The organism is Geodermatophilus aquaeductus (assembly GCF_900182545.1).
GTDB classification, from domain to species: domain Bacteria; phylum Actinomycetota; class Actinomycetes; order Mycobacteriales; family Geodermatophilaceae; genus Geodermatophilus; species Geodermatophilus aquaeductus.
This window is the reverse complement of record NZ_FXTJ01000006.1, coordinates 56,776-111,876: the sequence shown is the minus strand read 5'-3', so window position 1 is coordinate 111,876 and position 55,101 is coordinate 56,776. Positions and strand designations below refer to the sequence as shown.

Below are 55,101 nucleotides of genomic sequence, written 5' to 3'. Positions count from 1 at the left end.
GCACGGGCGACGCCGGCACGGGTGAGGCCTACGTCCAGGCCCGCGCCGCCGCCGACGCGCAGGCCGCCGTCGTGGCTTCGGCCCGTGCGGCTCTCGACGACGCGCAGGAGACGGCGTCCGACGCCGAGTCGCGCAGTGCCGACCTCGCCGCCGCCTCGCTGACGACCGACCAGGCCGAGCTGGCCCGGCTGACCGCCGAACTCGACCGGCTGCAGGCCGCGTTCGACTCCACCAACGAGGGCTCCGGCGGCATCCTGCTGCGGCTCGAGGCGCTCGACCGGCTGAGCGACAGCAACGCCACGCTGGCCGTCGCGAAGTTCATGCTGTCGCTGCTGTTCATGTGCGTCGAGATCCTGCCGGTGCTCATGAAGGTGCTGCTCAACTTCGGCCCGCCGACCGCCTACGACAAGCTCGCGGCGCTGCGCGACAGCGGCGACGTCGAGATCGAGGAGCTGCAGCAGCAGTCGCGGCGCACCGTGGCCGAGGCCAAGGAGGAACTCCTGGTCATGGCCGAGCAGGAGCGCCTCGACCGGCAGAAGGCCGTCATCCGCGCCCGCCACCTCGCCGCGCTGGCGCAGGCCCAGGTCGAGGCCGAGGAGGCAGCCCGCCCGGCGCCGCAGCCGGCTCCGGCCGCCGTTGATGAGCCCGCCCGGCAGCTCTGGGACACCGGCCCGATCCGCCTGGCCCGCTCGGCCGCACGGACGATCCGCCCGTCCCGCCGCCCGGGCGGTCGGGTTCCCACCGGTGTCTGACGCCGTCACGACGGCCTGGGGCCCGCTGTCCGAGGCGCGCATCCTCACCGGTGACGAGCGGATCGGCGGTGCGGACGCACGGCTCCGGGACTTCTGGGCCTGGACCCTCTCGGACCTGCGGACCAACACCGTGCGCCCGATGCTCGCCGAGTACCTGGTCGCCCGGGCGGTGGGTGTAGACCATCGCCCGCGGATCGAGTGGGACTCCTACGACGTGCTGACCCCGGACGGGCTGCGGCTGGAGGTCAAGTCCAGCGCCTACCTGCAGGCGTGGGAGCAGACCCGGCTGTCGACCATCGAGTTCGGCGGACTCAACGCACGTACCTGGTCGTCGACCGAGGGCTACAGCACGAGCGGCTCGTACAACGCCGACGGCTACGTCTTTGCCGTCCACACGGCGAAGGAGCACGCCACCTACGACGCGCTCGACCTCGACCAGTGGTCGTTCTGGGTCCTGCCGGTCAGCGCGATCGCGGCCACCGGCCAGCGCAACATCCGGCTGTCCGTCGTCGAGCGGATGGCCGGTCCGCCGGTGACCTACGCCGGGCTTGCCGACCGCATTCGCGAGGTCGTCGTCCCCACGGCCTGAGTCACTCGAACGGATCCTCGTCGAGGGTCGGCGGCTCGGGGACCAGCTCGTCCCACTCGTCGGCCGGCATGCCCAGGGCCCGGCGGACCCGTCCCCGGGACACCAGCAGGTGGGCGGCCTGGCGCAGCACCTGGTCCTCCGAGGCGTCGTCGCCGTCGATCACGTCGTCCAGCGACCGCCGGACCCCCAGCGTCAACCAGCGGTGCGCCTCGCGCAGATCGCCGTGCACCTCGTAGTCCTCGCCGAGGAGCAGGTAGACGTCGACGTCGGACGGGCGCTCCCGGCGCAACTGCCCGGCCAGCTCCCGGGCGGCGTCCACGTCCCCCACCTCGAGCAGGGCGTGGTGCAGGAAGCAGCGCACGTCGGGGTCGACCGGCTCACCCGTCGCGACGGCCCGGCGGAGCACCCGCAGTGCCTCCTGCACGTCACCGACCCGGCTGAGCTGGCTCCCGGCGAACACCAGCAGCTCGGCGGCGTTGACCTCGTCGCCGGGCCGGGTGCCCTCGGCGGCCCACGCCTCCAGCTGCCGCGCCACGGCGCGGCTCTGCTCCGGCGTCTGGCCGGGGGAGTACGTCGCGTCGAGGTCGTCCTGCGTGCGCGGCCTCCGCATGGCCCGAACCTACGACCCGAATGCGACGCGGGGTTCTCGACGATGTGCGCTGACGGCGCATTCTTGACCGGGGAATGCGCCGTGAGCGCACATCGTCCGGCGGAGGGGGAGGTCAGCCGCGGTCCCAGGCGGTGGTCGGCTGCAGCACGGCCTCGGTCAGTGCCTCCGTGCGGAAGTGCGTGACCTGCTGGTACTCCTGATCGGCGACCATGCGGCTGAACGCCTCCCGCGAGGGATAGCGCACGAGCAGTACCGCGTCCCAGTCCTGGCCCTGCTCGGCCACGAGCGGGGTGCCGCCCTCGCCGGCGTAGAGCACCTCGCCGCCGTAGCGGGGGAGGAACGTCTCGCGTAGAGCCTGCGCGTAGCGCGCGTAGGACTCACGGCCACCCTCGGCGAACCGGAGCAGGTTGAGCATCACCACCGGCCCGCCCGGGTCCTCCTGGAGAAAGCGCTTCAGGTCTGCACCACGGGGGTCGACGGCCATGCTCGCGACGCTAACAAGGCAGACCTGGGATGTATGTGCGCGCACAGGTGCACAGAGGGACACCGGTCCGTTCCGCCGTCGAGCGCCGCCGCACGGATCATCCGCCCGTCTCGTCGGCCAGACTCGTTGCATGACGACCGTGCCGCTCCATGAGGCGAGACAGAAATTGTCGGCGCTGGTCGAAGCGGTCGAGAGGACCCACGAGGTCATCACGATCACCCGCTGTGGAAGAGAGGCCGCCGTCCTCGTTGCCAAGGAGGACCTCGACTCGTTGCACGAGACCCTCTTCTGGCTCTCGCAGCAGGACGTTCGTGCAGACGTCGGGAAGGCCCGTGCTGAGGACCAGCGCGGAGAGATCGCCCGCGGTGAGGAACTGAGGGCCGCGTTCGGCCTGGGCAGATGACCGCCCCTCGAGGTCCGCGTCTTCTCGGCGGCACCGCGTCAGCTCGAACGCTCCTCGCGGAGCGCCGTCCAGCACGGAACAGGGTGAGTCGATGGCGCACGACCCTCAGCGGGAGGCCAGGCGATCCAGGGCCGTGGTGAAGCTGGCGTTCCACAGGCCGAGGTGCGGCCAGCGCTCCGCGACGTGCGCCGTCGCCTCCTCGACCGACATCCCCCGCTCGCGCACCAGCCAGCCGCGCAGCACCAGCCCGGTCCGCGACGCCCCGCCGTGGCAGTGCACGAGCACCCGGTGTCCCTCGGCGTGCAGCGCGGTGAGGTCGTCGAGGACGTCGGTGAGCATGACGTCGAGGTCGACGTTGTGGTCGTTGTCGGCGATGTAGGCCATCCGGTGGTTGGTGTGCGGGAACGGCTCGCCCAGCCGGCACAGCGAGATGACCGCGAAGTCCTCGTCGGAGTACCGCGCGCCGTCGAGGTTGCCCGCCCAGATCCCCGGCAGGACCTCCACCGGGCCGATCCGCGGGATGACGCCGGGGTCGTACGACGGCACCGGCTTGCCGTCGAGCGCCGCGGCGAGCTGCTGCAGGTCGGGCAGCCGCCACACGGGTCCAGGAAAACCGGGGACGACGCCGTGCACTGCCGACGACCACCGCATCGGGATGCCGCCCATCCCGTACACCGCGCCGGCCAGGCCGCCGGCCACGCACGCGACCGTGTCGGTGTCGCCGCCCAGGTCGATCACCAGCCGCAGCACCTCGGCGAAGTCACGCCCCCGCCGCAGCGCCCAGACCGCCTGCCCGAGCGTCGGCCACACCGCGCCGTTCGACTCGGTCGCCATCGACGGCTCCCAGTCGGGGGCCAGCACGGCCGCCCACCGGTCCCGGTGCTCGGGCGTCACCAGCGACAGGGCATCGGGGACGGCGGCCAGCGGGTCGCCGCCGTCGAGCGCCACCCGCAGCAGCTCGTGGAAGACGGCGCAGCCCTCGCCGGCGGACGCGTCCCCGTGGGTCAGCGCGGAGATCCGGCGCGCGGCGTCCACGGTCGCGTCGGTGCTGAAGCGGGAGAACCAGATCGCCGCCGGCGTCGTCCGCATCAGCGAGCCGTTCCCCGCCGCGTGCCCCGACCGCGCGAAGTGCTCGGCGGCAGCGCGATCCCACGGCAGGCCGGACGACAGCACCGCCCGCGTCTGGTTGCCGATGTCCGGCGGCTCGGCCTCCGCCCAGGTGACGAACCGCGCGAACAGGTCCGGTTCGGACAGCCCGCCGCGTTCCACCAGCGACTGCGCCACCAGCAGCGCCATCTGGGTGTCGTCGGTGAACTCGCCCGGCTCCCACCCCAGTGACCCGCCGCCGCACATCTCTGTCGACGACCCGCGGGCGGGGGAGGGGAAGCGGGCGGAAAACGCCCCGGGCGGGCCGAACTCGAACGGCGCACCCAGCGCGTCACCCACCGCCGAGCCGACGAGGGCACCCGCCACCCGGTGCGAGCGGTGCAGTCCAGCAGTCACGCGCGTCAGTCTGCGTGACGCGGTCCGGCGCGGAGCACGCCGATCACGGTCCTCGCATGAGACCGTCCCGTCTCGATGTACCGCACCGACGGCTCGCTGCTCCTGAGCCCCACCGACCTGACCCGCCACCAGGCGTGCCCGCACGTGACGACGCTCGACCTCGCCGTCGCCGACGGCCGGCTCAAGCCGCTCGCCGAGGGCCCGACCGACCACGCCGCGCTCATCGCCGACCTCGGCACCGAGCACGAGATGCGCTACCTCGACGCGCTCGAGGCCGAGGGCCGCACCGTCGTCCGCATCCCGGCGCGGTTCGACGCCGCTGGCCGCCGCGAGGCCGAGGCGCTGACGCTGCAGGCCATGCGCGACGGCGTCGACGTCATCTCGCAGGCCCAGTTCTTCGACGGCGTCTGGGGCGGTGCCGCCGACTTCCTGCTCAAGGTCGCGACGCCGTCCGACCTGGGGAACTGGTCCTACGAGGTCGCCGACGCCAAGCTCGCCCGCCGCGTCAAGGTGCCGGCGCTGCTGCAGATGGCCACCTACGCCGAGCGCCTGGCCGTCCTCCAGGGCCGCCACCCCGACCGCGTCTGCGTGGTCACCGGCGACGGCGTCACCAACCCCTGGCGGCTGGTCGACGTCGCCGCGTACGCCCGCCGCGCCCGGCGCAATCTGACCGCCTTCGTCGCCGATCCGCCGGCCACCGAGCCGGTCCCGACGTCCTACTGCAACCAGTGCACGTGGAAGCCGCGCTGCGACGCCGAGCTGCTGGCCGCCGACGACCTCAGCCTGGTCGCCGGCATGCGCCGCGACACCCGCGAGGCCCTGCGCGCCGCCGGCATCGCCACGCTCGAGCAGTTGGCCCACGCGGACCCGGAGACGCTCAAGGCCGCCCGCATCGGCGCGGCCACCCGCACCCGGCTGCAGGAGCAGGCGCGCCAGCAGCTCGACGAGCGCCGCACCGGCGTCCCGAGCCGCACGCTGCTGCCCCCGTCGGGATTCACCGGCCTGCTCCGGCTCCCCGAGCCCAGCCACGGCGACCTCTACCTCGACTTCGAGGGCGACCCCCACTCCGCCGACGGCGCGGGGCTGGAGTACCTCGCCGGCATCGGCGACCGGCAGGGGAGCTTCACCGCGCTGTGGGCGCACGACCCGGTCGCCGAGAGGCAGATGGTCGCCGACCTCGTCGACCTGATCGTGGAGGCCTGGCGCAACGACCCGGGCATGCACGTCTACCACTACGCCGCCTACGAGGTCAGCGCGCTCAAGCGGCTCACCGGCCGGTACGGGGTCCGCGAGGCCGAGCTCGACCAGCTGCTGCGCGCCGAGCGGTTCGTCGACCTCTATCCCGTGGTCAAGCAGTCGATGCGGATCAGCAAGGGCTCGTACTCGATCAAGAAGGTCGAGGCGTTCTATGGCCGGCAGCACACCGGCGACGTCGCCGACGCCATGAGCAGCGTCATCGCCTACGAGCAGTGGCTCGCCGACCGCGACCCCAAGCGCCTCGAGGCGATCGAGCTCTACAACAAGGACGACGTCGACTCGACCCGCGAGCTGCACGACTGGCTGGAGACGCAGCGCGAGGAGTTGGTCCGCCAGTACGGTGACCAGCCGCGCCCGCTGCTGCCCGAGGCCACCGGCCCGGCGCCGCGGTCGGAGGCCGAGGTCGAGGAACTCGCCCTGGTCGAGCGGCTCCAGGAGGCCGGGCACGACCTGCTCGGCGACCTCGTGCAGTGGCACCGCCGTGAGGCCCGCCCCGGCTGGTGGGAGTTCTTCGCCCGCGCCGACCTCGACGACGCCGCGCTCGTCGAGGACGGCACCGCGCTCGGCCAGCTGACCGCGCCGGTCGAGATCGGCCAGGAGAAGCGCTCGAAGCTCTACGAGTACCGGTTCCCGCCGCAGGACACGAAGCTCTCGGCCGGGTCCACGGCGGTCGACGTCGACCAGCGGGTCAGTGTGGGCACCGTCGTCGCGCTGGACGCTGTCGCGGGGCGGCTCGTCGTCAAGACCGCCAAGCCGGCCGTGGCCGCGCGCGGGCTCGGGCCGAGCGGACCGCTCGACGACAAGGGCATGCGGGCAGCCATCGCCGCGACCGCCGACGACGTCCTCGCCGGCCGCGACTGCCTCGGTCAGGCGCTGCTCGAGCGGCGGGTGCCCGCGGACTGCCGCCGTCGCCCCGACGAGCAGGCCGGCGACGCCGTCGTCCGGCTCGGGCTGCGGCTCGACGGCGAGGTGCTCGCCGTGCAGGGCCCGCCCGGCAGCGGCAAGACGCGCGCCGCCTCGCACCTGATCCGCGCGCTGCTCGACGCCGGCAAGAAGGTCGGCGTCACGGCCACCTCGCACGCCGTGATCGGCAACGTGCTGTCGGCCGTGAGCCGACCCGCGCTGCAGAAGTGCGAGGAGAAGCAGGCCTGCGGTGCGCCGGGCGTGGAGTGGTCGAAGAACGGCAAGGAGGTCGCCTCCCGGCTGCTCGACGGCGACGTGTCGCTGGTCGGCGGGACCGCGTGGTTCTGGACGCAGCCGGACCTGGCCGAGGCCGTCGACGTGCTCGTCGTCGACGAGGCGGGGCAGTTCTCACTGGCCAACGCGGTGGCGGTGGCGCGGTCGGCCCGCTCGCTGGTCCTCCTGGGCGACCCGCAGCAGCTGGCGCAGCCGACGCAGGGCGTGCACCCGGGGGAGTCCGGGCTCTCGGCGCTCGAGCACCTGCTCGAGGGGCACCCGACCGTGCCGGAGGGTCGCGGGATCTTCCTCGACACGACCTACCGGATGCACCCGGCGCTGACCGCGTTCGTGTCCGACCTGGCGTACGAGGGCCGGCTGGAGTCGGCGCCGCTGCGCGAGCGGATCACCGTGCGGCCGGGCGGGCTGGTGTCGGGGTCGGGGCTCGCGGTGCGGGAGGTCCGGCACACGGTGGCGTGCTCGGCGTCGTCTGCGGAGGAGGCGGCCGAGGTGGCCGCTGTCTGGCAGTCGCTGCAGGGCGTCGGCTGGGTGGACGCCGAGGGCGCCGAGCGGCCGATCGGTCCCGACGACGTGCTCGTCGTGGCGCCGTACAACAACCAGGTGGCGCTGATCCGCTCGCTGCTGCCCGACGGCGCGCGGGTGGGCACCGTCGACCGGTTCCAGGGCCAGGAGGCGCCGGTGGTCGTCTACTCGACGACGTCGACGTCGGCCGAGGAGGCGCCGCGCGGGGTGTCGTTCCTGTACGACCTCAACCGCCTCAACGTGGCGGTGTCGCGGGCGAAGGCGCTGGCCGTGGTGGTGATGAGCCCGCTGCTGCTCGACGCCGCCGTGCGGACGCCGGAGCAGCTGCGCCAGGTCAACGCGATGTGCCGGCTGGCCGAGATGGCCGGTGTCTGACACCGCGGAGCTCGCCGCCTTGGTCGGCGTCGCGCCCGACGTGCTGGTGCGGGCGCTGGGCGACGCCTGGACGGAGGTCCGCGGGCCCGAGCACGAGCGGTGGTTCGTGAGCGGCCGGCCGGCACAGGTGGCGGTCGGCTGGGACGGCTTCGGGTTCACGCTGGCCCGCCCCGAGCCGCGGTGGTCGGGTCCGGCGGAGCTGGTGTGGGAGTTCGTGGCCGACCGCCGGTTCTCCTCCGACGAGGTGCTCTACGAGCGGGCGGCTCTGGCCGAGGCGGGCGAGGAGGTCGCCCGCAAGCGGCGCCGCACCTTCCGCTGGTGCCCGGTGTGCCGGCAGGTCAACGCCCGCGAGCACGTCCACGACAACACCGGCCTCTGCATGGCCTGCGCCGAGCGCTACATCGGCATCCAGCACTGACCTGCGCTCAGTCGTCTAGCGCCAGGACCGCGTCGTAGACGGCGACGGGTAGGGGCACTTCGTAGTAGTGGCGCTCTCTCGCCTTCGCCATGAGTTGCTGCAGTTGCTCGCCGCCGACTCGGAGGAGTCGGAAGTGCGCGGGATCTCCTTGGCGGACGTTCTCGACGAGGTAGAGCCAGAAGCGGTCCGGATCGGCTCTGGCCGCCTGCACCTGACGTGTCTCGAGCCAGAGGTCCTGCCCGCGGAAGCTGGTACCGGCAGCCTTCACCTCGATGATCCGGTCACCACTGACGAGATCCGCGACGGCGCCCTGGTAGCGAGTGTCGATGGCTTCTCGCCCTGCGAGCTTCTCCTGCTGGACGACGAAGCTGATCGCTGCGTCCTCGACCTGCTTCGGTGACCTCAACTCGGATGTCGCCACGCCGCCACTCCTCGAAGTCGTCGTCACAGTGAGCCGACGCGTACCCAAGCCCGGCATGTGCTCAAGGGCAACCAGGACGCGGAGCAGCAGCTGTCGGGATCTCAGGCGACAGGAGCGAGGAGCGGTGACGGCGTGGTGATCTCGGTGCCGTCGGGTCGCCAGGTGTGCCATCGGCCGTCGGGTTGTCGCTCGACCCGGAACCCGTGGTGCACCTTGGTGTGGTGGCGTTCGCACAGCAGCGCTGAGTTCTCGAGGCTGGTCTCGCCGTCGTCGATCCAGTGCACGAGGTGGTGCACGTCGGCCCACCAGGTGGGGGCGGCGCAGCCGGCGAAGACGCAGCCGCCGTCGCGGAGCTCGACCGCGCGGCGCAGGTGCCGGTCGGCGAGGCGGTGCTCGCGGCCGAGGTCGAGAGGGACGCCGTCGGGCCCGAAGACCACTCGGCTAACGGCGCCGTCGCAGGCCAGCCAGCGGGCTCTGGCGGCGGAGATGACCGCACCCGACCCGAGGATGGCAGCACCCTTGCCGGGGGCGGGGTCGGCGAGGTCGTCGAGGTCGATGCGGGCCGCCACGTGCGGCTTGACCGTCCGCAGCGTCGGCAGGCCGCCGGAGGCCAGCGCGTTGTCGCACAACTGCACCAAGGCGTCGGCCTGCCGCTGCGCCCGGGTCCGCTCGTCCCCGGCCGGGCGGTCGGCCTGGGTGAAGGACTCCAGGGCGACGGCGAACTTCTCCCCGCCGACGGCGTCCAGGCAGCCGTGGAACGTGCGAGACCCGTCGGCGTGCTTGACCACCGTCAACGAGCGACCCTCGGTGGGATCGGGCTCGGGACCGTCGGGGTCGAGGTCGTCGCGGTAGCGCTGCACGACCTGCACCAGATCGCCGTGCGGTTGGTCGATGGCGACCTGGGTGAACACCGCGTCGATCACGGCCAGGCCGACGCCCTGAGCGGCAGCTGAGGCCAGCCGCTGCGGTGTCACCGCCCGCGCCGCCTCGGCCACCTGCGCCGCGGACACCAGACCAGCGTCGTGCGCCTCGGCCAGCGCCGGTAGGTGCTCCAGCGCCCGCCCGTTGCGCACCAGCCGCGACGCCTCGGCCGGTGACAGGCGGCAGTGCCCGCGCAGCCAGGAGGCCATCGACTTCTGTCCGTCGCGCTCGGGTGCCTGCGACAGCTCCGCCGCCCGCACACAGCGGGCCAGCGCGGCGTCGATCCGGTTGCGCTCGGCGACCAGCGCGGCGACGTCGTCGAGGACGTCACCGCCGCCCAGATCACCCGAACACATGTACGAAGTCTAGCCGACTATGCCGGGTCGATCAACGTGAAAGCCCAGGTCAGGCCGCTGTCGACACGTCCGCAGGCTGTTCGGGAAGTGCTCGATGCGGGGCGCGACGGCGCCCCGGCCGAGAGGGCCGGGGCGCCGTCGGAGCGTGCGTCAGGCGACGCGGCGGGCGCCCGCGTAGCTCGGCATCGAGTCCAGGTTCACCACGGCCACCGGCTTGCCGGCGGTCGAGGCGTGGACCATCTGGCCGTTGCCGATGTACATGCCCACGTGCGAGACCGGGCTGTAGAAGAACACCAGGTCGCCGGGCTTGAGATCCGCCTTCGCCACCGGGGTGCCGAACGTCGACTGCAGCTTGGAGGTCCGCGGGATCGTGATGCCGGCGGCCTTGTAGGCGTAGCTGGTCAGCCCGGAGCAGTCGAAGGAGTTCGGGCCGGTGGCGCCGTAGACGTACGGGTCGCCGACCTGGGCGAGGGCGGTGTCGACGGCGACCTGCGCCGCGCCGTTGGGAGCGGGCGCCGGCGCGGCGGCGGCCACGGCCACGGTGCCGGGGTCACCCGCAGCAGCCGAGGCCGGGAGGGGCGTGAGGGCGATGCCGGCTCCGGCGACGGCCGCGACGGCGATGCCGCGGAACGAGCGACGGGCGAGGGACGTGCGTGCAGTCGTCATCGACGACGGTTCTCCTGTTCTCCACGACCGCCTACCGGGTTAGCTGACGGGTTCGGACGGGGGAGTCGCCCGGCGCGACGAGTCGCGCTTCACCCCAGAACTGCGGTGGGTCCCCGGTCCGGGTACCGGCTCGGTGCCGGCATCCGGTTCGGCGGCGTCCGGCGGGTGTCACACGGGAGGTGACGGGAGGCCCGGCCAAACCGCGACGACGGTAGGGACGCCGTCTTGAGCGCTCAACCGGTGCGACCCCTCGCCACGCCCGACCGCATCGCCGTGACTTGACCCGCGGCCCGGATCCGACACGCCTGCGCCACCAGGACCGATCAGGTCCTCCGACGTGTCCGGCCGCCGACTCGCCGGGCGCCGACACGCCGTGAAGTACGAAAACGGGCGGGGCGGTGCGTCCGCACGCGCAGTCAACGACCGGCCACGCCCCATGCGCGGTGAGAGCCCGCCGGGATCACGACGGTTGACCCGCCCGTTGTCGGGGCACCCGTTGGAGCAGTCGAGAGGAGGGAGTACCCCATGGGCATGCTGAGGAAAGTGATCGCCTCGGGCGTCGCCGCAAAGGTCGTCCAGGAGCTCCAGAAGCCGCAGAACCAGGCGAAGATCAAGCAGTTCATCCGGGACTACCAGGCGAAGAACAAGGGTGGCGGCAAGCGACCGACCGGTCGCGGCTACTGATCCCGCACGGCTGACCGCGGCCCCCGTCCCTCCCCGGGACGGGGGCCGCGGTGCGTCCGGGGTGGCTGGGGCGCCCCGTGACCGGTTCGGGACGACGCCGTGCCGGATGTCCCGGACGACGGCGTGCCGGCGTGTGAGGCTCCCGCCGTCCTCGCGTGACACCGACGTCGCGGCCCGTCGTGGCCGGCCGGTGCGCGCTCCGCACGACCACCACGGGGTGTCCCATGACCCAGCCGCCTCCCGGCCACCCGACCGGCCCGCCGAACGGCCAGATCTGGTCCGTTCCGCAGGGCCCGACGCCCGGCTTCCCCCCGCCCGTCCCGCCGAAGCAGACGCCGGTCTACCTGCGTCCCTGGTTCGCCGTCCTCGCCTTGGTCCTCGTCGTGGGGGCCATCGGCTCGGCGCTCGGGGGCGGGGACGACGAGGAGACGGCGCCCGCGGCCGCCGCCACCACCACGGTCACGCAGACCGTGACGGCCACCCCGAGCGCGCAGCCGGTCGTGCCGCCCGTCGCCAGCACCCCGCCGCCCGCGGTCGCCCCGAGCACCACGACCGCCCCGGCCCCGCCGCCGGCGCCGGTCGTCGACTTCGCCATGCCGTCCGTCGTCGGCATGAACCTGCAGGACGCCCAGAACCTGATCCAGACCCACGGCGTCTTCCTCAGCCTGTCCCACGACCTGCTCGGCACCCGCAACCAGCTCGTCGACTCGAACTGGAAGGTGTGCGACCAGAACGTCCCGGCCGGCCAGCGGGTCAGCGGTGACGCCGAGGGCGCCATCGACCTCGGCGTCGTCAAGCTCGAGGAGTCCTGCCCCTGATCGAGGCGCCGTGCCGGCCGCGGCGCTCAGCCCCCGGCCAGCACGGCTCCCACCGTCTCCTCGCTGGTCTCGTACTTCGCCGCGAGCGCCGGCACCGACAGGGTGTCCCGCTCCTGCCGGATCGCGGTGACCTGGCCGTTGGTCAGGTCAGGCCACTCCAGGCTGTCCTCGGCCATGAAGGCGTCCACCCGCCGCAGCTCGGCCTCCAGCTCGGCGGCCACGCGCGCGTCCTCCTCGGCCTCGATGCGGGCCTCCTCGGCGGGCGTGAGCACCCGGCGCACCTCCACCCGCGAGCGGCCCTCGCCCTGCGCCCACAGCAGCTCGCTGTGCTCGTGGGCCTCGGCCACGACCGGCAGCGCGTTCTCGGCGACGTCGATCGACCACACCAGGTAGTCGATGCCCCGGTAGTCCCCGCCGAGGCGGTCGGCCACCGCGGCATCGGCGTCGGCCTTGTAGAACCAGACGGCGTCCTCGACCGACCAGCCGGCGTCGACCAGGTCGTTCCAGTAGGAGTTGTCCGCGACGACGACGGCGTCCCGCGGCAGCGCGCCCGCCACGTACTCCACCGTCGTGGCGTGCACGTCGTTGGTGTCCTCGGTCCAGGCGGCCTCGTAGTTGTAGCGCCAGTCTCCGAGCTGCATGACCCCGCCGATCAGCAGCGCTGCCACAACGGTCCCCAGCCCGGCGCGCAGCGCGACGTCGCGACGGCGCATCACCCACCGGCCGACGACGTCGAGCAGCCCGACGCAGGCCAGCGCGCAGAACGGCAGGACGGCGACCGGGTACATGTGCGGCAGGTAGCCCGACGGCCGCAGCGCCACCGCCGCGGCGATGAGCACCGCGAGCGCCACCGGCCGCAGCCGCCGCACGAACAGCGCGGGCAGCGCCGCGCCCACCCCGCCGAGCAGCAGCACCCCGCCGTCGTGCTGCAGCCACGAGTGGAAGGTGTCGTAGGCGCCGCCCTCGGGGCTGTCCGGGTCGAGGATCCACCCCGACCCCTCCCGCTCGAGGAACTGGAAGCTCACCGCGTCCCACAGCGACACGTGGCCGGGCCCGGGGAACAGCTCGCTGCGGACCAGCGCGAACAGCAGGTACATCGACCCCATCGCCGCGACCAGCAGGGACATGCCCATCACCGAGAACGCCCGCGTGGGGCGGTAGGCCGACTGCCACAGCGCCACCAGCAGCGCCGGGGCGAACATGAGCGTCGTCTCCTTGCTCAGCACCGCCATCCCGAAGCAGAGCCCCGCCGCCATGTGGGAGCCCAGGTGCCGCTCCCGGCTCAGCGCGAGGACGAACGCGCCGAGCAGCCACGGCAGCGCGACGTTGTCCAGCAGCACCTGGCGGCCCTCGTAGAGCACCAGCGGGTCGACCGCCCAGAAGAGCATCGCCAGCAGCGCCCAGCCCCGCGTGAGGCCGAGGCGCTTGGCCAGCAGGTAGGTCAGCAGCGCGGTGGCCAGCGTGCACACGACCATGACGACGCGCCCCGCCAGCACCGCCGAGGTGGACCCGTCGAGCACCGCGTCCGGCAGCCAGGAGACCAGCGCCAGCTGCAGCCAGCCGACCGGCGGGTGGTCGTACCAGTAGGTGTAGGGCGACAGCGAGCCCAGGTGCTGCACCGACCAGGCCTGGGAGTAGTAGGTGCCCTCGTCGTCCCAGTACTGCGGCCAGCCGGCCAGGTTGACCGAGTGCATCACGCCGACCAGGAGGAGCCCGAGGCCGACGGCCAGCCGCTCGTTGCGCGGCCGGGGCCGGGCGACGACGCGGGGGTGGACCGGCGCGGGCGCGACGACGTCGACCCGGTCGAGGACGGCGCTCACGCGGCCCGCTCCTCGTCGCCGACCAGCGTGAGCCGCGGCGGCAGGTGCGACCCGACGTGCGCGGTCTTCTCCCACGCGAAGTCGCCGGTGAGGTACTTGCCGATCGCCCGCAGCACCGCGACCGCCAGCAGCAGCTGGTAGAAGGGCAGCGAGACGACCAGCCGCACGTAGTCGCGCAGCCGGACGTCGAGGCGCATCTCCCGGCCCCACTCGCGCAGGATCAGCATCTCGAAGCCGAGCATCGTCAGGGTCGGCGCGAGCGGCAGGAAGGTGACCAGCACGACCACCGTCGGCACACTGGCCACCAGCCCGGTCAGCACCGCCAGGGGCAGCACGACGCCGGAGAACGCGACCGCGTGCTGCTGCACGAGCGTCCACCACGCGTGGAACCGCTGGGACCGGGTCGGGAGCTTCTTCCACTCGCCCTTCGCGAGTACCTGCATGAAGCCCAGCGCCCACCGCGTCCGCTGCTTGATCAGCTGCGGGATGCGCTCGGGGGTCTCCTCCTGCGTCGCCAGCCGCGAGTCGTAGCCGACGACGATCTTCTTGCCCAGGCACGACAGTCGGACGCCGATCTCGCAGTCCTCGGCCAGGCACTCGCCGTCCCAGCCGCCGACCTCCTCCAGCAGCGCGCGCCGGGTGAACACCGTGTTCCCGCCGAGGGGGATGAACCCCGACAGGGCGTGGCCGTGCAGCCGCGACCGGAACCAGATCCGGTACTCCATGCAGTTGCGCAGCGCGAACCACGAGTCGCGGTAGTTCATGAGGTGCACCGCGCCCTGGACGACGTCGGCGTCCGTGCTGCGGAAGGTCGCGTCGACGTGGGCGAGCAGGCCGGGCTGGGTCAGCGACTCGGCGTCGACGATCCCGACGATCTCCTTGGTGCAGTCCCGCAGCGCCGTGTTCAGCTGCCGCGGCTTGTTCTTGACGGCGTCGTAGTTCACCGACACCCGCACCTGCGCCGGCCACCGCCGGGCCAGCTTCTCCGCGATCTGCACCGTCGACAGGCCGCCGCTCATCGGCTTGGCGTCGTCGTGCCCGACGGAGAACACCACCTCGAAGTCCGGGTGCTCCTGCGCGAGCAGCCGCTCGACGGTCGAGCGCATGACCTCCTCGGTCTCCTCGCGGCACGGGACGATGAGGCTGAAGGAGGTGGTCGGCCGCCCCGCCCGGGGGAAGCCGACCGACCGGTAGGACCGCGGCGAGGACCAGGCGTGCATCTGCCACCACAGGGTCGTCCCGGCCACGACGAGCAGGACGAGCGCGACGACGACGAGCGCGACGGAGAGCAGCAGCACGGTCAGACCTCCGCGTGCTGCCGCGTCGTCCGGGCGGCCCAGCGCGGCCGGCGCGGCCGGTAGACGACCCGGGAGACGAACAGGAAGCGGGCCACGAAGGCGACGGCGAGCGTGACGGCCTGGGCCAGCAGCGCCCACACGTGCCACGTCTCCACGAGCAGCACGAGGAAGGGCAGGCGGACCAGCGCCTCGGCGTTGTTGAACGCCAGGTGCTGCGCCAGCCGGCGTGACCACGAGTTGGGCCCGTCCCGCACGTCCCGGAACACGAACCGCTCCTGCAGCAGGAAGTTGTGCAGGATCGACACCTCGGCGGCTCCCACCGCGGCCGCCACGTAGCCCGCGCCGGAGCGCACGAGCAGCGCCATCACCGCCAGGTTCACCAGCGTGCCGAGGGCGCCGACCGCCGCGAAGCGTGTCATCCGGCCCATCCGCAGACCCAGCATCTGATAGGCGAACTGGACGCCGTTGCGCCACGACGCCTTGCTCTCTCCGGCCACCCGGTCGGCGAAGGTGAACGGCAGCTCGCGCACCCGCAGGTCGTGGCGGGCCAGGATCTCCAGGAGGATCTTGAAACCGCGCGGCCGCAGCCGGGAGGGATCGACGGCCGAGCGGCGGAAGCAGAAGAAGCCGGTCATCGGGTCGGTGCACACCCGCCCGACCCGCCGCGGGAAGCAGGCCTGCGCCAGCGCCGTGCTGCCGCTGGACACCCACCGCCGGTAGACGCTGCTCAGCCCCGAGGAGTCGCCGCCCCCGCCGTAGCGGGAGGCCACGGCCAGGTCGACGTCATCGGCGGCGTCGCGCAGCTCCGGCACCATCTCCGGCGGGTGCTGCAGGTCGCCGTCCATGACGAGCACGAAGTCGCTGTCCGAGGCCGCGATCCCGGCGCTGACCGCGCCCGCCAGGCCGCCGACCCGCTCGTCGCCCTCCCGGTGCAGCACCCGCACCGGCAGGTCGGCCGTCGCCGCCACCCGCGCGACCTCCGCCGGCGTGCCGTCGGTGCTGTCGTCGACGAACAGCACCTCGGCGGACCTCCCGCGCAGGGCCACGCCCAGGCGCTCGACCAGCGGGGCCACGTTCGCGCTCTCGTTGAACGTCGGGACCACGACCGTCGTGTCGACGGCGGTGGGGGCGACCCGGTTGCCGGTGACGACGACGCGCCGGGGTTGGGGCGCGGACGGGAGGTGCTGGGCAGGGCGGTTCTGGGCAGGGCGGTACCGGGCAGGGCGTGCGGCCATGGAGGTCCTCGGGTCGGGGGCGCGTGCGCGGCGAGGGCTCCGCCGGCGCACGCGGACCGGTGCCGCCCCCGTCCGGGGGCACGGGTGTCGGGGACGGCACCGGCCCACGGGGGAGAAGAGGCGCGCGGGCCCCGCGCATGACGCAGCGCGGGGACCGGGCGCCCGGACCGCACCCGCGGCGGGCCGGGCACCCCGGGGCGGCCGCGGCGCAGGGCCCCGCGTCATGCACCGGGGCCGCCCGCGTCAGCGCTCGCCCGGCCACCCTGCGTGACCGCCGACCCGTCGACGGCGGACGTCCCGGCGCGCCGCGTCATCCCCGACCCGCCACGGCGTCGTCACGGGTGCGGGGCATCGAGGGAGGCCAGGACGGCATGACCACAGGCGGGACGACGACCAGGACGAGCACCGACCCGGCGGGAACCCCCGCGGTCCCGCCTCCGCGGCGGCCGCAGGAGCGGCTCGAGCACGTGGAGGCGCTCCGCCGGGCGGCGACCCACCTGGCGACGGCGCAGTTTCTCGAGGGCCGCGCCGACCGCTCGGACAACCCCGTGCTGGCGGCACTGCTGCGCGACCGGGCCCGGGAGCGCCGGCGGCGGGCGGAGCGGATCCTCGTGCGGCTCGGGGTGCGTCCCGTCCGCCGCGGGCCGCCCGGGCAGCGGTGCTGAGCAGGCGGTTCCCCGCCGGCGACGGGAACGGGAGGGGAGACGCGGCGGGGACGCGCGGCGTAGCTTTCCGCCATGGCCGCCGCGGGGCGGGCCGGCCCGGCCGGGGACCGGCCGTCGCCCGCCGAGATCACGGCGCTGATCCCGCTCGTCCGGCGGGTCGTCGCCGCCCGGGTCCCCGACCGGGCGACCGCCGACGACCTCGTGCAGGAGACGCTCGCCCGGGTGCTCGCCGCGTCGGCGCGGGTGGAGCCGGGGATGCTCGAGCCCTACGCCATCGTGACGGCCCGCAACGTCGTCGCCTCCCTCTGGCGGGACCAGGACCGCCAGCGGCGCCACCAGCACCGCGTCGTCGACCTCCGCCCACCCGAGGCGCCCGACGAGGACGTCCTCGTGCAGGAGGACCGCGAGGCGGTCACCGCGGCCCTGGCCCGGCTGACCGACCGGGAGCGCGCGACGCTGCTCGCCCACGAGGTGGCCGGGCAGGACACCCGGTCGCTGGCCGCCGAGCTGGGGTCCACGGCGGGCGCGGTGGCCGCCCAGCTCAACCGGACCCGCGCGCGGCTGCGGGTGGAGTACCTGCTCGCCCTCGAGAACGCCGAGCCCCCGACCGACCGGTGCCGGCCGGTGCTGCTGGCCCTCTCCAGCGGCGACCGGCGCCGGCAGCGCGAGGTCGACGCGGCCCGGCACCTGCTCGAGTGCGACGTCTGCGCGCGGCTCAGCGAGCCGCTCATGGGGCGGGGCCGGACCCGGGACGCCGACGTCCGCGTCCCCGTGCAGTCCGACGCCGACGTCGTGGCCGCGCGCTCGGCCGCCCGCGAGGTCGCGGCCGGTGTCGGCTTCCCCCCGACCGACCTGACCGCGATCGCCACCGCCGTGTCCGAGGTGACCCGCAACATCGTGAAGTTCGCCGACTCCGGTGAGGTCGTGATCGAGGCCGTGGAGGAGCCGCGGGGGATCCGCATCGTCGCGCGCGACGTCGGCCCCGGCATCCCCGACGTCGACCGCGCCCTGGACGACGGCTACAGCACCTACGACGGGCTGGGCCTCGGACTCCCCGGCGCCCGGCGGCTGATGGACGAGTTCGCGATCGTGTCCGAGGTGGGCCGCGGCACGACCGTGACCATGACGAAGTGGTGGGGAGAGCGATGACCGGCACGCAGGACGACGGCAGCCGTACAGGAGCCCGGACCGAGGAGCCGCGGACGACGGGTTCCGACGACGAGGCGCTGCTCCCCGAGCTCGTGGCGCACCTGCGCGAGCACCGCACGAAGCTGCGCCAGCAGTGGGTCTCCCGCATCCGCGAGGAGAACCTGCTGCAGGCCATGACGAGCCAGGAGATGGCGGCCGAGACCACGTCGGTCTACGACAACTACGTGGAGGTGCTCGAGACCGGCAGCGTGGCGGCGCTGCAGCAGTACGCCCGCGACCTCTCCGAGCGGATCATCCCGCGGGGCGTGGAGACCCACGAGGTCGTCGGCATCGTGCTGCTGCTGCGCGACGTGCTCGCCCGCTCGCTGTTCGAGAAGTACCAGCGCGACTTCGGCATGCTCAACCGGGTCCTCGACGCCTACGAGCCGGCCGCCAACCGCATCGCCAACACCGTGGCGGTCAGCTTCGTCGACGAGCGCGAGCGGGTCATCCGCCAGCAGCAGGACTCCATCCGGGAGCTGTCGACGCCGGTGCTGCCCGTGCGGGAGCGGCTGCTGATCCTGCCGATCATCGGGGTCCTCGACAGCGAGCGCGCCCGCCAGCTCACCGTCCAGCTGCTCGGCGGGATCCGCACGCACCGCGCCAAGGTCGTCGTCATCGACATCACCGGTGTCCCCGGGATGGACGAGACGGTGGCCAACCACCTCGTGCAGACCGTCGACGCGTCCCGGCTGATGGGCGCCAGCGTCATCATCACCGGGCTCTCGCCGGACATCGCCCAGACCCTGGTCACCATCGGCGTCGACCTGAGCAAGATGGCCACGATCGGCGACCTGCAGGGCGGTCTGGAGGAGGCCGAGCGGATGCTCGGGTACGCGCCGTCCCGTCCCGAGGGAGCGCCGGCGCCATGACGTCCGGGCCACGGCTGTTCTCGATCCTGCGCCAGGGCGCCATCCTGATCGCCTCCATCCACACCGCCCTGGACGACACGCAGCTGGAGCGCTTCCGCGCGGACCTCATCGACCGGATCGGTCACGACCGCGCGAAGGGCGTGATCATCGACGTCGCGGCGCTCGACGTCATCGACTCCTTCGCCACCCGCACCCTGCGCGGGGTCGCGGACATGGCGCGGCTGCGGGGCGCGCGGACGGTGATCGTCGGCATCCAGCCCGACGTCGCGTTCGTCATCGTCCAGCTCGGCATGGACACCGGGTCCCTGGTGACGGCGCTGGACCTGGAGGAGGGCCTGGCCCACCTGGCCGCCGTGACCGGCGCGCCGATCGGCCCGGGCCGGTGACCACGATCGCCGACCTGCACCGGGACCACCGGGCGGCGTTCCTGCGCCACCTCGGCCGCCGCGAGGAGTCGGCGCTGGCCGCCGGCTACCAGCTCGGGCGCTCGGCGCTCGCCGCGGACATCAGCCTGCTGGAGGTGGTCCGTGTGCACCACGACGTCCTCATCGAGGTGCTGCGCGACACCCCCGCCGACGAGGTCCCGGCCGTGGCGCAGGCGGCGTCGGACTTCCTGCTCGAGCTGGTCGCCAGCTACGACATGTCGCAGCGGCGTTCCCCCGGCGGGCGCGGCCGCCCGGGCTGACCCCGCCACCCCGGCCCACCGTGTCCCGGGCCGCACGGTGGGGTACCCGCGGTCCGACCGGGGGTGAGCCGAACCGCCCGGTCCGTGCACGACTCCGGAGGTCCGCGATGACCGAGGGCTCGATGACCGGCCGCCCCTACGGCGGCACGAACGACCGCTCCGGCGAGGACGGCGTCCTGCCCGGCGAGCGCCCGCTGCACGACGACGAGGACGGCCGGGTCGGCGCCGCCCCCGAGCAGGAACCGCGGGCCGGCCAGGGCGGCATGGGCACCGGGGACCGCCCCGGCTTCCCCGGCAGCGGCAACGGGCCGGGGTGATCCGGCGGGTCCTCGTGCTCTGCCCACGATCGGGGGCAGAGCACGAGGACCGGGCGGTCAGGGCAGGCCGGCGTGGGGGACGTCGACCTCGGTGGCCAGCAGCACCGCCTCGCGCACCGGCGCGCGGTTGTGCTCGTAGAAGTCCGGCGCGGCGCACAGGAGCAGCGTCCGGCCGTCGTCGCCGCCGAGCATGCAGGCGTACACGCCGAGGCCCTCGGGCGCGGCGACGGCGTCCACGATCCCGCCGCCCTCCGCCACCCGCACGACCCGGCCGCCCACGGCGTCGGCCACCCAGATGCAGCCGTCGGCGTCGAGCGCGCAGCCGTCCGGGGCGACGGCGAGCTGGCCGAGCACCTCCTCGGTCGTCGCCCCCGTGACCTCCGGCCCGAGCGAGGCCCACACGCGGCGGTTCGTCAGCGACCCGTCGGCCGCCAGGTCGAAGGCGGTGTAGCGGTTGCCGAGGGTCTCGCCGACGACGAGCGTGCCGCCGTCGGGGGTGATGACGGCGCCGTTGGGGAACTGCAGCCCGTCGGCGGCCACCGACACCGTGCCGTCGGGGTCGATCCGCTTGAGCGACGCCGTCGCGACCGCCCCGCCGCCCATGAGGTCGTAGCCGAAGTCGCCGGCGAACACGTGCCCGGCCGCGTCGACGACGAGGTCGTTGAGGTGCCCGCCGCAGTGCGCCGACAGGTCGGCGTGCGTCGACAGCGACGACCCGTCCCAGCGCAGCACCGCGTGGGTCTTCATCGACACGACCACCAGCGACCCGTCGGGCAGCCAGCCCATGCCCGAGGGCTGCCCGGGCACCTCGAACTGCACCGTCTCCCGCCCGTCGGCGCTCACCCGGCTGACCGTGTGCCGGTAGAAGTCCGACACCCACCACGTGCCGTCGTGCCAGCGCGGGCCCTCGAAGAACCCGCCGCCGGTGAGCACCGTCCTGACCACCCGCTCCGCCATGGCGCCGACCCTAGGGCCCGGTGACCTGTGTCACCGCGCCACCGGCTGCGGGCGGTTGGCCTGGAACAGCGGCTCCATGAGGTCCCATCCGTTCTCGGGCGTGCCGGGCAGGGTCTGGCCGTTGTCGGCCACCCGCTGCAGCACGTCCTCGCACGCGGTCTCGGCCTGCCGGGTGAGCGCGCGCAGGTCGTGGTCGACGAGCACGCCGTCGCGCTTGACCACCCGGCCGTCCACCAGGACCGTCCGCACGTCCGCGACCGTCGTCTGGAAGACCAGCGAGCCGACGACGTCGGGACGCGGCGCCATCTCGAACGAGGGGCCGCCCACCAGGACGAGGTCGGCGCGCTTGCCGGGGGTGAGCGAGCCGATGCGGTCGCCCATGCCCATCGCCTCGGCCGCGTTGACCGTCGTCCAGGTGAGCGCGTCGCGCGCGGTGGAGGTCACCGTCTCGGGCATGCGGCCGGCCAGGTTGACCGCGTGCGTGGCGTCCCAGCGGTCGAAGCCGAGGCCGAAGCGCATCTGGTGCCACAGGTCGCCGCTGTTGAGCGAGATGACGTCGGCCGACAGCGTCGGCGCCAGCCCGTGCCGGCGGCACCGCTCGAACACCGGCCGGCCCATGCCCATGTTCAGCTCGGTCTCCACCGAGATCGACACCTTGCCGCCGCTGCGGGCCAGCGCCGCCCACTCGTCGTCGTCCAGGGCGTTGCAGTGCACGTGCACGATGTCCGGGCCGAGCAGCCCGGCGGCGTCGAGCTCCCGGATGCCGCCGGTCACGCAGCTGCCCCACACGCAGCCGGTGTGGGTGACCACCAGCGCGCCGTGCTCGCGCGCCAGCGTCAGCTCGTCGACCGTCTGCTGCCACGGCTGGCCGAACACCTCGCTCAGCGAGACGCCGAGGGTCACCAGTCCTCCGCCGCCCTCGACGGACCGCGCCAGCCGGGCGAAGTCGCGCACCCGGTCGGCGTGGCTGCCGAACTGCGGATCGGCCGGGCGGCTCTCGAAGAAGCCGTGGCAGTGCGCCGCGCGCACCCCGGACTCGCGGATGCCGCTGATCGCGGCGTCGGAGTGGTCGGGGGTGTTGTTCGTGTGCGAGAAGTCCAGCAGCGTCGTCACCCCGGCGTTGAGCGCGTCCGCGCCGCCGACGACCTGGCCGAGCCGCACGTCCTCGGGGGTCATCGCCGGCGAGATCGCCAGCCGGATGCCGAAGTAGTAGTCGCCGAGCGTCCAGTCGGCGCAGATGCCGCGGACGATCGACTGCCAGGTGTGCCGGTGGGTGTCGATCAGCCCGGGCAGCACGACGTGCCCGGTCGCGTCGATCACCTCGGCGTCGCCGGCCGGGACCGACGGGGCGACGGCGACGATCGCGCCGTCCTCGACGAGCACGTCCCCGACCGGCAGGTCGCCGATCGCCGGGTCCATCGAGACGACGTGCCCGCCGGTGATCAGAGTGCGCTGCTGGGCCATGACCGGACCTCCGCGACGTCGGGGACCGGCCTCGCTGCCGGCTCCTCGGGGCCACCCCACCACCGGGAGGGGCGCCGGATCATCCGCCGGATCGGCAACGATCAGCTTGCGACCGCGGTGGCCGCCTCCCGGAAGGCCGCCACCTCCGGGCGGCAGTCCGCGGCCCGGGTGACGACGGCGACCTCCACCGGCGGCCCGTCGAAGGGCACGAACCGGACGTCGGGCCGGGGGAAGAACCTCGCCGCGGCGGCGCCGTGCAGGCCGAGCAGGCCGGTGGTCGCCACCGCCGTGGGGATCGCGGCCGGGTGGCGGATGGCGGTGCCGGAGCCGCCGACGCCGGCCGGGCCGATCCAGTCGCGGAAGCGCGGGTGGGCGGCGGACAGCCGCAGCCACGCCTGGTCGGCGACGTCGTCGGCGGTCAGCGCCGGGGCGTCGGCCAGCGGCGAGTCCGCCGGCGCCACGACCACCGCGGGGGTGCGCAGGACGGTCCGGAAGTCGAGCCCGTCGACGCCGCCGAAGTGCTGCACCAGCCCGACGTCGAGGTCGCCGCGGCGGACGGCGTCGTACTGGTCGTCCATGTCGAGCTCGGCGTGCACCAGCCGCACGCCGGGCGCGGCCGCGGTGACGACGTCGCGCAGCGCCGGCCACCGGTCGGCGACGCCGAAGCCGAGGACGCCCACGCGCAGGACGCCGTCCGCGCCGTCGCGGGCGGTGGCGACCTCGGGCAGCCGGTCGAGCGCGGCGAGCACCGTGCGGGCGTGGGCGACGACCCGCTCGCCGGCGGCCGTGAGGGTCACCCGTCGGCTGGTGCGGTCGAACAGCCGGGCGCCGAGGTCGTGCTCGAGCCGCTGGACGCGCCGGGAGAACGCGCCCGCGTCGAGGAAGTGGCGCCGCGCGGACCGGCCGAAGTGCAGCTCCTCGGCGAGGGTGAGGACGTAGCGCAGCGACTCGACGTCCACGGTGCACCTCCCGCGCCCGGCGCCGACGCCGCGCGCGTGCCGACTGTCCTCCCCGACCCGCCCACCGGGGAAGCGGTCCGGCGCGCTCGTGCTCTGCCCACGACTGTGGGCAGAGCACGAGCGCGCGGCGGGGATCTAGTCGCCCTTGACGTTCACCACCTGGCGCAGCGTGTGCCGCACCTCCACCAGGTCGGCGGCTGCGGTGAACCACGTGCGCCTACGAGCGGGGGACGCTGTCTCAGCGGTGCGTGCGGCTCGCCTGCCGCAGGCGGGACCGACGGATGTTCACGGCCTTCTCGGTGCGGCTGAGTCGAGCTGCAGCCTCGCGGAGGGTTCCGTTGAACACCGCGGCGTCCTCCTCGGCGGTCCACCGTCGTGCACCGGCCAGCGGCCGGGCTCGCATCGACGCTGGCCTCGTCCACGCGGCCACGAGTGCGGCCGCGGCGCGCTTCCGCTCGAGCGCGAGGCATCCCGCGGGGTACAGCCACGCAGCGAGAGAAGCGGCGGGATCGCTCGTCACGAGCGGGTTGTAGATGTCGTCGCGCCTGTTCCGGCTGGGCGTCCGGCACGCTCCTGCGATCTCACGCGCCTGCGTACAGAAGAACTCGGCCAACGGCCGGCTTGCGGTGACGAAGCTGACGAAGGGCCGTCCCGTGCGGGTGAAGCCGACGCTCCCGTCTCCGTCGACCAGGCCGCGGAGGTAGTCCCGGACGCTGAACGCGGTCGTCGGTGGTGCCACGCTCGTCGACTTGCGCCCGGTCGGCAGTCCGAGCTCGACCAGCTCCTGACGGAACGTGCGGTCGCACAGTGTCCAGACAACGGAACGGTGCGGCCCGAAGTTGGTGGTGCGCTCGCGGTAGGTCACCCGCGAAGGGACCGTGAAGAGGGCAGTGAAGGAGTGCAGTACGTCCTCGTCCCGCTGCGACAGCTCGATCGTGAGGCGACCTCTCCGGCCCGTACCGGCGTAGAGGCTCCCGTCGGTCTGGGCGAATCCGAAGAAGTAGGCATGAGCCGGGTCGGTGAGGTCGAGATGCGGCACCAGGCAGGCGTACCTGGAGGTGACGACGGAATCCCCGTGCCCTGCACAGCCGGCGCGGGGACCCCGGCGTGCCGTTTCCGTTCCGCGGGCCCCGGGCAGCCCCGGTCCGACCGCCGGAACCCAGCAGTGAGGACGCACGCGATGCAGGTCGGACTGAAGCTCGCCACCGAGGCCTTCCCGCCGGAGGAGATCGTCCGGCAGACGGTCCGCGCCGAGGAGGCCGGCTTCGACTTCGTCGAGCTCAGCGACCACTACCACCCGTGGCTGGAGACCCAGGGCCACAGCGGGTTCACCTGGTCAATGCTCGGCGCGATGGCCGCGAAGACCGAGCGGATCGGCCTGGTCACCGGCGTGACCTGCCCGATCATCCGGTACCACCCGGCGATCGTCGCCCAGGCCGCGGCGACGGTGCAGATCCTCTCCGGCGGCCGCTTCACCCTCGGCATCGGCGCCGGTGAGCGGCTCAACGAGCACGTCGTGGGCACCGGCTGGCCGGCCGTGCACGTGCGCCACGAGATGCTGCGCGAGGCGCTGCAGATCATCAAGCAGCTGTGGCAGGGCGGGTACCAGACCTTCGAGGGCAAGTACCTGCAGCTGGAGGACGCGCGCGTCTTCGACCTGCCCGAGCAGCTGCCGGTGATCGCCGTGGCCAGCGGCGGGCACAACGCCTCCGCGCTCGCCGCCGAGTACGGCGACGGGCTGTTCGCCACCGAGCCGCGCGAGGACCTCGTCAGCGCCTTCCGCGACGCCGGCGGCTCCGGCCCGCTCTACGCCGAGGTGCCGATGGCCTGGGCCACCGACGAGGAGGCCGCCGTCCAGGAGGCGCTGGAGACCAGCCGCTGGGCGCTGACCGGCTGGAAGGTGATGAGCGAGCTGCCCAACCCGGTCAACTTCGACGCCGCCAGCCAGACGGTGAAGCCCGACGACATCCGCCAGCAGTTCTCCTGCGGCCCCGACCCCGAGAAGCACCTGCAGCAGGTGCAGCCCTACGTCGACGCGGGCTTCGACCACATCGTGCTGCAGAACGCCGGACCCGACCCCGACGGCTTCATCGACGCCTGCACCGGCGGCGACGGGCTCATCGCGCGGGTCAAGGAGCTCAAGGCGTCCTGACCGGCGTCGTCCCTGCCGGGTTCCGCAACGGACCTGCCAGGACGCGCGGCGTCCCCGGGGAACGGTCCCGGACGGCGGCACACTCCCCGTCCGTGACCGTCTCCCTACCCGCGCTGCCCGACACCGCCGCCTGCCGCCTCGCCGCCGAGGTGGTGGCCGAGTTCAGCTCCCCGGCGCTGGTCAACCACTGCCTGCGCTCCTACCTGTGGGCCGCCGACCACGCGGCCCGGCACGGCATCGCCTTCGACGCCGAGCTGCTGTTCGTGTCGGCGATGGTCCACGACCTCGGCCTGACACCGGTGTTCGACAGCGCCACGCTGCCGTTCGAGGACGCCGGCGGTGCGGTCGGCTGGGTGTTCGCCGCGGGCGCGGGCTGGCCGGTCGAGCGCCGCCGGCGGGTGGCGGAGATCGTCGTCGCGCACATGGCCCCGGAGGTCGACGTCGCGGCCGATCCCGAGGGGCACCTGCTGGAGCTGGCCACCGGGCTGGACATCTCCGGGCGCGACCCGGACGCCTGGCCCGCGGAGCTGCGCGCCGAGGTCCTCAGCCGGTATCCGCGGCTCGGGCTGATCGACGAGTTCGTCGCCTGCTTCACCGACCAGGCCCGCCGCAAGCCCGACTCCCTCGCGGGCCGGTTCACAGCGAGCGGCTTCGCCGACCGGGCGCGCGCGAACCCGCTGGACGCCTGAGGCGTCAGCCGCGGTCGAGCAGGCGCAGCGAGGGGCGGGTGGTCAGCCGCTTCTCCAGGCGGACGCAGTGCCGGCCGTCGGGGTCGCGGCGGAAGTCCAGCCGGTCGGCCAGCGCCTGCATGAGGGTCAGCCCCGCGCCGCGCTCGCCGTCGACCCCCGGCCGGGTGACCGCCTCGTCGGGGTCGAAGCCGGCGCCGTCGTCGACCACGGTGATCCGGCACAGCCCGCTGTCGATCTCCACCGACACCTGGTAATCGCCGTGGTCGCCGGCGTGCTGCACGACGTTCGCGCAGGCCTCGGTGAGCGCCAGCGTCGTCTCGTCGACGACCGTGCGCTCGATGCGCAGGTGCTCCAGCGCCTGCCGGCACAGGCCGCGGACGAAGGGCACGCTGCCGACGTCGACGGGGAGCCGGACGGTGAACGAGATGTCCATGCCGAGCCCCTCCCCGTGACGCCGCGTTACGCTCCTCGGGTCTGTTCCGAGCACCGAGGGAGCCTGATCGTGCAGTTCGCCGTCGACCGCGTGGCGGTGCACGGTCGGCCGGGGCTGAGGGTACGCGGAGAACTGGACATCGCGACGGTGGCGCAGCTGGCCTCCTCCGTGGCGGCCGAGCTGGCCGCGTCCCCCCGCACACTGGTCGTCGACCTGACCGAGACGACGTTCCTGGACTCCTCCGGCGCCCGCCAGCTCGCCCGCACCGCGAAGGACGCCGCGGCCGCCGGCACCGCCCTGCAGGTGGTGTGCCCGCGGGAGAACGCCCCGGTCCGGCTGGTCATCGACCTGCTGGAGCTGCAGCGCCTGGTGCCCGTGGTGGAGTCGGCGAGCCTCAGCGGCGGGGAGGTCGGGTCGTAGGGTCGGCCGCGATGACCGCGCTCCCGACGACACCGACCGGACACCCGCCGTCCCCGGCTCCCGACCCGCTCCGTCGGCTGGTCGACGACGAGGTCCTCGCCCGCTGCGCCGACGAGCCGATCGCCGTCCCGGGGGCTGTCCAGCCGCACGGCGCGCTGCTCGCCGTCACGGAGCGCGACCTCGCCGTCGTCGTCGCCTCGGCGAACGCCGCCGACGTCCTCGGGACCACCCCGGCCACGCTCGCCGACCTGCTGACCCCCGCCGAACTCGACCGGCTGGGCGAGGCCCTGGCCGGCGACCTCGTCGAGGCCGGGCCTATGCGGGTGGCGCCCGGCGGCGCCGAGCTGGACCTGGTGCTCTCCCGCAGCGGCGGCCTGCTGGTGACCGAGTGGGAGCCGGTGGCCGGCGCCGGCCAGGCGGGCGCGGCCTGGCACCGGCGGCTGCCGACCGTGCTGCAGCGGCTGTCGGCGCCCACCACGCTCGAGGGGCTGACCGCCGTCCTGGCCCGCGAGGTGCGCGCGCTGACCGGCTTCGACCGGGTGATGGTCTACCGCTTCGACGCCGAGTGGAACGGCGAGGTGGTCGCCGAGGACCGGCGCGCGGACCTCGAGCCGTTCCTCGGCCTGCACTACCCGGCCGGCGACATCCCCGCCCAGGCCCGCGCGCTCTACGCGACCAACTGGATGCGGCTCATCCCCGACGCCACGTACACGCCGGTGCCGCTCGAGCCGCCGCTGGTCCCCGGCACCGGCCGGCCGCTGGACCTGTCCGGCGCGATGCTGCGCAGCGTCTCGCCGGTGCACCTGGAGTACCTGGCCAACATGGGCGTCACCGCGTCGATGTCGGTCTCGCTCATCGACCGCGGCCGGCTCTGGGGCCTCATCTCCTGCCACGGCTACAGCGGCGCGCACCGCCCCTCCTACGCCGACCGCACCGCCGCGGAGTTCCTCGGGCGCACCGCCTCGCTGCTGCTGCACACCGTCGTCGGGGCCGCCGAGCGCGACGGCATGGTCGCCGTCGCGCAGCGGGAGGCCGAGCTGGTCGCCGCGATCGGCCGCACGCCGCGCACCCCGGCGGCCGCGCTCGTCGACGGCGACCGCACCGTGCTCGACCTGCTGCCCGCGGCCGGCGCCGCGGTCCGCCTCGACGGCCGGCTGCACCTGCTCGGCGCGACCCCGCCGGCCGAGCGCGTGGCGGCGGTCGTGCCCGCGGTGCTGCGGGCCGGCGGCGTCACCGACCGGCTGACCCTGGCGCTGCCCGGCTTCGACGACGTCGCCGACGACGCCAGCGGCGTGCTCGCCGTCGAGGTCGGCGGCCGGCGCGGGGACTTCCTCGCCTGGTTCCGTCCCGAGACGCCGCGGGAGGTCAGCTGGGGCGGCGACCCGCGCACCTCGAAGGTCACCGACGGCCGGCTCTCGCCGCGGCGCTCGTTCGCCCGCTGGACCGAGACCGTCCGCGGCACCGCGCGCCCGTGGCGGGAGCACGAGGTGACCGCCGCCCGCGCCCTGGCCGCCCACCTCGGCGAGGCCGTGCTCGCCCGTGCCGGCGAGGACGACCGGCTCGCCGCCGCGCTGCAGCGCACCCTGCTGCTGGAGGAGCTGCCGAAGGTCCCCGGCGTCGTGCTCGGCGCGCGGTACCGGCCCAGCGAGGCCGACGTCGTCGGCGGCGACTGGTACGACCTCGTGCCCCTGCCCAGCGGCCGGCTCGCCGTGGTGCTCGGCGACGCCGCCGGGCACGGGCTGACCGCCGCCTCGGTCACCGCCCAGCTGCGGCACGCCCTGCGCGCGGCGCTGCTGCGCGACGAGGGGCCGGCCGCGGCGCTGGCCGAGCTCAACCGGCTGGTCGCCGCGCTGCTGCCCGGCGAGATGGCCACCGCCGTCGTCGTGCAGCTGGACCCCGCGAGCGGCGAGCTGGCGCTGGCCAGCGCCGGGCACCTGCCGGCGGTGCACGCCGGCGACGGCGCCGCCCGGCTCGTCACCGACGGCCGCGGACCGGCGCTCGGCCTCCTCGACGACGCCGGCTACCCGCAGGCCACGCTGCGGCTCGAGTCCGGCGACCGGCTGCTGCTCTACAGCGACGGCCTGGTCGAGCGGCGCGACCGGCCGCTGCCGGACGGGCTGGAGGCCGTGCGCGCGGTGGTGGCCGGGGCGGTCGGCACGCCGCAGGAGGTCGTGGACGCGGTGGTCGACGCGCTCGACCCGGCCGGCACCGACGACGTCACCGTGGTCGGGCTGGCGCGCGTCTAGCCCGGGGCGCCGCTCAGGAGCTCGCGCAGCGCTCCCGCAGGGTGGGCAGGCCCGGGCCGGTCAGCTCGTCGCAGTAGGCGACGCGGCCGGCCATCGCCATGGTCAGCGCCAGGGTCGTACCGCTGACCAGCGGACCCGTGCCGGTGGCGAAGGGCCCGTCGGTGGCCTCCAGTCGCAGGCCCGCGACGGTGCTGCGGCTGGGAACGGTGAAGTCGCGCCGGGCGTAGGAGCGGGCGACCTCGGTGACGCTCGCGACCGCCGGTGTGCGGGTGATGCCCAGAGGGCGGCGGACGTCCTGGGCGTGCACCACGACCTCACCGAGCCAGGCGGCGGTGTCCCCGGACGGGCCGGTGCTGGTGCCGACGACGCGGCGGAACCGGTCGAGGGTCTCGGCCGGTGTCGTGCCGCGGTGCTCGGCCAGGCGCCGGGCGTTGTGCAGGTCGGGGTCGAAGCGCGCGCCGAGGACGCTGACCAGCCACCGCAACCGGCCGGTGCTCGCTGCTGCGGTCAGGTGGGCCACGACCTCCTCGACGGTCCAGCGCCCGCACAGCGACGGCTGCGCCCACTGGGCGTCATCGAGGCCGGCGAGGTCCTCGGCGAGGGCGGCGCGCTCGGCGTGGGCGGCCGCCCAGAGCGTGTCGCGGGGAACGGTGGCATCGACCACGGGAGGCCTCCGGTGCTGGTGGACTGCGGACTCCACGTCGACTCCGCGGGACCGCCGGAGTCATCGCTGCGGTTCCACTCCTAGCCCGGGGCGCCGCCGCGGACGAGGTACCGGTAGGCCGGTGAGTCCGGATCGAGGTGCTGGATGCGCAGCGGGCTGGCCGCGGTGCGCTCCAGCAGGCCGGGGAGGCTGGCGGCGTTGCCGAGCTCGATGCCGGTGAGGGCGGCGCCGGTCTCGCGGTTGTCCCGCTTCACGTACTCGAACAGCACGATGTCGTCGTCCGGGCCGAGCACGTCGTCGAGGAAGCGGCGCAGCGCGCCGGGCTCCTGGGGGAACTCGACGAGGAAGTAGTGCTTGAGCCCCTGGTGCACCAGCGAGCGCTCGATGACCTCGGCGTAGCGGCTGACGTCGTTGTTGCCGCCCGAGAGCAGGCAGACCACCGTCGAGCCGGGCTCGACCCGCACGGTGCCGCCGGTGAGCGCCGCGGTCGCCAGCGCCCCGGCGGGCTCGGCGATGATCCCGTCGACCTGGTAGAGCTCGAGCATCTCGGTGCAGATCTGGCCCTCGGGCACGGCCAGCACCTCGGCGCCGGAGTCGCGCACCAGGGGGAGCGTCACCGCGCCGGCCCGGCGCACCGCGGCGCCGTCGACGAACGTGTCGATCACCGGCAGCTCCACCGGGTGCCCCGCGGCCAGCGCCGCGGCCATGCTCGCCGCGCCGGCCGGCTCCACGCCGACCAGCCGGGTGCCCGGGCTGGCCTGCGCCAGCCAGGTGCCGCACCCGGCGAGGAGCCCGCCGCCGCCGAGCGGCAGGACGACGACGTCGGGCGTGCGGCCGCCGAGCTGCTCGAGCACCTCGACGGCGACCGTGGCCTGGCCGACGACGACCGGCCACGCGTCGAACGCGGGCACGAGCGTGGCGCCGCTGCTCGCGGCGTGCACGGCGGCCGCGGCCGCGGCGTCGTCGTAGGTGTCGCCGGTGACGACGAGCTCGACCATGTCGCCGCCGAGGGCCTGGATGCGGGCGCGCTTCTGCCGCGGCGTCGTCCCGGGCACGAACACCGCCCCGCGCACGCCGAGCGCCCGGCACGCGTACGCGACCCCCTGGCCGTGGTTGCCGGCGCTCGCGCAGACGACCCCGGCCGCGCGGGCGGCGTCGTCGAGGCGGCTGATCGTGTTGTAGGCGCCGCGGACCTTGTACGAGCGCCCCACCTGCAGGTCCTCGCGCTTGAGCCACACGTCGGCGCCGGTGAGGTCGGACAGCCGCTGGCTGCGCTGCAGCGGCGTGCGCTCGGCGACCCCGGCCAGCCGGCCCACGGCGTCGCGGACGTCGGCGGCGAAGGAGGTGAGGTCGGGCGTCAGGGCGGTGCTCACGGTGCTCCATCCTCCCCGGGCGGCAGAGATGGCCATCTCTGCCGCCCTCAGGCGGTGAGCCGGCCGTCGTCGGCGACGGTGACCCGGCCGGCGGCGGTGACCCGGGCCAGCGCCTGCGCCAGCAGCGGGGCCAGCGACGGCGTGCGGCGGCGGTAGCCGAACACCTCGGCGGTGCGCAGGAACAGCTCGTCCTGCGTCAGCGGACCGCCCGCGCGACAGAGGGCGACCATCGCGTTGCCGACCTCCTGCACGGGCACCTGCTCCAGCGGCCGCGTGGTGCTGGTGGCCTGGCGGCGGTAGGCGGTCCAGGTCTCCCGGTCCAGCGTCTCGGGCCAGACGACCTCGCCGTCGACGACGCCCTCGGGCAGCAGCGCCAGCAGCGCGTCGCGCCGGGCCTCGCTGACCCGGCTGAGCCCGAAGGCGCCGGCGGCGAGGCGGACCAGGCGGTCGCGGTGCACCGGGCCCTCCGCCTTGAGCCCGGCGGTCAGCACCCGCTTGACCAGGCGGGCGTTGCGCGGGTCGGCGAGGGCGTCGAGGACCTTGCGGTCACCGGCGGGCTTCGGCGCCCACGCGCGGAAGCGCAGCTCGGCCGCGGGCTCCTCGGCCGGCTCCTCGGGCAGCGCGGGGACGACGGTCAGCGGCACCGGGGTCACCGGCGTGGTCACCACCGGCGCCTCGACGGGCCGGTGCCGCGGCACCGGCAGCGCGGTGACGGCGGCCGACACCATCGACCGCAGCGTCGGCAGGCCCCGGGGAGCCTCCTCGGCGGGCTCGGCGACGACCGGCTCCGGCGCCACGACGGGGGCGAGCTCGACGACGGGCGCCGGGGCAGCGGGGGCCGGGGGAGCGGTGGACGCCGCGGCCACCGCGGCGGTCAGGCGGTCGAGGACGGCGTCGCGGTCGCGCAGCCACGAGGGCAGCCACACCCGCTCCACCACCGGCCAGCCGAGCATCCCGGAGAGCACCTCGACGGGCAGCCCGTCGCGGTCGCCGACGGTGCGCCGCCGTGCCCAGTCCGGACCGTCGAGCAGCACGGCCATGACCGGCGTCCCCGGCTCGTCCGCGCGGGCGACGGACAGGTCGACGCGGAACTCCGAGAGGCCGACGTCGGTGCGCACGGCCAGCCCGCGCTCGCGCAGCGCGGCGGCGATCTCCTCGCGGTGCCGGTCGGGCACGGTCGAGCGGCGCGCCTCGCGGGGGAGCGCGTCGGTGCCGAGGGCGGCCAGGTCGAGGTAGGCGCGCAGGTGCTTGATCCCCAGCGACGACGTCTGCTCGGCCCGCAGCGCCGACGGGTCGAAGGAGGAGAAGACGACGACCTGCCGGCGGGCGCGGGTGATCGCCACGTTGAGCCGGCGCTCGCCGCCCACCCGGTTGAGCGGGCCGAAGTTCAGCGGCAGCACGCCGCGGTCGTCGGCGCTGAAGCCGGTGGAGAACAGCACGACGTCGCGCTCGTCGCCCTGCACGTTCTCCAGGTTCTTGACGAACAGGCCCTCGCCGTCGGTGCGGTCCAGCGCCTCGGCCAGCCGCTCGTCGCCGGCGTCGCGCAGCAGCGACTCGATGTAGGCCCGCTGCTGGGCGTTGAAGGTGACCACGCCGATGGAGGGCACCGCTGTGGGGTCCCCGCCCGCAACCGCGTCGAAGCGGCGGCGGACCTCCGCGACGACGGCCTTGGCCTCCAGCGGGTTGGTGCGCAGCAGCCGGCCGGCGCCGGCGCGGTGGAAGGTGCCCTGCACCCGCACCAGCGAGATGCCGCGGCCGTCGACGTCGGCCGAGGGCCGTCCGTGCGTGGGCGCCGGGAACGACGACAGCCGGTTCTCGTAGTAGTGGGCGTTGCTGAAGGCGATCAGCGACTCGTCCTGGCTGCGGTAGTGCCACGACAGCCAGTGCCGCGGCACCCGCGCCTGCACGCACTCGCTGAGGATCGACTCCTCGTCCTCGACGGCGGTGCCGAGCAGCTCGGCGAGCTCGTCGTCGACGGCGGTGGCCGGCTCGGCGAACGACGTCGGCGGCATCTGCTCGCTGTCGCCGACCACCACGGCGGCCCGCGCCCGGCCCAGGGCGCCGACGGCGTCGGCCACGCGGATCTGCGAGGCCTCGTCGAAGACGACGAGGTCGAACTGCCCGGCCCGCGCGGGGAAGAACCGCGCCACCGAGTCGGGGCTGACCAGCACGCAGGGCATGACCGCGGTGACCAGGTCGCCGTACTCCGCCAGCAGCGCGCGCACGCTCAGGCCCTTGCGGGGGCGGCCCAGCTCGCGCTGCAGCGCCCCCAGCCGGTCTCCGTCGCCCCCGCTGGCCTCGTCCAGCCGGCGGCCGGCCAGCACCGAGGCGGGCAGCGCCGCGGTGAGGTGCCGGCGCACCGCGCGGGAGGCGGCGGTGAAGCGGGTGATCGCCCGGCCATGCGCGGCCTCGTCGAAGCCGTCGAGGCCCGTGGCGGCGCGGCGCTCGGCGGCGGAGGTGGCGGCCAGGCCGTGCTCGAAGGCGCGCGGGGCGTCCTCGGCCGGCAGCCGCCCGGAGACCAGCGCGGCGCGCGCCTCGGTCAGCCCGGCGGCGCGCAGCGGCTCGAGGGTGTCGAGGAACTCCGCCCAGCGGCGCAGCGAGATGAGCCCGCCGTGCTCGACGCCGCGCTCGGGCCGGGTCAGCGCCCAGCGCAGCACCACGCCGTCGCCGCCGCACCAGTCGGCCAGCGCGGCCGGGGTGCTGCGGCAGACGCGCAGCAGCTCGTCGAGCCCGTCGCGCAGCCGGGCGACCGCCCGGGCGGCGCCGGCGTCCGGCCCGGGACCGGCGACGACGTAGCGGCGCAGCGCGACGGCGAACTCCCGCGCGCTGTCGACGACGGTGCCGGCGCGGCGCAGCCAGGCGACCTGCCCGTCGAGCAGCGTGGGGTCCAGCAGCGGGTTCCAGTCCTGGGGCACCGACAGGCCGGGGATGACCGCGGCGCGGGCGGCGAGGCCGGCGGCGGCGGTCTGCAGCCGCCACAGCGCGGCGGTGAGCTCCGGGACGTCGCGCAGCTTGACCGTCACCCCCGGGCGCAGCACCGGCGCCAGCTGCGCCCGCACTGCGCGCAGCCCCTGCCGGCGGGCCCACCAGCGGGCGGCCTGCGCGGTCTGCGCGGCGACGTAGAGGTCGGCCAGCGGCAGCGCGAGGGCCTCGGGGGTCGCCAGCTCCAGGCCGGGGTGGACGGTGGCGGCGAACGCCGCGACCTCGCCGAGCACCGTCGCCGTCGCGGTCGTCCAGCGCTCGGTGGGCACCTCGTCGAGGACGTCGAGGCCGACGGCGGGACCGGCCAGCAGGTGGGCGAGGTCGTCGAGGTCGCCGGGGGTGCGCACCTCGCGCAGCGCCCGCGCGAGGTGCTCCTCGGCCGGCAGGGCGCGCATGGCGGCGTCGACCTCGGCCGCGGCCGACTGGGCGGCGGGCAGGTCCACCCGCGCGGTGTCGACGAAGGCCCACGGGTGCCGCGGCGAGGGGCGGACCAGGTCGGCGACGTCGGGCAGCAGCGCCAGCGCGCGGCGCACGTCGGCCAGCGTCTCCGCGGGCGCGGCGGCGGCGAAGGTCTGCGGCACCGGCAGCTGCGGGACGTCCTCGCCCAGCGCCAGCTGCGCCGTCCGCGCGGAGTAGTAGGACAGGCCCGCGGCGTTCTGGGCGTGCAGCCGGTCGGCGTAGCGGGCCAGCGTGCGGCGGGCGGCGCGCAGGTCGTCGCCGTCGGCGGCCAGGCCCTGCTCGTCGACGGCGACCGCGTGGTCCAGCGCCGCGCGCACCCGGGCGCGCACCTCGGCGGCGCGGGCGCCGCGGTCGTGCAGGTCGAGGGCGAACGGGCCCATGCCGACCGCCTCGAGCCGCCGGGCGACGACGTCGAGCGCGGCCCGCTTCTCGGCCACGAACAGCACCCGCTGGCCGTCGGCGACCGCGCGGGTGAGCAGGTTGGTGATGGTCTGCGACTTGCCGGTGCCGGGCGGGCCCTCGAGCACGAACGTGCGGCCGGCGACGCCCTCGGCCACGGCGCGCAGCTGCGAGGCGTCGGCCGGGACGGGGCAGCGGGCGGCCAGCTCGTCGAGGTCCACGTCGGCGGCCGCGGCCGGCACCGGGTCTGTGAAGGCCTCGGTCGGGGCGTGCACGAGGTGGGACACCAGCGGGTTGGCGGTGAGCTCGGCCCAGTGCTCGTCGAGGTCGCGCCACAGCCGGTACTTGGCGAACTGCAGGACGGCGAGGTCGGCGGTGGCCTCGACGCGGAAGGGCAGCCCGGCGTCGGCCAGCGCCTGACGCACGGCGGTGAGCGCGGTGTCGACGTCGGTGCCCTCGCCGTCGAGGCCCGGGACGGTCAGGCCGTGCACCTGGCGCAGCTTCTCCAGCAGGCACCAGTTGGGGCTGACGGCGGCGGCGTCGTCGGCGGTCAGGCGGTAGGCGCCGGTGCGGCCGGCGGGGGAGAGGACGACGGGCAGCAGCACCAGCGGCGAGCGCAGCGGCCGGCCGTCGAGCTCCCAGGCGAGGCTGCCGATCGCGACGTAGAGGTTGTTGGCGCCGGTCTCCTCGCGGACGGTGCGGGCGCGGTGCGCCAGCCCGCGCAGGCGCGGCAGGTAGCCGCCCTCGGTGACGTCGGCGTGCACCGCCCGGCGGTCGACCAGCGTCTCGCCGAGCAGGCCGACCGGCAGCTCGCGCGCCGAGCGCAGGCCGCGCTCGACCTGGACGGCGGCCAGCCGGTCGCTGGGCAGCAGGGTGACCGCGACGTCGCCGGTGAGGGCGTCGGCGAGCGAGGCGAGGTAGGCGTCGGGGACGACCAGCGGCAGGCCGGCGCCCTCGGTGTAGTTGATCAGCCGGTTGCGCAGGCTCAGGTCGAGCAGGCTGTTCTTCCACTGCTGCACGCGCGGCGGGACGCCGGGGCGGCTGCCGGGAACCGGGGCGGCGTGCCGGCCGGCCGGGCGCGCGGCGGGGTCGTGGTCGGCGGGGCGGTACTCCACGACCTGCACCGAGCCGTCCGGACCGCGGGTGCGCGCGGGCAGCGGCAGGATCCCGTCGCGCCGGGCGCGGTGGACGTCGGTCACGCCGACCACCCGCTCCAGCGCGCCGGGCAGCCACGCGTCGTAGGCGGCGCGGTGCAGCCGCTCGGCGTCGGGCTCCTCGGCCGCGCGGCTGGTGAGCAGCGTCGTCTCCACGAGCCGCACCAGGCCGAGGTCGACGAGGTTGACCAGCGGGGCGACGTCGGTGGTGGCCGCGCTCTCCGCGCTGCGCTCCTCGCGCCAGTAGCCGAGGAAGGCGTGGTTCGTCCCCACCCCCCCGCCGATGCCGTCGGCGACCCACAGCAGCGGGCGGACGCCGGCGGCCTCGAGCGCGGCGGCCAGCACGACGACGGTGTCCAGGCAGGTGCCGACCCGGCCGTCGAGGACGTCGCCGGGGGTGCGCACCTTCTGGCCGATGTCGGCCCAGCTGGCCGGGGGCTCGCTGTAGCGGATGGCGCGGGCGCGCATCGCCCCGGCGACCGCGGCGACGATCTCGTCGACCCGCTCGGGACCGGCCTGGTAGCCCTGCACCGACGGGTCGTCGGTGCGCTCCTCGAGCAGCGCGGCGGCCTCGGCCAGCAGCGCGGTCACGGCCGGGTGGTTGGGCTGGACGTGCGCGGCGAGCATCTCCAGCGCCAGCGGCACGGGGGTGGCCAGCCACTGGCTGGCGGCGAGCACCTGCACCGGGAGGGCGGTGCCGGCGACGTCCACGCCGTCGACGGCGACGTCGATCTCGATCGAGCCGGGGCGCTGCTCCTCGATCTGCAGCATCGCGGCGGGGTCCATGACCAGGCCGACGTCGCTGAGCACGGTGGTGGCGCCGGCGTCGAGGTCGACCAGCAGCTCGACCGGGCTGCCGATGGGGCCCTCGGCGTCCTGCACGCCGAGGCGCACGCAGGCGCCGCGGACGGCCGCGCCGTGGTTGGTGAACGCCAGCCGCGACACGACCGGGACGCGGTTGTGCGCGAGGGCGTAGGAGAGCACCGGCGTGCCGGTGGCCGAGATCGCCACGGCCGCCCGGACACCGTCGTGCGGATGCGGGCGGGTGTCCGTGGTGCTCATGCCGTCGTGTCTACCGGTCCGGACGGACCGGTCCGGTCATCCCCGCGAGCGTCTGGGACGGGTGTGACAGGAGGGCCGAGACGTTGTCCGGCGGCCTCCCGCGGCTGCCGATGAGGGTCGCCCGCGGGTGTCCTCAGCCCGCGAAGCGCTGCTCCAGGTCCTGCGTCTCGGGCAGGCCGACGAGGTCGGTGAACTCGCCGAAGGACGGCAGCCCGTCCAGCGGCGGGACCCCCTGCTCGCGCAGCGCCGACAGCAGCGAGCGGATCCCCGCCGTCGCCGCCAGCAGCGTGCCGATCGGGTAGATGACCAGCGCGAAGCCCAGCTCGGTCATCCGCTGCAGCGACACGGGAGGCGTCCGCCCGCCCTCGGCCCAGTTGAACACCAGCGGCGCGACGCCGGCGAGCTCGCCGGCGATCCGCTCGACGTCGGCCTCGCTGGTCGGCGCCTCGACGAAGAGCAGGTCGGCGCCGGCGGCGGCGTAGGCCCGCGCCCGCTCGAGCGCGTCGTCCACGCCGGTGACCGCGACCGCGTCGGTGCGGGCGATGAGCACCAGGTCGGGATCGCGCCGGGCGGCCACGGCCGCGCGCAGCTTGCCGGTCATCTCGTCGGTGCCCACGAGGGCCTTGCCGCTCATGTGCCCGCACTTCTTGGGCATGACCTGGTCCTCGAGCTGGATCCCGGCCACCCCCGCCTGCTCGTACAGCTGCACGGTGCGGACGACGTTGAGCGCGTTGCCGTACCCGGTGTCGGCGTCGGCGATGACCGGGACGTCGACGGCGGCGGCGATCCGGCGGGCGTTGTCGACCATCTCCGCGCCGGAGAGCAGGCCGACGTCGGGGCGGCCGATCAGCGACGCCGTCGTCCCGAAGCCGGTCATGTAGACGGCGTCGAAGCCGGCCTGCTCGACCAGCCGGGCCGACAGCGCGTCATAGGCGCCGGGTGCGACCAGCGGCCCCGGGCCGCCGAGCAGCTCGCGCAGCCGGGCGCGCGGAGCCCGGGCGCCTCCCAGGAGATCCCCCACGGTGCCTCCTCGTGTGTGTCCGGCACGGACCACGGTTGCATACAGGACGCGTCCGGGCCGCCGCCGGTGGTGAGCAGTCTGCACCGGTCCCGACGTGCTCGGCAACGCTCTGCGACGGATCGGCGGGGTTCCCCGGACCCCCTTGTGCGGGGTGGTGGGGACCCCTAACTTGCATGCAATCACCCGGGAGGTGTGAGCGGTGACACGTCCACCGACGTCCGCGGAGCGGACCCGCGACACGCTGCGCGGGCTGATCCTGCAGGGCGACCTCGCGCCGGGCGCCCGGCTGGGCGAGGTGGAGCTGGCCGCGCGGCTCGGGGTGAGCCGGACGCCGGTGCGCGAGGCGCTGTCCCGCCTGGCCGCCGAGGGACTGGTGGAGGTCGCGCCGAACCGCGGCGCCCGCGTGGCCACCTGGACCGTCGCCGAGCTCGAGGGCGTGTTCGACCTGCGGTCGGTCCTCGAGCCGCAGCTCACCGCGCACGCCGTCCCCCGGGCTCGCCCCGCCGACGTCGAGGAGCTCGACGCGCTCGCCCGGCGGATGCACGAGGTCGGCGGCCCGGGACCGCGGCAGGACCTCGACGCCCTCGTCCCGCTCAACCGGGCCTTCCACGACCGGCTGGTGGCCCTGGCCGCGCACCCGACGCTGGCCGCCGCGCTCGCCGCCGCCATCCACCCGCCGATCGTGCGGCGCAACTTCCTGACCTACGACGAGGAGTCGCTGCGCCGCAGCCTGGCGCACCACAGCGAGATCGTCGCCGCCCTGCGCGCCGGCGATCCCGACTGGGCCCGCGCCGTCATGACCGCCCACATCGCCAACGCCCGGGCCGTGATGGTCCGGGCGGCCCGGCGGACCACCGGCACCGCGACCCGGGAAGGGGAGACCGCATGAGCTACCGGCTCGGAGTCGACGTCGGGGGGACCTTCACCGACGTCCTGCTCGTCGACGAGGACAGCGGCGCGACGTGGCGGGCCAAGACCGCCTCCACCCCGGCCGACCAGGCCGTGGGGGTGCTCACCGGCATCGGGCGGGTGTGCGCCGACGCGGGCATCGCCCTGAGCGAGGTCGCCTCGGTGCTGCACGGGACCACGGTCGCCACCAACGCGATCCTCGAGGGCAAGGGGGCGCGGGTCGGGCTGGTCACCACCCGCGGCTTCCGGCAGGTGCTGCAGATCGCCCGCTCGTTCGTGCCCGGCGGGCTGGCCGGCTGGATCATCTGGCCCAAGCCCGAGCCGCTGGCCGACCTGGAGGACACCGTCGAGGTCGAGGGGCGGATCGCCAGCGACGGGTCGGAGGTGCGCCCGCTCGACGAGGCCGACGTCCGGGCGCAGCTGGCCCGGCTCGCGGGCCGTGCCACAGGGGGAGAGGGCGTCCGGGCGCTGGCCGTCAGCCTGGTCAACTCCTTCGCCGACGCCTCCCACGAGCGCCGCATCCGCGAGCTCGCCGCCGAGGTGCTGCCCGGGGTGCCGGTGTCGCTGTCCTCCGACGTGCTGCCGGAGCTGCGCGAGTACGAGCGCACGCTGACCACCGTCGCCAACGGCTACGTCCAGCCGCAGGTGGACCGGTACGTGCGGCACCTCTCCGAGGGGCTGCGCGACGGCGGGGTGGCCGGCGACCTGGCGATCCTGCGCAGCGACGGCGGGCTGCAGTCGGCCGAGGCCGCGGTCGCCGCGCCGGTGACGATGCTCCTGTCCGGCCCGGCGGGCGGGGTGACGGGTGCGGTGTGGGTGGCCGAGCAGTGCGGCTTCCGCGACCTGATCACCTTCGACATGGGCGGCACCTCCACCGACGTCGCGCTGGTGCGCGACCTCTCCCCGCGGATCGGCCGGGAGACGAAGGTCGGCGACCTCACGGTGCGCGCCTCCAGCGTCGACGTCCGGACCGTCGGCGCCGGCGGCGGCTCCATCGCGCACGTGCCCGAGCTGACCCGCGCCCTGCGGGTGGGCCCCCAGTCGGCCGGCGCCGACCCGGGCCCGGCGGCCTACGGCAAGGGCGGCGTCGAGCCGACCGTCACCGACGCCGACGTCGTCCTCGGCTACCTGCCCTCGGCGCTGGCCGGCGGCGAGATCACCCTCGACGTCGAGGCGTCCCGGGCCGCGGTCGGCAAGGTCGCCGAGGCGATGGGGCTGGACTCCCCGGAGGCCGCGGCCGCGGGCATCGTCGACATCGTCAACGAGAACATGCTCGGCGGGCTGCGGCTGGTGTCGGTGCAGCAGGGCTTCGACCCCCGCGACTTCGCCCTGGTGGCCTTCGGCGGCGCCGGCCCGCTGCACGCCAACGCCCTGGGGAAGCTGACCGGGGCGTGGCCGGTGATCGTCCCGCCGTCCCCCGGGGTGCTGTGCGCCCTCGGCGACGCCACCACCAGCCGGCGCGACGAGTCCGCGCGGACCGTCCTGCGCCGCCTCGGGCAGCTCACCGACGCCGAGCTGGCGCAGATCCTGCGCGAGCTGGCCGAGGAGGCCGGGCAGCGGCTGGCCGCCCAGGGGCTGGCGCCGGAGGACCAGACGGTCGGCTACCAGGTCGACGTCCGCTACCACGGGCAGGGCTTCGAGATCCCCGTGACCGTCGACCCGGACTGGCTCGGCGGCGGCTCGGCGCTGACCGAGCTGGGCAGGGCCTTCGACGCCGAGCACGACCGGCTGTTCTCCTTCCTGCTCGACGTCGACCACGAGCTGGTCAACGCCCGCGCGACGGTCACCGGCCCGCGCCCCGACGTCGCACCGGTGCACCTGGAACCCGGCGACGGCGACCCGGCAGGCGCGCTGGTGACCGAGCACCCGGTCCACGTCGGCGGGCAGCGGGTGACCGCCTCGGTCTACGACCGGGCGCGGCTGCGGGCCGGCGACGTCGTCCCCGGTCCGGCGATCGTCACCGAGATGGACTCCACGACCCTCGTCCTGCCCGGGCACGTCGCCACCGTGCACCCCTCGGGCTCCCTGCTGATCACCCCCTCGGAGAACTGACCATGGCGCAGATCGTCGAGACCGCGACCGGGGACGTGGAGCGGGTCGACGTCGACCCGGTCACCCTCGACCTCATCGAGAACGGGCTGCGCAACGCCCGCTACGAGATGGACGAGGTGCTCTTCCGCACCGCGCTGTCGCCGGGCATCCGCGAGCAGCACGACGAGTTCCCGCTCATCGCCGACCGCGACGGGAAGATGGTCGTCGGCCAGTTCGGCCTGTCCATCCCCGACTTCCTCGACGGCTTCGACGGGACCATCGAGGAGGGCGACGTCCTCCTGACCAGCGACCCCTACGCCTGCGGCGCGGCGATCAGCCACGCCAACGACTGGCTGCTGGTCGTGCCGATCTTCAAGGACGGCCGGGTCGTCGGCTGGGCGTCGATGTTCGGGCACATGTCCGACGTGGGCGGGAAGACGCCGTCGTCCATGCCGACCGACGCGCGCACCATCTACGAGGAGGGGGTGGTCATCCCGCCCTTCAAGCTCTACCGCCGCGGTGAGCTCAACGAGGACGCGCTGCGGATCATCCTCAACCAGGTCCGCATGCCCGACTGGAACCGCGCCGACCTCAACGGGCTGGTCGCCGCCTGCCGGACCGCCGCCCGCCGGGTGGTGGAGATGTGCGACCGGTTCGGCACCGCCACCTACCTCTCGGCGCTCGACGCGCTCCTGCAGCGCAACCACGACGCCATGAAGGTGCTGCTGTCGATGGTCTTCGAGGAGGGCCGCACGCTCTCCTTCACCGACTACATCTGCGACGACGGCGTCGGCAACGGGCCGTACGAGCTGAAGCTGTCGCTGACCCGGACCGGCGACAAGGTGCACCTGGACTTCACCGGGTCCTCGCCCCAGGCGGCCGGGCCGATCAACTACTACATCAACGAGAACCTGACCCGGATGTTCTTCGGGATCTACATGATCACCGTCGCCGATCCGCAGATCCTCTGGAACGACGGCTTCTACCCGCTGGTCGACGTCACCATCCCGGACGGGTCGTACTGGAAGCCGAGGCACCCGGCGGCGCTGTCGGGCCGCAACCACGGCATCGGGCGGGTGTTCGACCTCTTCGGCGGGCTGCTCGGGCAGACCAACCCGGCGCTGCTCAACGCCGCCGGGTTCTCCTCCTCGCCGCACTTCATGTACTCCGGCCACTACTCGACCGGGGAGCGGACGGGGGAGTGGTTCCAGCTCTACTCGATCGGCTTCGGCGGCATCCCCGGCCGGCCGCTCGGCGACGGGCCCGACGGGCACTCGCTGTGGCCGAGCTTCGTCAACATCCCCTGCGAGTACCTGGAGTCCTACTACCCGCTGCGCATCGAGAAGTGGGAGACCGTCCCCGACACCGGCGGGGCCGGCCTGCACCGCGGCGGAAACGGCGTCGACGTGGCCTACGTCTTCGAGGAGCCCGGTGAGATCGCCATCCACGACGACCGGTGGCTCACCTACCCGTGGGGCGTGAACGGCGGCACCCCCGGCGCCCGCGGCCGCAAGTGGATCGACCGCGCCGACGGCACCCGCGAGGTGCTGCCCTCCAAGTGCCACGGCGTGCCGGTGCGGCCCGGCGACGTCCTGCACTTCGTCACCTGGGGCGGCGGGGGCTGGGGCGACCCGCTCGCGCGCGACCCCGAGCTGGTGGCGCGCGAGGTGCGGCGCGGACTGGTCACGCAGGACGGCGCGCAGCGCTACGGCGTCGTCGTGTGCGACGGCGGGGAGGTCGACGCCGAGGCCACCGACACCCTCCGCGACCAGCTGCGCGCCGACCGCCCCGCGGAGCTGCCCGTCTTCGACATGGGCCCACCGGTCGAGGAGCTGCTCGCGCGCTGCGAGGAGGAGACCGGCCTGCCCGCACCCCGGCGTCCGGTGTGGACGGCGAGCTGACCGTGACCGCAGCCGGGCCGCACGGGTCGGCGTTCTCCGGCCGGGTGGGGTGGGGGAGCTCCCCGGCCGTGGTCGTGATCGACCTGTGCCGGGCCTACACCGAGCCCGACGGGCCGTTCGCGCTGCCCGATCCCGGCCCGGCGGTGGCGGCGGCCGGCGCGCTGGTCGACGCCGCCCGGTCGGCCGGGCACCCGGTGCTGTGGACGGCGGTCCGCTACGCGCCCGGCCTGGCCGACGGCGGCCTGTTCGTCCGCAAGGTGCCGGCGCTGGCCTGCTTCGCCGCGGACGCGCCGGGGGAGTGGGGGCGGCTCACCCTGACGCCGGCGCCGGGCGAGCCGGTGGTGGTCAAGCAGTACGCCTCGGGGTTCTTCGGCACGACGCTGGGGCCGACGCTGCTCGGGTTGGGCGTGGACACGGTCGTGCTCGCCGGGGTCTCGACGTCGGGCTGCGTCCGGGCCACCGCGATGGACGCGCTCAACTGCGGCTTCCGCCCGCAGGTGGTGCGCCAGGGCTGCGCCGACCGCACGCCGGCGCTGCACGGGAACAACCTCGCCGACCTCGACGCCAAGTACGCCGACGTCGTCGACCAGGCCGAGGCGCTGGAGCGGCTCCAGCGCCTCGCGTAGACGGCGGCGCCTCCCGGGTGTCCCCCCTCGGGAGGCGCCGCCCCACCGCGTGGCCGGTGTGGCGGGTGGGGGCCGGCGGCGGGTCGCGCTCCGGCCGCGGCCGGTCGGCTCCGTACGTTCGCACCCGATGCACACCGCGACCGAGCCGCTGCCCGACGGCCTCCTGCCCGACGGGCTCGACACGGAGCGGCTGCCCGTCCGGTCGCGGCACCGGGCCGGACGGCCGGGAGTCCGTCGCCGCCTGGCATGGGTGCTCGGCGCCCTCGCGCTGCTGCTCGCCGTCGGCGGCCTGGCGGTGCTGGTCGCGCCGGCGGTGACCGGTCCCGTGGGCGGTGCCGCGCCGGCCCTGCCGACCGCGGCCGTGCCGACCGACCCGGTGGCGCGGCCGGCGTCCCCGCACCCGTCGACGTCGGCGCCGGTGACGTCGACGACGGTCCCCGCGCCGGTGACCGTCGAGCCCGAGCCGGTGGCCGAGGTGCCCGTCGCCGTCCCGTCGGGAGCCCCGGTCCCGCCGCCGCCGGCGGCCGCGCCGACCCCCGCGGCGCCCGAGCCCCCTGTGGCGTGCGACGAGCGGCCCGGCCGCGGACACGGGCGCGGGCACGGCGACCGGGAGCCGCGCTGCCCGTGACAGGCTGACCCCGTGCCGAGGCGGAGCGCGGGGGTGCTGCTGTACCGGCGCTCACCGGACCTGCAGGTGCTGCTCGGGCACATGGGCGGGCCGTTCTGGGCCCGCAAGGACGACGGCGCCTGGTCGGTCCCGAAGGGCGAGTACGGCGACGGCGAGGACCCGCTCGCGGTCGCGCACCGGGAGTTCGAGGAAGAGTTGGGCAGCCCCGTGCCGGCGTCGGACCTGGTCCCGCTCGGCGAGCTGCGGGCGGGGTCGAAGGTGCTCACCGTGTGGGCCGCCGAGGGCGACCTCGACGCGGACGCCACCGTGAGCAACACCTTCTCCCTCGAGTGGCCGCCGCGGTCGGGGCGCGTGCAGGAGTTCCCCGAGATCGACCGCGCCGCCTGGCTGGGCCTCGACGAGGCGCGGGTCAAGCTCGTGAAGGGCCAGGTCCCGTTCCTCGACCGGCTGGTCGCGGTCCTCGCCGGCTGACCCCGCGCCCGGTGTCGACGTGGTGCTGTCTCCGCGGCCCGGAGACAGCAGCAGGTCGACACCCGGCGCGCCGTGGGGCGTCCGTGAGGCGGACGGGGGAACGCGGTGGGTCGAACGCGTGACGTCTCGTCCCAGCGGGGCGCGGGGCCTCGCGCCGCGCCCTCGGTGGTGTCACCCTCGGCGGCCACCGACCCCGGGAGGTCCCCGTGAGCACCGCCCACCGCTGTTCCGCCCCGTCCTGCACCTGCACCGCGTCGGCCCGCCCCGCGGCCACGACCGTGGTGGCACGGACCGTGGTGCGCCGCCGTCCCCGGTGGTCCGCCGCCCCCGCGCAGATGACGGATCGCTGACGAGGCGTCACACCCGTCCCATCCGCGACGGCGACGTCGCAGGTGGGTGACAGGGTCTGGCTCCCGAGTCCTGACGGACTCCCGAGCGAGGAGACCCGCGTGCTGTGTGACACCTGCGCCGCCGAGACCCACCCGGGCCCGGTGTGCGCCCGCTGCGCCGCGCTGGCGCAGCTGACCCAGCCGGTGCTGCGGCTGGAGACCCGCCGCCGGCCGCCGGTGCCCCCGGCGGCTCCGCGGGGCTGAGACCGGTCGCCGTGTCGGCCCGTCGAGGTGTCGACGGGTCGACACGGCGTGACCGAGCTCACTGCTAGCAATCCGCTTGCAGGAGTTAGCAGACGCGTCGGGCGGGGCATGCAGAGGACGTCAGGTCATCCCCGATCTCTGGAGTCCCCCCATCGTGACCGACACCACCCACGCCAAGGTCGTCAACCAGCTCCGCGCGCTCGTGCTGCTCACGCAGACCGAGGAGCAGATCGCCCGTACGCGCGTCTCCCAGGCCCGGACCGACGCCGTCCGCCGCGAGCTGACGCAGAACGCCGACAACGCCATGGAGCGCACGCGCCTCATCACCGCCGAGCTGCGCGAGCTCGGTGGCGTGCCCGACGTCGTGACCCCGGCCCTCGGCCGGCTGGCCGCCGTCCTCAAGGCCACCTTCGAGCAGGCCGAGCCGATCGAGGAGGCCCTGCTGCAGGACCTCTCGCTCGAGCACCAGCTGCTCGACCGCGCCACCTACCTCAAGGTCCTGGGCCAGCGGGCCGGTCTCGCCAAGGTCGAGCGCCTCGCCGAAGGCCTCATCCGGGCCCACGAGGCCACCGTCGAGTGGCTGACCGTCGTCCTGGCCGAGGAGGCGCTGGGCGGCCCCGCCGCGCTGCAGCCCACCCCGTTCCAGACGGTCGCCGGCGTCACCACGCGTGCCGCCATCGCGCCGTACCGCTTCGTCGCCAACCGGGTGAACGAGGCGCTGGACACCGCCCAGCAGCGGCGCCAGCGGGTCGGCGAGGAGCTCGGCCAGGTCGCGGACCGCGCCAGCACCCTCACCGACGCCGTCCGCGAGACCCTGACGGTCGGCCGCAGCGCCGCGCTGCGCCGGGCCGAGCGGATCGCGCGCCGCGAGGGCAACCGCGAGGCCGCGGACACCGCCAAGGCCGCCCGCGAGGAGCTCGGCGACGTCTCCGCCGACGAGCTGCCGATCAAGGGCTTCGACTCGCTGTCGACGTCGGACGCCGCCAAGGCCGCCAAGGCCCTGCGCAGCCCGCACGACATCCGCGTGCTGATCCGCTACGAGGAGACCCACAAGAACCGCTCGAGCGTCATCAGCGCCGCCCAGGCCGCCCTCGCCGAGGTCGCCAAGGAGGCCGTGGGCGTCGACAGCTGACGCCTGCACTCTCCGGAGGGCCCGCACCCACATCGGGTGCGGGCCCTCCGCATGCCGAGGAGATCACGTCCCAACGGGTCGCCGCCGTCCGGTACCTCGGGGAAGGTGGAGACATGCAGATCACTCCCCAGGCCCTGGAGCAGGAGTTCTCCCTCCAGACGGCCGCCACCCGCCTGGACTTCCTGAGCCGGCGGGACTCCGGGGCGACGACCCTCAACACCGTCTCCGACCGCGACGACGACGACTGGAGCTCGCTGCTGGAGGACGACACGTCCCTCGACGTGCCCGAGTCCCTCGAGCTGCTCGCGCTCGGCGAGGTCATCTCCCGCAAGGCCCACGACAGCCAGCTGGTCGGCTTCCGCGCCGCCCTGCGCGGCGGGGCGACCTGGGAGCAGATCGCCGCCGCCCTCGACGTCACGCCGGACGAGGCCTGGGCGGCCTACCACCGCGCGATCGAGCGTCAGGAGCGCACCGCCGAGCTCGCGCCCGACGAGGCGGCCTCCGCCCGCGAGCTGGCCGGCGCCCGCCCGGGCGCCTGAGTCCTCCAGCCCTCCCGGGCCCGGCCGCCGCGGCGGCCGGGCCCGCTGCGTTCAGCGGACCTCGACGCCCCTCCAGAAGGCGACCCGGTCGGTGATCTCCTTGGCCGCGTCCTTGGGGGCGGGGTAGTACCAGGCCGCGTCGGGGTTGGTCTGCCCGTCGACCTCGAGCGAGAAGTAGGACGCCTCGCCCTTCCACGGGCAGGTGGTGTGCGTCGACGACGGGCGCAGCACGTCCTCGCGCACCGACGCGCGCGGGAAGTAGGCGTTGCCCTCGACGGTGACGATGTCGTCGGACTCGGCGATGACGGTCCCGTTCCAGGTGGCAGTGGTCATGCGGCCGATCGTCCCCCCGGCGCTCCCGCGCGGCACCCCGTCGCGTGCCATCCGGGTGCCCACCGCAGGCGTACCGCGGGGACGGCTGGGCATGAGTCGGAGGAGCGCCGCGCGCGCCGACCATGCCGCTGATCCCGAGGAGTCCGCCGTGTCCCAGGCTGCCCGTCCGCCCGACCCCGACGACCCGCGGCGCGGGATGCGGGTCCGGCCACAACGCGGCCGCGCGCTGTTCCTCGGCACCTTCGTCGGTCTCATCGTCCTGGTCTTCGCGATCATCCTGCTGGTCAGCCAGTGCGCCCCGGAGGACGACGACGAGGGCGGCGACGACGACGCCACCGGCGTCACGGTGGTCGTCGAGCAGCCCGGATCCGTCCTGATCGCCACCTGACCCACGCGGGGGACGACGCGGCGCGTCGCCCTGACCTGCGGGGACGTCGTGTGTGAAGGTGCCCGCCGGACCGGATGCCGCCCTGGCGCCGGTCGGAGCACCGAGGAGCACCGACATGACCGACCCGGGACAGCCCGGCGCCCAGCCGCCCGCCGGGGGCCCGCAGCCCGGCCAGTCCGTCCCGCCGCAGGGTGCGCCGTACCCCGGCGCGACTCCCGCGGGTGGCACTCCCGCGGGTGCCACTCCCACGGGCGCATGGCAGCCGCCGGCCGGCGCCTCGCCCCAGGGCGGTCAGGCCGGCGCCTGGGGTCAGCCGCAGCCCGGCCAGCCCCAGCCGTTCGGCCAGCCCCAGCACCACGTGCAGCCCGGTCCGTTCGGTCCTGGCCAGCCGGGCCAGCCCGGCCCCTTCGGTGGTCCGGCCCCGGCACCGGCGGGCAAGCCCGGGAAGGGCCGGAAGATCGGCAGCATCGTCGCGGCGGTCGCGATCGCCGGCGGCGTCGCCGCCTTCCGGCTCGTCGACTTCGGCGCCCCCGACGTCGGTGACTGCGTGCAGCGCGCCGGGGTCTCCGACGTCGACATCGTCGACTGCGGCGACTCCGAGGCCGAGCTCCGCGTCGTCGGCATCGAGGACGAGAAGCTGACGGAGGACGAGTACTTCGCCGACCCCGACACCTGCAGCGAGTTCCCCTCGGCCACCGACGCCCTGTGGCGCGAGGGGAAGATCGGCAGCGACGGCACCGTGTACTGCCTCGAGCCGGTCAGCTGACCTGCTCCGCACCTCGAGCGCCCCGCCGGTCCGACCGGCGGGGCGCTCGTGCTTCCGGGGGCTAGCGGTCGAGGAGGGCGAAGGTCGCGACGGCGTGCGCGATGCCCCTGCCCTCCTGCTCGACGTCGGCCTCGCAGATGGTCAGGTGCTCCCCGCGGGTCCGCACCCGCCCGCGCACCTCGAGCCGGCCCGGCTTCCCGGGGCGCAGGTAGGTCACGGTGAGCTGGCTGGTCGCGGGCACCTCGCCGTCGCCGGTGGTCGTGCGCACGGCCTGCCCCATGACGGTGTCGACCAGGGTGGCGACGACGCCGCCGTGCAGGGTTCCCGCCGGGTTGAGGTGCTCGCCGCGGACCTCGAACCCCAGCGTCGCCTCGCCGTCACCGGTGCCCTCGACCGTCACCCCGAGCCGCCCGGCGAACCCGCCGGGGACCGCGTCGTCTGCCATGCGGCGGGCGGTACCCGGCTCCGGAGCACCCACGCCCGGGAAACCCCACGGCCGGCGGCACCGCGGCTATGGTCCGCCGCCGTGGCGACGCGACGGAGGACGTGGATCTGGTCGGCAGCGGCGGTCGTGGTGGTGGCGCTGGCCGCCGTCACGCTCATCTGGTTCCAGCCGCAGAAGCTGTTCTACGACGACCGGGTCGACGAGAGCCTGCCCTCGGCCGCCGCGGAGGAGACCCCGGTGGGCGACGGCGGGGGAGCGGTCATCACCGTGGCGCCCTCCGGCCCGGTCGACCTCGCCAGTGGCACGTTCGTCTCCCGCGAGCACGAGACCGTGGGCACCGCCCGGGTGGTCCGGCTGCCCGACGGGCAGGTCGTCGTGCGGCTCGAGGGGTTCGAGACCTCCAACGGCCCGGCGCTCTACGTCTACCTCTCGCAGAACCCGGCCGCCGGCGAGGAGGCGGCCTTCGACGAGGAGTTCGTCGACCTGGGTCCGCTCAAGGGCAACGTCGGCGACCAGAACTACGTCGTGCCCGAGGGCGTCGACGCCACGGGCTTCACCAGCGTCGTCATCTGGTGCGACCGCTTCGACGCCGCGTTCGGCGCTGCCGACCTGGGCCCCGCGGCGATGGCCTGAGGAGCAGGTGGCCTGACGTCAGGCCGGCTCGCGGCGCATCGGCACGTGCGGGATGCCGTCCTCGACGTAGCCCGGGCCGCTGAGCCGGAAGCCGAAGCGCTCGTACCAGCCCTGCAGGTGCGCCTGGGCGCCGAGCGTGATCGGCCGCCCCTCGCAGAGCCGGATCCCCTCCTCGACCAGCCGGGCGGCCAGGCCGCGGCCGCGCGCGGGGGCGGCGGTGGCCACCCGCCCGATCGCGCGGGTCGCGCCGTCGTCGAGGACCCGGATGGTGGCGAGGACCTCGCCGTCCTCCTCGAACCACAGGTGCAGCGTGCCCGGCTCGGGATCGCGGCCGTCGAGCTCGGGATACGGGCACTCCTGCTCGACCACGAAGACGTCGACCCGCAGCCGGCACAGGGCGTAGACCTCGAACGGGGTGAGCTCGGCGAAGCGGGCGGTGCGCAGGGTCGGCTGGTCGGCAGGCACCCGTCCGTTCTAGCCGACGTCAGGTGCGGGTGCGGTAGCGGTCCACTGCGAGCGGGCCCTGCGGCCGCGGGCGCTCCGCCGACCCGAGGGCGGCGAGGACCGCGTCGGTGTCCGGGGCGGTCGTCGCGGGGACGGTCTGCAGGACGGTCATCGCGGGTCCTCCGGGTCGGGGGTGCCGGTGCTGTCGGCGGGCCGGCCGGTCAGGGCGAGGACGACCTCGTCGAGGCTCGGCTGGCCGAGGGCGAACTGCGCCAGCGGGATGCCGGCGGTCTCCAGGGCGGTGAGCGCCCGGGCCGCGGGTGCGGCGTCGGCCATGGCGGCGGTGAGAGCCGCCGGGTCGCCGTCCTCGGTGACCGGGACGGCCAGGACGCGCTCGAGCAGCGCCCGGGCCGCGCCGCGGTCGTCCGGGTCGGACACCCGCACGTGCAGCGTGCCCGAGCCCACCGACGCCTTCAGCTGCCCGGGCGTGCCCTCGGTGATCACCCGGCCGGCGTCGATGACGGAGATGCGGTCGGCGAGCTGGTCGGCCTCGTCGAGGTACCGGGTGGTCAGCAGCACCGTCGTCCCGCCGCGGACGAGCGCGCGGATCACGTCCCACACCTGGTTGCGGCTGCGGGGGTCCAGGCCGGTGGTCGGCTCGTCGAGGAAGACCAGGTCGGGCCGGACGACGATGCTGGCGGCGATGTCGATGCGCCGCCGCATCCCGCCGGAGTAGCTCCTCACCTGCTTGCCGGCCGCCTCGGTGAGGCCGAAGGCGGCGAGCAGCTGGTCGGTGCGCTGGCGCGCGGCGGCCCGCGAGTAGCCCAGCAGCCGGGTGAGCAGCAGCAGGTTCTCCGCGCCGCTGAGCATCTCGTCGAGGGAGGCGAACTGGCCGGTCAGGCTGACCCGCGCGCGGACGGCGTCGGCGTCGGTGACGACGTCGTGGCCGAAGACCCGCGCCGACCCGCCGTCGGGCGGCAGCAGGGTGGCCAGCATCCGGATCGTCGTCGTCTTGCCCGCGCCGTCGGGGCCGAGCAAGCCGTGCACGCCGCCCCGGGGGACCTGCAGGTCGACGCCGTCCACCGCGGTCGTGGCGCCGAAGCGCTTGACCAGGCCCGCGGCCTCGATCGCCAGGACCCCGCCGTCTCCGCCGGTCGCCTGTCCACCGGCCGGCGCCGCGTCGCCGACGTGCGCCGTCACGTGCCCCACCCCCTGCCTCCTGAGTCGAGCGCCCGCACGGGGCCGCACGGGTCCGACAGGACAGACCGGCCGGGGTTCCGGGACTCATCGACGTCGGTGGCCGCGCCTACCGTGCCGCGTGTGCAGGGACCGGGTCGCGCACCGCCGCCGTCGGTAAGGACCACCGTGTCCCCCACCGCTCGCACGCTCGCGGCGGGCCCCTGCACGGTGGCCGGCCTCGGCTGCACGCCCGCGGTGTGCGCTACCGGGTGGACGTCGCTGGTCGGCCCCGTCCGGAGGCTCGCCCCGAGCCTGCGAGGGGTGAGGGGGACGGGGTCCTTACCGGGTGTTTCTGGCACGGCTGTCCCACCTGCGGGCACCTGCCGAAGGCCAACCGGGCGTGGTGGGCGGCGAAGCTGGCGGGGAACACGGCGCGCGACCGGCGGGCCGACGCCATCCTCACCGGGCTGGGCTGGCGGGTGCTGCGCTTCTGGGAGCACGAGGACCCCGACGACGTCGTCGACGCGATCTGCGCCGCCCTCGGCCGCTGACCCGGCCCGTGGCCGCCGTCAGTTCCCGGTGCGGGAGCCGCGGGCGCGCTGCAGGGCCGGGCTGCCGATCCACAGCCAGCCGAGCAGCGCCGCGACGAGGCCGCCGGTGACGAGCGCCTGGGGGAGGGCGAAGAGGAAGTCGACCACCAGGACCACCGCGGCCACGATCGCCACGGCCAGCACGCACAGGCCGAGGAAGGCCAGGCGGTTGCTGCGCCGGAGCAGCTCCTCCTTGTCGTGCTGCCGGAAGAGCGCGCGGTGCTGGGCGGCCGGTGCGATGAGGAGGGCGGTGGCCACGACGGCGGCCACGAGGGTCACGAAGTAGACGTCGCGCTGGAACTCGGTGGCCCGCTCCGTCGCCTGCTGGAACGGCACGACCAGCAGGAACGCGAAGAGGAACTGCACGCCCGGCAGCGCGATCCGCAGCTCGTTGAGCAGCTCCATGAGCTCCCGGTCGATCCGCTCGGCGTGCGTCTCGTCCCGGCCGTCGGCCCCGCGGCGCCGGTCGGTGTCCGCGCTGCCGTCCCGGGGCTCCGGGGTGGGTCGCACACCGTGTCGTGCCCGCTCTCCAGAGCCCGTCGTCGCCATGTCCGTGGTGCTCCTTCCGGGTCGCGGCTTCCCCCGGGGTCGCACGATCCCGGCCGTTCGGAAGTCGTATACCCGCCGGACACCCGGTGATCACCCGCGGGCCACCCGTCGCCGGGTAGGGGGCGTGTCATGTCGATGTGGGAGCCGATGACCCCGAACCGCTACCGCCCGGACGACGAGATCGCCGCCGCGGACCCCGGTACGGGCGCGCCGCCGCCGGCCGAGGGCTTCGGCGTCGGCGGCGAGGAGCCCGACCGTCCGGAGCAGGCCGAGGGGTCGCCGGCCGCGCCCGACGGTCCGGAGACCGTCTTCCGCACGCCGGACCCCGCCGACGTCCGGCGCGAGCCAGGCACCTGAGTCAGATCAGCACCTGAGTCAGATCAGCGGACTGGGCGCCGTCGCGGGGCCCTCGTCGGGCTGGTCGGCCTCGCGCAGGTCGTGCGCCATGCGCACCCGGGCGGCCGGGTAGACGTCGACGGCGCCGTCGGGACCCTCGAGGTAGCACCAGCCGTCGGCGAAGAGCACGTGGCAGTCCTCGTACACCTCGCGCGCCGTCGGGAGGCCGCCGGGCTCGGCGATCTCGATGCGACGCACCCTCTGCCACTGGCCGGGCCTGACCCTGCGGAAGTCCATGGCGGCCACCGTGGCACCACCGGCCTGTGCGAGGCCAGTCCACGGCGCCCCGGGGCGCCGGGCGTCTCGTACCGTCGACGGCGTGGACCTGACCGTTCTCCCGCCGCGCACCACCGACGAACTCGACGCCATGCGCGCCGCCGGTCGCGTGGTGGCGCAGACGCTCGCGGCGGTGCGGGCGGCGGCGGTCCCCGGGGTCAAGCTGCGCGAGCTCGACGACCTCGCCAAGACGACGATGTACGAGGCCGGCGCGACGTCGTCGTTCCTCGGCTACAAGCCGTCGTGGGCGCCGACGGCCTACAACGGCGTCCTGTGCCTGTCGCCCAACGAGGTCGTCGTGCACGGCCGGCCGAGCGGACAGCGGCTCAAGGACGGTGACCTGCTCAGCGTCGACTGCGGCGCGGTCGTCGACGGATGGAACGGCGACGCCGCGTTCTCGGTGCTGGTGGGGGAGCACGCCTCCGCCGACGACGCCCGGCTGGTCGCCGCGACCGAGGAGGCGCTCGCCGCGGGCATCGCCGCCGCGGTGCCGGGCGCGACGCTGCTCGACGTCGCCCGCGCCGTCGACGCCGTCGCCCGCCGGTACGGCTACGCGCACCTGCCCGACCACGGCGGGCACGGCATCGGCCGCGCGATGCACGAGCCGCCGTTCGTGCCCAACCAGCCGCTGGCCGGGCTGGACCGCGTGCGCCTGCACGCCGGCAGCACCCTGGCGATCGAGCCGATGCTCCTGGCCGGTGACGGGTGCTACCGGCACAAGAAGGACGGCTGGGCGGTGGTGACCGCCGACGGCCGCCGGGCCGCGCACGTCGAGCACACCGTGGCCGTCACCGACGACGGGCCGGTCGTCCTCACCGCCGCCTGAGCCGGCTCACCGGCGCCGACGCCGGGTCACCGCCCGGCGCAGTGCGCGCCGCTGCGCCCCGGCCAGCGGCGGCGGCGCCCACGACGTCGACGGCGGGTGCAGCGCGGTGCCCAGCTCCACGCGCAGCAGGTCCACCGCGTCGAGCAGGCTGCCGTGCTGCGACCAGCCGGCGGGGTCGGTGCGGGGATCGACCAGCAGGGCGTCCGCGAGCCGGGCGCGCAGCTCGAGCAGTTCGCCCAGGCGGTCGGCGTCGACGTCGGAGGGCGGCGCGGTGCCGGCGGCCACCGCCCCGGCGTCGTGCAGGGTCCTCGCGACGGCGCGCAGCACGTCGGCCAGCGCCTCCCGTGCCGGCCGCGACCACGCCGCGGCGGCGTCGTCCTCGGGCAGGAAGTAGGTGCGGTCCAGCAGCACGCGGGTGAGGGTGCGCAGGCTGACGTGGACGCGCTCGAGGGCGTTGAGCGTGTTGCGCAGCCGCGGCTGCGCAACACGGGCCACCCGCCCGCGGGGGTTGAGCCGGGCGCTCTCCTCGGTGCGGGCCAGGCGGCGGTCGGCGCGGGCCACCTCCGTCCCCAGGCCGCGGGCGCGCTCCAGCAGGGAGTCGGCGACGCGGCGCGACCACGGGCCGCCCAGGGCGGTCGCGACGTCCTCGCAGTAGCCGGCCATGCGCTCGGCCAGCTCCGCGATCGCCTCGCTGGCCGGCTGCACGTAGAGCGGCGGTGCGACGAGCAGGTTCACCAGGACGCCGACGCCGGCGCCGATCAGCGTCTCGGTGATGCGGCCCAGCGCCGCGTTCTCGGCTCCGCCCACGGCCAGCACGAGCATCGCGCTGATGGGCACCTCGGCCAGGTGCGGTCCCAGCCGCAGCAGCCGGCCGACCACCAGCGAGATGCCCACGACGAGGCCGAGGCTCCACCAGGTGAGCCCGACGACCGAGGCGAACAGCACCGCGATGAGGA

General features: G+C 75.0%; 58 protein-coding genes and 1 riboswitch (2 of these 59 cut by a window edge). Of the genes, 32 read left to right on the top strand and 26 right to left on the bottom strand.

Annotated elements, in window-relative coordinates:
* Both FN207_RS15955 and FN207_RS15950 read left to right on the top strand, forming a co-directional pair.
* Positions 1–752: the 3' portion of a DUF4407 domain-containing protein gene (locus tag FN207_RS15955; RefSeq protein WP_142459464.1), read on the top strand. The gene continues 646 nt to the left of window position 1, outside the view; only the last 752 of its 1,398 coding nucleotides appear in the window; its start codon lies off the left edge, out of view; its stop codon occupies positions 750–752.
* Entirely contained in the window at positions 745–1,341 is a 597-nt protein-coding gene (locus FN207_RS15950; RefSeq protein WP_142459463.1) for a hypothetical protein, read from the top strand. Before FN207_RS15955 ends, FN207_RS15950 begins: the two co-directional genes overlap by 8 nt.
* 1 nt (position 1,342) lies before the next feature.
* On the opposite strand, the gene FN207_RS15945 is transcribed toward FN207_RS15950, so the two are convergent.
* Positions 1,343–1,951: a tetratricopeptide repeat protein gene (locus tag FN207_RS15945; protein ID WP_142459462.1), complete on the bottom strand. Its 609-nt coding sequence runs from the start codon at positions 1,949–1,951 to the stop codon at positions 1,343–1,345.
* A gap of 112 nt (positions 1,952–2,063) precedes the next feature.
* Positions 2,064–2,435 carry a DUF1330 domain-containing protein gene (locus FN207_RS15940; RefSeq protein ID WP_142459461.1) on the bottom strand — a complete coding sequence of 124 codons (372 nt, stop codon included), beginning with the start codon at positions 2,433–2,435 and terminating at the stop codon, positions 2,064–2,066.
* Positions 2,436–2,565: 130 nt separating this feature from the next.
* On the opposite strand from FN207_RS15940, the gene FN207_RS15935 reads away from it, so the two are divergent.
* Positions 2,566–2,838: a type II toxin-antitoxin system Phd/YefM family antitoxin gene (locus tag FN207_RS15935; protein ID WP_142459460.1), complete on the top strand. Its 273-nt coding sequence runs from the start codon at positions 2,566–2,568 to the stop codon at positions 2,836–2,838.
* Positions 2,839–2,943: 105 nt separating this feature from the next.
* Here the strand turns inward: FN207_RS15935 and FN207_RS15930 are convergent, their stop codons facing one another.
* Complete coding sequence (locus tag FN207_RS15930) at positions 2,944–4,341, bottom strand: ADP-ribosylglycohydrolase family protein (protein ID WP_142459459.1); 1,398 nt, start codon at positions 4,339–4,341, stop codon at positions 2,944–2,946.
* Positions 4,342–4,416: 75 nt separating this feature from the next.
* Between FN207_RS15930 and FN207_RS15925 the strand changes: the two genes are divergently transcribed.
* Together FN207_RS15925 and FN207_RS15920 are read left to right on the top strand one after the other, a co-directional pair.
* Positions 4,417–7,692 (top strand): TM0106 family RecB-like putative nuclease, encoded by a 3,276-nt coding sequence (locus tag FN207_RS15925; RefSeq protein WP_142459458.1) that lies wholly within the window; start codon positions 4,417–4,419, stop codon positions 7,690–7,692.
* Entirely contained in the window at positions 7,685–8,110 is a 426-nt protein-coding gene (locus FN207_RS15920; protein ID WP_142459457.1) for a hypothetical protein, read from the top strand. The genes FN207_RS15925 and FN207_RS15920 overlap by 8 nt, the downstream gene beginning before the upstream one ends.
* 7 nt (positions 8,111–8,117) lie before the next feature.
* Here FN207_RS15920 and FN207_RS15915 read toward each other — a convergent pair whose 3' ends face one another.
* The 3 genes from FN207_RS15915 to FN207_RS15905 form a co-directional block, all read right to left on the bottom strand.
* Positions 8,118–8,531 (bottom strand): protein NO VEIN domain-containing protein, encoded by a 414-nt coding sequence (locus tag FN207_RS15915; protein ID WP_185938371.1) that lies wholly within the window; start codon positions 8,529–8,531, stop codon positions 8,118–8,120.
* 101 nt (positions 8,532–8,632) lie between these two features.
* Positions 8,633–9,808 carry an HNH endonuclease signature motif containing protein gene (locus FN207_RS15910; protein ID WP_142459455.1) on the bottom strand — a complete coding sequence of 392 codons (1,176 nt, stop codon included), beginning with the start codon at positions 9,806–9,808 and terminating at the stop codon, positions 8,633–8,635.
* 150 nt (positions 9,809–9,958) lie between these two features.
* Positions 9,959–10,474 carry a C40 family peptidase gene (locus tag FN207_RS15905; RefSeq protein WP_142459454.1) on the bottom strand — a complete coding sequence of 172 codons (516 nt, stop codon included), beginning with the start codon at positions 10,472–10,474 and terminating at the stop codon, positions 9,959–9,961.
* 12 nt (positions 10,475–10,486) lie between these two features.
* A riboswitch (cyclic di-AMP (ydaO/yuaA leader) is annotated at positions 10,487–10,620 on the bottom strand.
* Positions 10,621–10,999: 379 nt separating this feature from the next.
* On the opposite strand from FN207_RS15905, the gene FN207_RS26335 reads away from it, so the two are divergent.
* Together FN207_RS26335 and FN207_RS15900 are read left to right on the top strand one after the other, a co-directional pair.
* Positions 11,000–11,158: a hypothetical protein gene (locus FN207_RS26335; protein WP_185938370.1), complete on the top strand. Its 159-nt coding sequence runs from the start codon at positions 11,000–11,002 to the stop codon at positions 11,156–11,158.
* A gap of 224 nt (positions 11,159–11,382) precedes the next feature.
* On the top strand, positions 11,383–11,976 hold the full coding sequence (locus FN207_RS15900; protein WP_142459453.1) for a PASTA domain-containing protein: 594 nt from the start codon (positions 11,383–11,385) through the stop codon (positions 11,974–11,976).
* A gap of 26 nt (positions 11,977–12,002) precedes the next feature.
* Here the strand turns inward: FN207_RS15900 and FN207_RS15895 are convergent, their stop codons facing one another.
* Genes FN207_RS15895 through FN207_RS15885 form a run of 3 tightly spaced genes read right to left on the bottom strand, consistent with a single transcriptional unit; the run spans position 12,003 to position 16,329 of the window.
* The gene (locus FN207_RS15895; protein ID WP_142459452.1) at positions 12,003–13,796 is read right to left on the bottom strand and encodes an ArnT family glycosyltransferase; all 1,794 of its coding nucleotides are present in this window, start codon (positions 13,794–13,796) and stop codon (positions 12,003–12,005) included.
* Positions 13,793–15,094, bottom strand: coding sequence for a glycosyltransferase (locus FN207_RS15890; RefSeq protein WP_221888232.1), 1,302 nt, complete (start codon positions 15,092–15,094; stop codon positions 13,793–13,795). Before FN207_RS15890 ends, FN207_RS15895 begins: the two co-directional genes overlap by 4 nt.
* 2 nt (positions 15,095–15,096) lie before the next feature.
* Complete coding sequence (locus FN207_RS15885; RefSeq protein WP_142459451.1) at positions 15,097–16,329, bottom strand: glycosyltransferase; 1,233 nt, start codon at positions 16,327–16,329, stop codon at positions 15,097–15,099.
* A gap of 371 nt (positions 16,330–16,700) precedes the next feature.
* On the opposite strand from FN207_RS15885, the gene FN207_RS15880 reads away from it, so the two are divergent.
* From FN207_RS15880 to FN207_RS15855, 6 genes are all read left to right on the top strand, one after another.
* Entirely contained in the window at positions 16,701–16,994 is a 294-nt protein-coding gene (locus FN207_RS15880) for a hypothetical protein (RefSeq protein WP_142459450.1), read from the top strand.
* Positions 16,995–17,066: 72 nt separating this feature from the next.
* A complete protein-coding gene (locus FN207_RS15875; protein WP_142459449.1) occupies positions 17,067–18,143 on the top strand; it encodes a sigma-70 family RNA polymerase sigma factor in 1,077 nt (358 codons plus the stop codon).
* The gene (locus FN207_RS15870; RefSeq protein ID WP_142459448.1) at positions 18,140–19,054 is read left to right on the top strand and encodes an STAS domain-containing protein; all 915 of its coding nucleotides are present in this window, start codon (positions 18,140–18,142) and stop codon (positions 19,052–19,054) included. Before FN207_RS15875 ends, FN207_RS15870 begins: the two co-directional genes overlap by 4 nt.
* A complete protein-coding gene (locus tag FN207_RS15865) occupies positions 19,051–19,440 on the top strand; it encodes an STAS domain-containing protein (protein ID WP_142459447.1) in 390 nt (129 codons plus the stop codon). Before FN207_RS15870 ends, FN207_RS15865 begins: the two co-directional genes overlap by 4 nt.
* Positions 19,437–19,739 (top strand): phosphatase RsbU N-terminal domain-containing protein, encoded by a 303-nt coding sequence (locus FN207_RS15860; protein ID WP_142459446.1) that lies wholly within the window; start codon positions 19,437–19,439, stop codon positions 19,737–19,739. Before FN207_RS15865 ends, FN207_RS15860 begins: the two co-directional genes overlap by 4 nt.
* 107 nt (positions 19,740–19,846) lie before the next feature.
* A complete protein-coding gene (locus FN207_RS15855) occupies positions 19,847–20,056 on the top strand; it encodes a hypothetical protein (protein WP_110908802.1) in 210 nt (69 codons plus the stop codon).
* 57 nt (positions 20,057–20,113) lie between these two features.
* Here FN207_RS15855 and FN207_RS15850 read toward each other — a convergent pair whose 3' ends face one another.
* From FN207_RS15850 to FN207_RS15830, 4 genes are all read right to left on the bottom strand, one after another.
* Complete coding sequence (locus tag FN207_RS15850; RefSeq protein WP_185938369.1) at positions 20,114–21,013, bottom strand: SMP-30/gluconolactonase/LRE family protein; 900 nt, start codon at positions 21,011–21,013, stop codon at positions 20,114–20,116.
* A gap of 30 nt (positions 21,014–21,043) precedes the next feature.
* Positions 21,044–22,477 (bottom strand): amidohydrolase family protein, encoded by a 1,434-nt coding sequence (locus tag FN207_RS15845; RefSeq protein WP_142459445.1) that lies wholly within the window; start codon positions 22,475–22,477, stop codon positions 21,044–21,046.
* 101 nt (positions 22,478–22,578) lie between these two features.
* The gene (locus tag FN207_RS15840) at positions 22,579–23,436 is read right to left on the bottom strand and encodes a LysR family transcriptional regulator (RefSeq protein ID WP_142459444.1); all 858 of its coding nucleotides are present in this window, start codon (positions 23,434–23,436) and stop codon (positions 22,579–22,581) included.
* A 238-nt stretch (positions 23,437–23,674) separates the two neighbouring features.
* Complete coding sequence (locus FN207_RS15830) at positions 23,675–24,475, bottom strand: LAGLIDADG family homing endonuclease (protein WP_142459443.1); 801 nt, start codon at positions 24,473–24,475, stop codon at positions 23,675–23,677.
* A gap of 141 nt (positions 24,476–24,616) precedes the next feature.
* Here FN207_RS15830 and FN207_RS15825 point away from each other — a divergent pair, with 141 nt between their 5' ends.
* Both FN207_RS15825 and FN207_RS15820 read left to right on the top strand, forming a co-directional pair.
* Positions 24,617–25,588, top strand: coding sequence for a TIGR03557 family F420-dependent LLM class oxidoreductase (locus FN207_RS15825; protein WP_142459442.1), 972 nt, complete (start codon positions 24,617–24,619; stop codon positions 25,586–25,588).
* 92 nt (positions 25,589–25,680) lie between these two features.
* Complete coding sequence (locus FN207_RS15820) at positions 25,681–26,277, top strand: HD domain-containing protein (protein WP_142459441.1); 597 nt, start codon at positions 25,681–25,683, stop codon at positions 26,275–26,277.
* A 4-nt stretch (positions 26,278–26,281) separates the two neighbouring features.
* Here FN207_RS15820 and FN207_RS15815 read toward each other — a convergent pair whose 3' ends face one another.
* Positions 26,282–26,710 carry an ATP-binding protein gene (locus tag FN207_RS15815; protein ID WP_142459440.1) on the bottom strand — a complete coding sequence of 143 codons (429 nt, stop codon included), beginning with the start codon at positions 26,708–26,710 and terminating at the stop codon, positions 26,282–26,284.
* 69 nt (positions 26,711–26,779) lie between these two features.
* On the opposite strand from FN207_RS15815, the gene FN207_RS15810 reads away from it, so the two are divergent.
* Together FN207_RS15810 and FN207_RS15805 are read left to right on the top strand one after the other, a co-directional pair.
* On the top strand, positions 26,780–27,130 hold the full coding sequence (locus FN207_RS15810) for an STAS domain-containing protein (RefSeq protein ID WP_185938368.1): 351 nt from the start codon (positions 26,780–26,782) through the stop codon (positions 27,128–27,130).
* Positions 27,131–27,141: 11 nt separating this feature from the next.
* Positions 27,142–29,376, top strand: a complete 2,235-nt coding sequence (locus FN207_RS15805) for a SpoIIE family protein phosphatase (protein ID WP_142459438.1) — start codon at positions 27,142–27,144, stop codon at positions 29,374–29,376.
* A gap of 13 nt (positions 29,377–29,389) precedes the next feature.
* On the opposite strand, the gene FN207_RS15800 is transcribed toward FN207_RS15805, so the two are convergent.
* The 4 genes from FN207_RS15800 to FN207_RS15785 form a co-directional block, all read right to left on the bottom strand.
* A complete protein-coding gene (locus FN207_RS15800; protein WP_142459437.1) occupies positions 29,390–30,040 on the bottom strand; it encodes a maleylpyruvate isomerase family mycothiol-dependent enzyme in 651 nt (216 codons plus the stop codon).
* Positions 30,041–30,120: 80 nt separating this feature from the next.
* Positions 30,121–31,413 carry a threonine ammonia-lyase IlvA gene (gene ilvA, locus FN207_RS15795; RefSeq protein WP_246066102.1) on the bottom strand — a complete coding sequence of 431 codons (1,293 nt, stop codon included), beginning with the start codon at positions 31,411–31,413 and terminating at the stop codon, positions 30,121–30,123.
* 47 nt (positions 31,414–31,460) lie between these two features.
* A complete protein-coding gene (locus FN207_RS15790) occupies positions 31,461–37,469 on the bottom strand; it encodes a DUF4011 domain-containing protein (RefSeq protein ID WP_142459435.1) in 6,009 nt (2,002 codons plus the stop codon).
* Between the two features lie 133 nt (positions 37,470–37,602).
* Entirely contained in the window at positions 37,603–38,490 is an 888-nt protein-coding gene (locus FN207_RS15785) for an isocitrate lyase/PEP mutase family protein (RefSeq protein ID WP_142459434.1), read from the bottom strand.
* Between the two features lie 199 nt (positions 38,491–38,689).
* On the opposite strand from FN207_RS15785, the gene FN207_RS15780 reads away from it, so the two are divergent.
* The 9 genes from FN207_RS15780 to FN207_RS15745 all read left to right on the top strand — a co-directional run bounded on the left by FN207_RS15780 (position 38,690) and on the right by FN207_RS15745 (position 47,320).
* The gene (locus FN207_RS15780; RefSeq protein ID WP_142459433.1) at positions 38,690–39,379 is read left to right on the top strand and encodes a GntR family transcriptional regulator; all 690 of its coding nucleotides are present in this window, start codon (positions 38,690–38,692) and stop codon (positions 39,377–39,379) included.
* Positions 39,376–41,451 carry a hydantoinase/oxoprolinase family protein gene (locus FN207_RS15775; protein ID WP_142459432.1) on the top strand — a complete coding sequence of 692 codons (2,076 nt, stop codon included), beginning with the start codon at positions 39,376–39,378 and terminating at the stop codon, positions 41,449–41,451. The genes FN207_RS15780 and FN207_RS15775 overlap by 4 nt, the downstream gene beginning before the upstream one ends.
* A gap of 2 nt (positions 41,452–41,453) precedes the next feature.
* Positions 41,454–43,331: a hydantoinase B/oxoprolinase family protein gene (locus FN207_RS15770; RefSeq protein ID WP_142459431.1), complete on the top strand. Its 1,878-nt coding sequence runs from the start codon at positions 41,454–41,456 to the stop codon at positions 43,329–43,331.
* A 2-nt stretch (positions 43,332–43,333) separates the two neighbouring features.
* The gene (locus FN207_RS15765; RefSeq protein ID WP_185938367.1) at positions 43,334–43,957 is read left to right on the top strand and encodes an isochorismatase family protein; all 624 of its coding nucleotides are present in this window, start codon (positions 43,334–43,336) and stop codon (positions 43,955–43,957) included.
* Between the two features lie 127 nt (positions 43,958–44,084).
* On the top strand, positions 44,085–44,585 hold the full coding sequence (locus FN207_RS15760; RefSeq protein WP_142459430.1) for a hypothetical protein: 501 nt from the start codon (positions 44,085–44,087) through the stop codon (positions 44,583–44,585).
* 12 nt (positions 44,586–44,597) lie between these two features.
* Positions 44,598–45,056: an NUDIX hydrolase gene (locus FN207_RS15755; protein WP_142459429.1), complete on the top strand. Its 459-nt coding sequence runs from the start codon at positions 44,598–44,600 to the stop codon at positions 45,054–45,056.
* 449 nt (positions 45,057–45,505) lie between these two features.
* Positions 45,506–45,649, top strand: coding sequence for a hypothetical protein (locus FN207_RS26330; protein WP_185938366.1), 144 nt, complete (start codon positions 45,506–45,508; stop codon positions 45,647–45,649).
* Between the two features lie 154 nt (positions 45,650–45,803).
* Entirely contained in the window at positions 45,804–46,781 is a 978-nt protein-coding gene (locus FN207_RS15750) for a ferritin-like domain-containing protein (RefSeq protein ID WP_142459428.1), read from the top strand.
* Between the two features lie 113 nt (positions 46,782–46,894).
* Positions 46,895–47,320: a hypothetical protein gene (locus FN207_RS15745; RefSeq protein WP_142459427.1), complete on the top strand. Its 426-nt coding sequence runs from the start codon at positions 46,895–46,897 to the stop codon at positions 47,318–47,320.
* A 51-nt stretch (positions 47,321–47,371) separates the two neighbouring features.
* Here the strand turns inward: FN207_RS15745 and FN207_RS15740 are convergent, their stop codons facing one another.
* Positions 47,372–47,653, bottom strand: coding sequence for a DUF427 domain-containing protein (locus FN207_RS15740; protein WP_142459426.1), 282 nt, complete (start codon positions 47,651–47,653; stop codon positions 47,372–47,374).
* Positions 47,654–47,801: 148 nt separating this feature from the next.
* Between FN207_RS15740 and FN207_RS15735 the strand changes: the two genes are divergently transcribed.
* Entirely contained in the window at positions 47,802–48,041 is a 240-nt protein-coding gene (locus FN207_RS15735; RefSeq protein ID WP_142459425.1) for a hypothetical protein, read from the top strand.
* A 115-nt stretch (positions 48,042–48,156) separates the two neighbouring features.
* Positions 48,157–48,807 (top strand): LppU/SCO3897 family protein, encoded by a 651-nt coding sequence (locus tag FN207_RS15730; protein ID WP_142459424.1) that lies wholly within the window; start codon positions 48,157–48,159, stop codon positions 48,805–48,807.
* A gap of 61 nt (positions 48,808–48,868) precedes the next feature.
* On the opposite strand, the gene FN207_RS15725 is transcribed toward FN207_RS15730, so the two are convergent.
* On the bottom strand, positions 48,869–49,252 hold the full coding sequence (locus FN207_RS15725; protein WP_142459423.1) for a PaaI family thioesterase: 384 nt from the start codon (positions 49,250–49,252) through the stop codon (positions 48,869–48,871).
* A gap of 81 nt (positions 49,253–49,333) precedes the next feature.
* On the opposite strand from FN207_RS15725, the gene FN207_RS15720 reads away from it, so the two are divergent.
* Positions 49,334–49,885 carry a DM13 domain-containing protein gene (locus tag FN207_RS15720; RefSeq protein ID WP_221888231.1) on the top strand — a complete coding sequence of 184 codons (552 nt, stop codon included), beginning with the start codon at positions 49,334–49,336 and terminating at the stop codon, positions 49,883–49,885.
* 18 nt (positions 49,886–49,903) lie between these two features.
* On the opposite strand, the gene FN207_RS15715 is transcribed toward FN207_RS15720, so the two are convergent.
* Genes FN207_RS15715 through FN207_RS15710 form a run of 3 tightly spaced genes read right to left on the bottom strand, consistent with a single transcriptional unit; the run spans position 49,904 to position 51,538 of the window.
* On the bottom strand, positions 49,904–50,350 hold the full coding sequence (locus FN207_RS15715) for a GNAT family N-acetyltransferase (protein WP_185938365.1): 447 nt from the start codon (positions 50,348–50,350) through the stop codon (positions 49,904–49,906).
* Between the two features lie 19 nt (positions 50,351–50,369).
* Positions 50,370–50,501: a hypothetical protein gene (locus FN207_RS27330; protein WP_281282146.1), complete on the bottom strand. Its 132-nt coding sequence runs from the start codon at positions 50,499–50,501 to the stop codon at positions 50,370–50,372.
* Positions 50,498–51,538, bottom strand: coding sequence for an ATP-binding cassette domain-containing protein (locus FN207_RS15710; RefSeq protein WP_246066101.1), 1,041 nt, complete (start codon positions 51,536–51,538; stop codon positions 50,498–50,500). Before FN207_RS15710 ends, FN207_RS27330 begins: the two co-directional genes overlap by 4 nt.
* 239 nt (positions 51,539–51,777) lie before the next feature.
* Between FN207_RS15710 and FN207_RS15705 the strand changes: the two genes are divergently transcribed.
* Positions 51,778–52,059, top strand: a complete 282-nt coding sequence (locus tag FN207_RS15705) for a DUF559 domain-containing protein (protein WP_246066100.1) — start codon at positions 51,778–51,780, stop codon at positions 52,057–52,059.
* A gap of 18 nt (positions 52,060–52,077) precedes the next feature.
* Here the strand turns inward: FN207_RS15705 and FN207_RS15700 are convergent, their stop codons facing one another.
* On the bottom strand, positions 52,078–52,608 hold the full coding sequence (locus tag FN207_RS15700) for a DUF6328 family protein (protein WP_185938364.1): 531 nt from the start codon (positions 52,606–52,608) through the stop codon (positions 52,078–52,080).
* A gap of 168 nt (positions 52,609–52,776) precedes the next feature.
* Between FN207_RS15700 and FN207_RS15695 the strand changes: the two genes are divergently transcribed.
* Positions 52,777–53,004 carry a hypothetical protein gene (locus tag FN207_RS15695; protein ID WP_142459421.1) on the top strand — a complete coding sequence of 76 codons (228 nt, stop codon included), beginning with the start codon at positions 52,777–52,779 and terminating at the stop codon, positions 53,002–53,004.
* Positions 53,005–53,022: 18 nt separating this feature from the next.
* Here the strand turns inward: FN207_RS15695 and FN207_RS15690 are convergent, their stop codons facing one another.
* On the bottom strand, positions 53,023–53,280 hold the full coding sequence (locus FN207_RS15690; RefSeq protein ID WP_142459420.1) for a hypothetical protein: 258 nt from the start codon (positions 53,278–53,280) through the stop codon (positions 53,023–53,025).
* Between the two features lie 82 nt (positions 53,281–53,362).
* Between FN207_RS15690 and map the strand changes: the two genes are divergently transcribed.
* On the top strand, positions 53,363–54,145 hold the full coding sequence (gene map / locus FN207_RS15685; protein ID WP_246066099.1) for a type I methionyl aminopeptidase: 783 nt from the start codon (positions 53,363–53,365) through the stop codon (positions 54,143–54,145).
* Positions 54,146–54,151: 6 nt separating this feature from the next.
* On the opposite strand, the gene FN207_RS15680 is transcribed toward map, so the two are convergent.
* Positions 54,152–55,101 carry the 3' portion of an FUSC family protein gene (locus FN207_RS15680; RefSeq protein ID WP_185938363.1) on the bottom strand. It continues 232 nt past the right edge of the window, so the window shows 950 of its 1,182 coding nt (coding positions 233–1,182); its start codon lies beyond the right edge, outside the window — the gene reads right to left on this strand; it ends in the stop codon at positions 54,152–54,154.

Bases quoted from the DNA above. Each gene is read 5' to 3' on its own strand.
- FN207_RS15945 (WP_142459462.1), bottom strand. From the start codon at position 1,951: ATGCGGAGGCCGCGCACGCAGGACGACCTCGACGCGACGTACTCCCCC.
- FN207_RS15940 (WP_142459461.1), bottom strand. From the start codon at position 2,435: ATGGCCGTCGACCCCCGTGGTGCAGACCTGAAGCGCTTTCTCCAGGAG.
- FN207_RS15935 (WP_142459460.1), top strand. From the start codon at position 2,566: ATGACGACCGTGCCGCTCCATGAGGCGAGACAGAAATTGTCGGCGCTG.
- FN207_RS15925 (WP_142459458.1), top strand. From the start codon at position 4,417: ATGTACCGCACCGACGGCTCGCTGCTCCTGAGCCCCACCGACCTGACC.
- FN207_RS15910 (WP_142459455.1), bottom strand. From the start codon at position 9,808: ATGTGTTCGGGTGATCTGGGCGGCGGTGACGTCCTCGACGACGTCGCC.
- FN207_RS15905 (WP_142459454.1), bottom strand. From the start codon at position 10,474: ATGACGACTGCACGCACGTCCCTCGCCCGTCGCTCGTTCCGCGGCATC.
- FN207_RS26335 (WP_185938370.1), top strand. From the start codon at position 11,000: ATGGGCATGCTGAGGAAAGTGATCGCCTCGGGCGTCGCCGCAAAGGTC.
- FN207_RS15900 (WP_142459453.1), top strand. From the start codon at position 11,383: ATGACCCAGCCGCCTCCCGGCCACCCGACCGGCCCGCCGAACGGCCAG.
- FN207_RS15885 (WP_142459451.1), bottom strand. From the start codon at position 16,329: ATGGCCGCACGCCCTGCCCGGTACCGCCCTGCCCAGAACCGCCCTGCC.
- FN207_RS15880 (WP_142459450.1), top strand. From the start codon at position 16,701: ATGACCACAGGCGGGACGACGACCAGGACGAGCACCGACCCGGCGGGA.
- FN207_RS15875 (WP_142459449.1), top strand. From the start codon at position 17,067: ATGGCCGCCGCGGGGCGGGCCGGCCCGGCCGGGGACCGGCCGTCGCCC.
- FN207_RS15870 (WP_142459448.1), top strand. From the start codon at position 18,140: ATGACCGGCACGCAGGACGACGGCAGCCGTACAGGAGCCCGGACCGAG.
- FN207_RS15865 (WP_142459447.1), top strand. From the start codon at position 19,051: ATGACGTCCGGGCCACGGCTGTTCTCGATCCTGCGCCAGGGCGCCATC.
- FN207_RS15855 (WP_110908802.1), top strand. From the start codon at position 19,847: ATGACCGAGGGCTCGATGACCGGCCGCCCCTACGGCGGCACGAACGAC.
- FN207_RS15850 (WP_185938369.1), bottom strand. From the start codon at position 21,013: ATGGCGGAGCGGGTGGTCAGGACGGTGCTCACCGGCGGCGGGTTCTTC.
- FN207_RS15845 (WP_142459445.1), bottom strand. From the start codon at position 22,477: ATGGCCCAGCAGCGCACTCTGATCACCGGCGGGCACGTCGTCTCGATG.
- FN207_RS15825 (WP_142459442.1), top strand. From the start codon at position 24,617: ATGCAGGTCGGACTGAAGCTCGCCACCGAGGCCTTCCCGCCGGAGGAG.
- FN207_RS15815 (WP_142459440.1), bottom strand. From the start codon at position 26,710: ATGGACATCTCGTTCACCGTCCGGCTCCCCGTCGACGTCGGCAGCGTG.
- FN207_RS15805 (WP_142459438.1), top strand. From the start codon at position 27,142: ATGACCGCGCTCCCGACGACACCGACCGGACACCCGCCGTCCCCGGCT.
- FN207_RS15790 (WP_142459435.1), bottom strand. From the start codon at position 37,469: ATGAGCACCACGGACACCCGCCCGCATCCGCACGACGGTGTCCGGGCG.
- FN207_RS15775 (WP_142459432.1), top strand. From the start codon at position 39,376: ATGAGCTACCGGCTCGGAGTCGACGTCGGGGGGACCTTCACCGACGTC.
- FN207_RS15770 (WP_142459431.1), top strand. From the start codon at position 41,454: ATGGCGCAGATCGTCGAGACCGCGACCGGGGACGTGGAGCGGGTCGAC.
- FN207_RS15760 (WP_142459430.1), top strand. From the start codon at position 44,085: ATGCACACCGCGACCGAGCCGCTGCCCGACGGCCTCCTGCCCGACGGG.
- FN207_RS15745 (WP_142459427.1), top strand. From the start codon at position 46,895: ATGCAGATCACTCCCCAGGCCCTGGAGCAGGAGTTCTCCCTCCAGACG.
- FN207_RS15740 (WP_142459426.1), bottom strand. From the start codon at position 47,653: ATGACCACTGCCACCTGGAACGGGACCGTCATCGCCGAGTCCGACGAC.
- FN207_RS15730 (WP_142459424.1), top strand. From the start codon at position 48,157: ATGACCGACCCGGGACAGCCCGGCGCCCAGCCGCCCGCCGGGGGCCCG.
- FN207_RS15725 (WP_142459423.1), bottom strand. From the start codon at position 49,252: ATGGCAGACGACGCGGTCCCCGGCGGGTTCGCCGGGCGGCTCGGGGTG.
- FN207_RS27330 (WP_281282146.1), bottom strand. From the start codon at position 50,501: ATGACCGTCCTGCAGACCGTCCCCGCGACGACCGCCCCGGACACCGAC.
- FN207_RS15695 (WP_142459421.1), top strand. From the start codon at position 52,777: ATGTCGATGTGGGAGCCGATGACCCCGAACCGCTACCGCCCGGACGAC.
- FN207_RS15690 (WP_142459420.1), bottom strand. From the start codon at position 53,280: ATGGACTTCCGCAGGGTCAGGCCCGGCCAGTGGCAGAGGGTGCGTCGC.